The 57671-nt window shown below is 35.8% G+C and carries 57 protein-coding genes (2 of these 57 cut by a window edge); 25 read left to right on the top strand and 32 right to left on the bottom strand.

Features of this window, described 5'->3' with window-relative positions; translation table 11 throughout:
- Together EG359_RS22065 and EG359_RS22060 are read left to right on the top strand one after the other, a co-directional pair.
- Positions 1-690, top strand: partial view of a LysR family transcriptional regulator gene (locus tag EG359_RS22065; protein WP_076354098.1) — the 3' portion only. 186 nt of this gene lie to the left of the window's left edge; 690 of the gene's 876 nt are visible here — the last part of the coding sequence; the start codon falls outside the window, past its left edge; it ends in the stop codon at positions 688-690.
- 254 nt (positions 691-944) lie between these two features.
- Positions 945-1880, top strand: coding sequence for a YeiH family protein (locus EG359_RS22060; RefSeq protein ID WP_076354096.1), 936 nt, complete (start codon positions 945-947; stop codon positions 1878-1880).
- An 80-nt stretch (positions 1881-1960) separates the two neighbouring features.
- On the opposite strand, the gene EG359_RS22055 is transcribed toward EG359_RS22060, so the two are convergent.
- The 8 genes from EG359_RS22055 to EG359_RS22020 form a co-directional block, all read right to left on the bottom strand.
- Positions 1961-2143, bottom strand: a complete 183-nt coding sequence (locus tag EG359_RS22055; protein WP_076354094.1) for a hypothetical protein — start codon at positions 2141-2143, stop codon at positions 1961-1963.
- Between the two features lie 169 nt (positions 2144-2312).
- The gene (locus EG359_RS22050; RefSeq protein WP_076354092.1) at positions 2313-3554 is read right to left on the bottom strand and encodes an MFS transporter; all 1242 of its coding nucleotides are present in this window, start codon (positions 3552-3554) and stop codon (positions 2313-2315) included.
- Positions 3555-3628: 74 nt separating this feature from the next.
- Positions 3629-5194: a ribonuclease Y gene (rny, locus tag EG359_RS22045; protein WP_076354090.1), complete on the bottom strand. Its 1566-nt coding sequence runs from the start codon at positions 5192-5194 to the stop codon at positions 3629-3631.
- 231 nt (positions 5195-5425) lie between these two features.
- Complete coding sequence (locus tag EG359_RS22040; RefSeq protein WP_076354088.1) at positions 5426-5713, bottom strand: cell division protein ZapA; 288 nt, start codon at positions 5711-5713, stop codon at positions 5426-5428.
- Entirely contained in the window at positions 5713-6015 is a 303-nt protein-coding gene (locus EG359_RS22035) for a hypothetical protein (RefSeq protein ID WP_076354086.1), read from the bottom strand. Before EG359_RS22035 ends, EG359_RS22040 begins: the two co-directional genes overlap by 1 nt.
- A gap of 139 nt (positions 6016-6154) precedes the next feature.
- On the bottom strand, positions 6155-6937 hold the full coding sequence (porT, locus tag EG359_RS22030) for a type IX secretion/gliding motility protein PorT/SprT (protein ID WP_076354084.1): 783 nt from the start codon (positions 6935-6937) through the stop codon (positions 6155-6157).
- A gap of 3 nt (positions 6938-6940) precedes the next feature.
- Positions 6941-7603 carry a bifunctional demethylmenaquinone methyltransferase/2-methoxy-6-polyprenyl-1,4-benzoquinol methylase UbiE gene (ubiE, locus tag EG359_RS22025; RefSeq protein WP_262696647.1) on the bottom strand — a complete coding sequence of 221 codons (663 nt, stop codon included), beginning with the start codon at positions 7601-7603 and terminating at the stop codon, positions 6941-6943.
- A 72-nt stretch (positions 7604-7675) separates the two neighbouring features.
- Positions 7676-8245: a hypothetical protein gene (locus tag EG359_RS22020; RefSeq protein WP_076354080.1), complete on the bottom strand. Its 570-nt coding sequence runs from the start codon at positions 8243-8245 to the stop codon at positions 7676-7678.
- A gap of 101 nt (positions 8246-8346) precedes the next feature.
- Here EG359_RS22020 and EG359_RS22015 point away from each other — a divergent pair, with 101 nt between their 5' ends.
- Together EG359_RS22015 and EG359_RS22010 are read left to right on the top strand one after the other, a co-directional pair.
- Positions 8347-9414 carry a 3-oxoacyl-ACP synthase III family protein gene (locus EG359_RS22015; protein ID WP_076354078.1) on the top strand — a complete coding sequence of 356 codons (1068 nt, stop codon included), beginning with the start codon at positions 8347-8349 and terminating at the stop codon, positions 9412-9414.
- Between the two features lie 70 nt (positions 9415-9484).
- Positions 9485-10690: a metallophosphoesterase gene (locus EG359_RS22010; RefSeq protein ID WP_076354076.1), complete on the top strand. Its 1206-nt coding sequence runs from the start codon at positions 9485-9487 to the stop codon at positions 10688-10690.
- A gap of 151 nt (positions 10691-10841) precedes the next feature.
- Here EG359_RS22010 and EG359_RS22005 read toward each other — a convergent pair whose 3' ends face one another.
- The 3 genes from EG359_RS22005 to EG359_RS21995 all read right to left on the bottom strand — a co-directional run bounded on the left by EG359_RS22005 (position 10842) and on the right by EG359_RS21995 (position 15601).
- On the bottom strand, positions 10842-11594 hold the full coding sequence (locus tag EG359_RS22005; protein WP_076354075.1) for a polysaccharide deacetylase family protein: 753 nt from the start codon (positions 11592-11594) through the stop codon (positions 10842-10844).
- 84 nt (positions 11595-11678) lie between these two features.
- Positions 11679-12644 (bottom strand): NAD-dependent epimerase/dehydratase family protein, encoded by a 966-nt coding sequence (locus EG359_RS22000; protein WP_076354073.1) that lies wholly within the window; start codon positions 12642-12644, stop codon positions 11679-11681.
- A gap of 104 nt (positions 12645-12748) precedes the next feature.
- Complete coding sequence (locus EG359_RS21995) at positions 12749-15601, bottom strand: TonB-dependent receptor plug domain-containing protein (protein ID WP_076354377.1); 2853 nt, start codon at positions 15599-15601, stop codon at positions 12749-12751.
- A 236-nt stretch (positions 15602-15837) separates the two neighbouring features.
- On the opposite strand from EG359_RS21995, the gene ggt reads away from it, so the two are divergent.
- Both ggt and EG359_RS21985 read left to right on the top strand, forming a co-directional pair.
- Positions 15838-17526, top strand: coding sequence for a gamma-glutamyltransferase (gene ggt / locus EG359_RS21990; protein ID WP_076354071.1), 1689 nt, complete (start codon positions 15838-15840; stop codon positions 17524-17526).
- Positions 17527-17691: 165 nt separating this feature from the next.
- Positions 17692-18972: a dicarboxylate/amino acid:cation symporter gene (locus tag EG359_RS21985; RefSeq protein WP_076354069.1), complete on the top strand. Its 1281-nt coding sequence runs from the start codon at positions 17692-17694 to the stop codon at positions 18970-18972.
- A gap of 150 nt (positions 18973-19122) precedes the next feature.
- Here the strand turns inward: EG359_RS21985 and EG359_RS21980 are convergent, their stop codons facing one another.
- The 7 genes from EG359_RS21980 to EG359_RS21950 all read right to left on the bottom strand — a co-directional run bounded on the left by EG359_RS21980 (position 19123) and on the right by EG359_RS21950 (position 29032).
- Complete coding sequence (locus EG359_RS21980) at positions 19123-19974, bottom strand: diacylglycerol/lipid kinase family protein (RefSeq protein WP_076354067.1); 852 nt, start codon at positions 19972-19974, stop codon at positions 19123-19125.
- Positions 19975-20018: 44 nt separating this feature from the next.
- A complete protein-coding gene (locus EG359_RS21975; protein ID WP_076354065.1) occupies positions 20019-20843 on the bottom strand; it encodes an RsiV family protein in 825 nt (274 codons plus the stop codon).
- A 98-nt stretch (positions 20844-20941) separates the two neighbouring features.
- A complete protein-coding gene (locus EG359_RS21970) occupies positions 20942-22882 on the bottom strand; it encodes a transglutaminase-like domain-containing protein (protein WP_076354063.1) in 1941 nt (646 codons plus the stop codon).
- Between the two features lie 2 nt (positions 22883-22884).
- Positions 22885-24777: a DUF3857 domain-containing transglutaminase family protein gene (locus EG359_RS21965; protein ID WP_076354061.1), complete on the bottom strand. Its 1893-nt coding sequence runs from the start codon at positions 24775-24777 to the stop codon at positions 22885-22887.
- A 323-nt stretch (positions 24778-25100) separates the two neighbouring features.
- Positions 25101-25523 carry a DUF5684 domain-containing protein gene (locus EG359_RS21960; RefSeq protein WP_076354059.1) on the bottom strand — a complete coding sequence of 141 codons (423 nt, stop codon included), beginning with the start codon at positions 25521-25523 and terminating at the stop codon, positions 25101-25103.
- 83 nt (positions 25524-25606) lie between these two features.
- On the bottom strand, positions 25607-27541 hold the full coding sequence (gene gyrB / locus EG359_RS21955; RefSeq protein ID WP_076354057.1) for a DNA topoisomerase (ATP-hydrolyzing) subunit B: 1935 nt from the start codon (positions 27539-27541) through the stop codon (positions 25607-25609).
- 171 nt (positions 27542-27712) lie between these two features.
- A complete protein-coding gene (locus EG359_RS21950) occupies positions 27713-29032 on the bottom strand; it encodes a T9SS type A sorting domain-containing protein (protein ID WP_076354055.1) in 1320 nt (439 codons plus the stop codon).
- A gap of 145 nt (positions 29033-29177) precedes the next feature.
- Between EG359_RS21950 and EG359_RS21945 the strand changes: the two genes are divergently transcribed.
- From EG359_RS21945 to EG359_RS21935, 3 genes are read left to right on the top strand one after another with little or no spacing between them, the layout of a single operon-like run.
- Positions 29178-30521 (top strand): cytochrome ubiquinol oxidase subunit I, encoded by a 1344-nt coding sequence (locus EG359_RS21945; protein ID WP_076354053.1) that lies wholly within the window; start codon positions 29178-29180, stop codon positions 30519-30521.
- Positions 30518-31522, top strand: coding sequence for a cytochrome d ubiquinol oxidase subunit II (locus EG359_RS21940; protein ID WP_076354051.1), 1005 nt, complete (start codon positions 30518-30520; stop codon positions 31520-31522). The genes EG359_RS21945 and EG359_RS21940 overlap by 4 nt, the downstream gene beginning before the upstream one ends.
- A 6-nt stretch (positions 31523-31528) precedes the next feature.
- Entirely contained in the window at positions 31529-32059 is a 531-nt protein-coding gene (locus EG359_RS21935; RefSeq protein ID WP_076354049.1) for a ClbS/DfsB family four-helix bundle protein, read from the top strand.
- Positions 32060-32109: 50 nt separating this feature from the next.
- Here EG359_RS21935 and lysS read toward each other — a convergent pair whose 3' ends face one another.
- The 4 genes from lysS to EG359_RS21915 form a co-directional block, all read right to left on the bottom strand.
- The gene (lysS, locus tag EG359_RS21930; RefSeq protein ID WP_076354047.1) at positions 32110-33807 is read right to left on the bottom strand and encodes a lysine--tRNA ligase; all 1698 of its coding nucleotides are present in this window, start codon (positions 33805-33807) and stop codon (positions 32110-32112) included.
- Between the two features lie 206 nt (positions 33808-34013).
- Positions 34014-34940, bottom strand: coding sequence for a 23S rRNA (adenine(1618)-N(6))-methyltransferase RlmF (gene rlmF / locus EG359_RS21925; RefSeq protein ID WP_076354045.1), 927 nt, complete (start codon positions 34938-34940; stop codon positions 34014-34016).
- 3 nt (positions 34941-34943) lie between these two features.
- The gene (locus tag EG359_RS21920) at positions 34944-35315 is read right to left on the bottom strand and encodes a c-type cytochrome (RefSeq protein ID WP_076354043.1); all 372 of its coding nucleotides are present in this window, start codon (positions 35313-35315) and stop codon (positions 34944-34946) included.
- On the bottom strand, positions 35315-35533 hold the full coding sequence (locus EG359_RS21915; protein ID WP_076354041.1) for a hypothetical protein: 219 nt from the start codon (positions 35531-35533) through the stop codon (positions 35315-35317). Before EG359_RS21915 ends, EG359_RS21920 begins: the two co-directional genes overlap by 1 nt.
- Positions 35534-35731: 198 nt before the next feature.
- Here EG359_RS21915 and EG359_RS21910 point away from each other — a divergent pair, with 198 nt between their 5' ends.
- The 13 genes from EG359_RS21910 (at position 35732) to EG359_RS21850 (ending at position 46876) form a co-directional block, all read left to right on the top strand.
- Positions 35732-36187: a cupin domain-containing protein gene (locus tag EG359_RS21910; RefSeq protein ID WP_076354039.1), complete on the top strand. Its 456-nt coding sequence runs from the start codon at positions 35732-35734 to the stop codon at positions 36185-36187.
- A gap of 204 nt (positions 36188-36391) precedes the next feature.
- Positions 36392-37033 (top strand): hypothetical protein, encoded by a 642-nt coding sequence (locus EG359_RS21905; protein ID WP_076354037.1) that lies wholly within the window; start codon positions 36392-36394, stop codon positions 37031-37033.
- Between the two features lie 252 nt (positions 37034-37285).
- Positions 37286-38710 (top strand): anthranilate synthase component I family protein, encoded by a 1425-nt coding sequence (locus tag EG359_RS21900; RefSeq protein ID WP_076354035.1) that lies wholly within the window; start codon positions 37286-37288, stop codon positions 38708-38710.
- A 43-nt stretch (positions 38711-38753) separates the two neighbouring features.
- On the top strand, positions 38754-39362 hold the full coding sequence (locus tag EG359_RS21895; RefSeq protein WP_076354033.1) for an anthranilate synthase component II: 609 nt from the start codon (positions 38754-38756) through the stop codon (positions 39360-39362).
- A 102-nt stretch (positions 39363-39464) separates the two neighbouring features.
- The gene (gene trpD / locus EG359_RS21890) at positions 39465-40451 is read left to right on the top strand and encodes an anthranilate phosphoribosyltransferase (protein ID WP_076354375.1); all 987 of its coding nucleotides are present in this window, start codon (positions 39465-39467) and stop codon (positions 40449-40451) included.
- A 39-nt stretch (positions 40452-40490) separates the two neighbouring features.
- Positions 40491-41264 (top strand): indole-3-glycerol phosphate synthase TrpC, encoded by a 774-nt coding sequence (trpC, locus tag EG359_RS21885; protein ID WP_076354031.1) that lies wholly within the window; start codon positions 40491-40493, stop codon positions 41262-41264.
- A gap of 61 nt (positions 41265-41325) precedes the next feature.
- Entirely contained in the window at positions 41326-42009 is a 684-nt protein-coding gene (locus EG359_RS21880; protein ID WP_076354029.1) for a phosphoribosylanthranilate isomerase, read from the top strand.
- Positions 42010-42043: 34 nt separating this feature from the next.
- Positions 42044-42589, top strand: coding sequence for a GNAT family N-acetyltransferase (locus EG359_RS21875; RefSeq protein WP_076354027.1), 546 nt, complete (start codon positions 42044-42046; stop codon positions 42587-42589).
- A 4-nt stretch (positions 42590-42593) separates the two neighbouring features.
- A complete protein-coding gene (gene trpB, locus EG359_RS21870) occupies positions 42594-43772 on the top strand; it encodes a tryptophan synthase subunit beta (protein WP_076354025.1) in 1179 nt (392 codons plus the stop codon).
- 84 nt (positions 43773-43856) lie between these two features.
- Entirely contained in the window at positions 43857-44591 is a 735-nt protein-coding gene (gene trpA / locus EG359_RS21865) for a tryptophan synthase subunit alpha (protein WP_076354023.1), read from the top strand.
- 31 nt (positions 44592-44622) lie between these two features.
- Entirely contained in the window at positions 44623-45351 is a 729-nt protein-coding gene (lipB, locus tag EG359_RS21860; protein WP_076354021.1) for a lipoyl(octanoyl) transferase LipB, read from the top strand.
- A gap of 193 nt (positions 45352-45544) precedes the next feature.
- Complete coding sequence (locus EG359_RS21855) at positions 45545-46495, top strand: protein-glutamine glutaminase (RefSeq protein WP_123867485.1); 951 nt, start codon at positions 45545-45547, stop codon at positions 46493-46495.
- A gap of 69 nt (positions 46496-46564) precedes the next feature.
- Positions 46565-46876 (top strand): hypothetical protein, encoded by a 312-nt coding sequence (locus EG359_RS21850; RefSeq protein WP_076354017.1) that lies wholly within the window; start codon positions 46565-46567, stop codon positions 46874-46876.
- 31 nt (positions 46877-46907) lie between these two features.
- Here EG359_RS21850 and EG359_RS21845 read toward each other — a convergent pair whose 3' ends face one another.
- Positions 46908-47660, bottom strand: coding sequence for an SDR family oxidoreductase (locus EG359_RS21845; RefSeq protein ID WP_076354015.1), 753 nt, complete (start codon positions 47658-47660; stop codon positions 46908-46910).
- A gap of 299 nt (positions 47661-47959) precedes the next feature.
- On the opposite strand from EG359_RS21845, the gene EG359_RS21840 reads away from it, so the two are divergent.
- Genes EG359_RS21840 through EG359_RS21830 form a run of 3 tightly spaced genes read left to right on the top strand, consistent with a single transcriptional unit; the run spans position 47960 to position 49482 of the window.
- Positions 47960-48592: an NAD(P)H-dependent oxidoreductase gene (locus EG359_RS21840; RefSeq protein WP_076354013.1), complete on the top strand. Its 633-nt coding sequence runs from the start codon at positions 47960-47962 to the stop codon at positions 48590-48592.
- Between the two features lie 29 nt (positions 48593-48621).
- Positions 48622-49056, top strand: coding sequence for a MarR family winged helix-turn-helix transcriptional regulator (locus EG359_RS21835; RefSeq protein WP_076354011.1), 435 nt, complete (start codon positions 48622-48624; stop codon positions 49054-49056).
- Positions 49057-49482 carry an organic hydroperoxide resistance protein gene (locus EG359_RS21830; protein WP_076354009.1) on the top strand — a complete coding sequence of 142 codons (426 nt, stop codon included), beginning with the start codon at positions 49057-49059 and terminating at the stop codon, positions 49480-49482.
- An 82-nt stretch (positions 49483-49564) separates the two neighbouring features.
- Here the strand turns inward: EG359_RS21830 and EG359_RS21825 are convergent, their stop codons facing one another.
- The 9 genes from EG359_RS21825 to EG359_RS21785 form a co-directional block, all read right to left on the bottom strand.
- On the bottom strand, positions 49565-50194 hold the full coding sequence (locus EG359_RS21825) for a peptide deformylase (protein WP_076354007.1): 630 nt from the start codon (positions 50192-50194) through the stop codon (positions 49565-49567).
- Positions 50195-50368: 174 nt separating this feature from the next.
- The gene (locus tag EG359_RS21820) at positions 50369-51241 is read right to left on the bottom strand and encodes a ChaN family lipoprotein (protein WP_076354005.1); all 873 of its coding nucleotides are present in this window, start codon (positions 51239-51241) and stop codon (positions 50369-50371) included.
- 127 nt (positions 51242-51368) lie between these two features.
- Complete coding sequence (locus tag EG359_RS21815) at positions 51369-52397, bottom strand: hemin-degrading factor (protein ID WP_076354003.1); 1029 nt, start codon at positions 52395-52397, stop codon at positions 51369-51371.
- A 4-nt stretch (positions 52398-52401) separates the two neighbouring features.
- Positions 52402-53052 (bottom strand): class I SAM-dependent methyltransferase, encoded by a 651-nt coding sequence (locus EG359_RS21810; protein WP_076354001.1) that lies wholly within the window; start codon positions 53050-53052, stop codon positions 52402-52404.
- A gap of 2 nt (positions 53053-53054) precedes the next feature.
- Positions 53055-53828, bottom strand: coding sequence for a heme ABC transporter ATP-binding protein (locus tag EG359_RS21805; protein ID WP_076353999.1), 774 nt, complete (start codon positions 53826-53828; stop codon positions 53055-53057).
- On the bottom strand, positions 53828-54868 hold the full coding sequence (locus EG359_RS21800; protein WP_076353997.1) for a FecCD family ABC transporter permease: 1041 nt from the start codon (positions 54866-54868) through the stop codon (positions 53828-53830). The genes EG359_RS21805 and EG359_RS21800 overlap by 1 nt, the downstream gene beginning before the upstream one ends.
- A complete protein-coding gene (locus EG359_RS21795) occupies positions 54852-55730 on the bottom strand; it encodes a heme/hemin ABC transporter substrate-binding protein (RefSeq protein ID WP_076353995.1) in 879 nt (292 codons plus the stop codon). Before EG359_RS21795 ends, EG359_RS21800 begins: the two co-directional genes overlap by 17 nt.
- Before the next feature lie 21 nt (positions 55731-55751).
- Entirely contained in the window at positions 55752-56885 is a 1134-nt protein-coding gene (locus EG359_RS21790; protein WP_076353993.1) for an HmuY family protein, read from the bottom strand.
- Positions 56886-56898: 13 nt separating this feature from the next.
- Positions 56899-57671 carry the 3' portion of a TonB-dependent receptor plug domain-containing protein gene (locus EG359_RS21785; RefSeq protein WP_076353991.1) on the bottom strand. The gene runs 1342 nt beyond the window's last position, so 773 of the gene's 2115 nt are visible here — the last part of the coding sequence; the start codon falls outside the window, past its right edge; its stop codon occupies positions 56899-56901.

The raw sequence follows: 57671 nt of genomic DNA, 5'->3' as shown, positions 1-57671 counted from the left end.
ATTCTGTATGAATATGCTGAAAAGATCAGAAATATTTACCGTGATCTGGAATTTGAAATCAATCAGATTAATCAACAGCATAAAGGAAAACTTATTATTGGAGCCAGCACAACCGTTGCTCAATACATTTTACCTGAAATTCTGGCGAAATTCAATGCGTATTACAAAGACATCAAAATAGAGCTTCTTACCGGAAATACAGAAGCAATTTCCTCCCTTTTAAAAGAAGAAAAGATTGATCTGGGTATTATTGAAGGAGAATCACAGTCTTCTTATTTTGAATATAAAACCTTTAAACCTGATGAAATTGTACTGGCTGCAAAATCGGATCATCTTCTGGCGAATAAAACCTTAAACTTAAAAGATCTGTACCAACTGGATCTTATTTTCCGTGAACAGGGCTCAGGAACGCTGGAGTTTATCCAAAACCGTTTAAAGGAAAAGGAAATCAATATCAATGAATTGAATACCGTTATTCAGCTGGGAAGCAGTGAAAGTATTAAAAACTACCTTCTTCATTCGGATTGCATGGCTTTTCTTTCTATAAGTACCATTTTGAACGAATTGAAAAACAACATCCTTACGGTTATTGACATTAAAAACTTTAGTATCGAAAGGGATTTTCATTTTATTCTTCCAAAAGGTGAACAATCTGAATTAATTAAGCTTTTCCTGAAATTTGCTGAATAATTGGTTTGTACAATGTATAAAGTATTCACGTAAAAAGTAGTAATGATTCTTCTGCTGCCATAGTTGATTATCTGAAACACATTTTACATTTTACATTTTACATTTTACATTTTACATTTTACATTTTACATTTTACATTTTACATTTTACATTTTACATTAATTATAACTTCTAGTTATCCAAAATAACAAAATACAATTTACTTTGTAATACTATATTGCGGAATTTTGTTCCAGATTTTAAACGTTCGCAATATGAAAGATTTCATTCAAAATGAAGCAACACGAAAAGTAATTTTTATTGGATTAGCCGTCTTATCCTTAACTCCGTTGGTATCATCTCCCATTGCCTTGGTATTAGGTTTTGCCCTGGCTGTTTTTTTGGGAAACCCTTTTGAAAAACATCTCCACCAATATATTCATTTATTACTGCAGATTTCCATTGTCGGGCTTGGCTTCGGATTAAAACTGGATGAAGCTCTTCACGCCGGAAAAACAGGGTTAATGTTAACTGTAGTGAGCATTGCTACAGTAATGCTTTTGGGATATGTTTTAGGAAAAGTATTTAAACTTGAAAGACCCCTTTCCTATCTTCTTTCTGCAGGCACTGCCATTTGTGGCGGAAGTGCCATTGCTGCTGTTTCTCCTATTATTAAGCCCAGCACAAGACAAATTTCCCTGGCATTGGCCATTGTTTTTACGTTAAACTCCATTGCTTTATTCGTTTATCCGGCTATTGGGCACTTGCTGAATCTTTCACAGGAACAGTTTGGGCTTTGGTGCGCCGTTGGAATTCATGACACAAGTTCTGTAGTGGGTGCAGCTAGTAAATATGGAGATGAGGCCTTAAAAATTGCCACTACCGTGAAATTAGCCCGTGCTTTATGGATCATACCCATTTCCCTGATTACCATGTTCGTTTTTAAGAGTAAGGATTCAAAAATAAAAATACCGTGGTTCATCGGATACTTCATATTGGCGATTTTATTGAATACCTATTTCCCTTTTATGGATAGCTTCAGTACCATCATCACTTCAGTAGCCAAATCAGGCCTGAATCTGACCTTATTTTTTATTGGTTCTACTCTTTCTCTACAAACCCTAAAAACAATTGGTTTTAAGCCTTTATTAACTGCTGTATTGCTTTGGGTAACCATCAGTATAGGAAGTTTACTTTATATTATTCATTAAAAACGACAGAACCCTCTTGAAAATCAAAAGGGTTCTGCCTATTAAATGTGGAAATGTTTATTTCGTATTGAAATAATTTCTTAAACTTCACCGCAAGTATAAACCTGAGGACAAGCTATATACTGAGGACAATATTTAGGTCCAACTACAGTTCCTGAGCAGCTGCATCCGCAAAGAGATAGATCTGGATTTCCGCTTATCCCTCCTGCAATATTCTTTAAGTCTTCTTTTCTTAATTTTTTAGCATTCTTAATAATGTTCATGGGTCTTGGTTTTGATTAAACAATATAGTTTTAGTTCGTATCCAAAGTTAAACAAATATTAATTACACGCAAGATATTTTTTATTAAAAGTTAATATATTATTGATTTTAATATAATTACCCTATTATAAATAAGAAATATATTATCTTGAATTATTAAACAAAGTAAATTACTCAATAAATTCAAGGTCCTTATCATGGGTTTCCGAGATCGTAAGGGACGAATAAAACGCAAGTCCAAATACGACTATCCCAACAATGGCAGCACTTATAATCACAGAAAAATTAACTTTAAGGAGATCAAAAGCAAGGATCATCACCGGTACCAATCCTCTTACCATATTGGGAACAGTTGTGGTTGCTGTATTTCTGATATTTGTTCCGAACTGCTCTGCTGCAAGGGTGACAAACATCGCCCAATATCCTGTTCCCAGTCCCAGCCAAACACAAAACAGATAATATTTTGTTTCTGTATCCGTATTTCCAAACAGCATGAATGTAACCCCAATAATGGTGAAAACCAACATATAAAATATTGCCATTTTCCGTGATTTTAAGGCATGAGAAATAAAACCACTCATCAAATCACCCACAGAAATCCCCACATACGCCCACATAATTGCCTTTCCGGGACTGAGATCCTTTATTCCGAATTCAGGGGCAAATTGATTAGCCAAAACAGCCAAAATCCCAATACAGTACCATGTCGGCAACCCTACTGCAATACATTTTAAGTATCTTATTAACCTGTCTTTATTCGTGAAAAAGGATAGAAAATTTCCTTTTGAGACATTTTTATGTTCAATATTCTTATATATTCCTGATTCTGATACGCTTATTCTTAAAATCAGCAATTGAATTCCCATAATTCCTCCAATAATATAAGAGATATTCCATCCTCCGGCTAATTCTACCGTAAGTTGGGCAACGACGGCCCCCATCAGTCCAAAACCCGCCACAACAGAAGTTCCAATGGCTCTTAAATTCTTTGGCAGACTCTCAGAAACCAGCGTAATTCCGGCTCCAAGCTCTCCAGCTAAGCCTACTCCCGCAATAAACCTTAGACCAGCATATTGATACACTAAATGCTCTTTTGGAAAATAAGGTAAAAAACCACAGGCAATATTGGCAAGAGAATACACTAGAATGGAACCAAAGAGTACGGAAAGCCGCCCCTTTTTATCCCCGAAAATACCCCAAAAAACTCCTCCGATAAGAAGTCCCACCATCTGGCAATTCAGAATAAAGGTTCCGTCGGCATCAGGATTAAGCCCCAAGGCTTTTAAGCTGGGGATCCTTACAATCCCAAATAAGAGGAGATCATAGATGTCTACGAAATATCCTAGGGCAGAAATAATAACGGGAATCGAAAAAATGTACTTCAATTTTGAAGACAGGGACAGTTCTTGCATTGTTAAATTTTGATAAAAATAAAAAAACCTTTCAATTTCTTGAAAGGTTTTTATAAAATATCTTGATCTGATTATTATCTTGCAATATTCACAGCTCTCGTTTCTCTGATTACTGTTACTTTTACCTGTCCAGGATAAGTTAGTTCATTCTGGATCTTTTCAGAGATATCGTAAGATAGTTGAGAAGCTACTTCATCATTTACTTTTCCGCTCTCTACCATTACTCTTAATTCTCTACCTGCCTGGATTGCATAAGCACTTGATACTCCATCGAAGCTTAACGCTGCAGATTCAAGGTCTTTCAACCTCTGGATGTAAGATTCCAATACTTGTCTTCTTGCTCCCGGTCTTGCTCCTGAAATAGCATCGGCAACCTGAATGATTGGAGATAATAGCGACTTCATTTCGATTTCGTCGTGGTGAGCTCCAATTGCATTTACTACTTCTGGGTTTTCACCGTATTTCTCAGCCCACTGCATTCCTAATAAAGCATGTGGTAATTCAGATTCCTGTTCAGGAACTTTACCAATATCGTGTAATAGACCTGCTCTTTTAGCTAATTTTACGTTTAAGCCTAATTCAGCAGCCATTGTTGCAGCAATGTTTGCTACTTCTCTTGAGTGCTGTAGTAAGTTTTGTCCGTATGAAGAACGATACTTCATTCTACCAACGATCTTAATTAACTCTGGGTGCAATCCGTGGATTCCAAGGTCAATAATTGTTCTTTTTCCTACTTCAATGATCTCCTCTTCAATTTGCTTTCTCGTTTTTTCTACTACTTCTTCAATTCTTGCCGGGTGGATTCTACCATCTGTAACCAATCTGTGAAGGGATAGCCTTGCAATCTCTCTTCTTACCGGATCAAAACACGAAAGAAGAATAGCTTCCGGAGTATCATCAACGATGATCTCAACTCCTGTTATTGCTTCTAATGCACGGATGTTTCTACCTTCTCTACCAATAATTCTACCTTTTACTTCGTCAGATTCAATGTTGAATACTGATACTGAGTTTTCGATGGCCTGCTCTGTCCCGATTCTTTGGATCGTTTGGATAACAATTTTTCTGGCTTCGTTTTTAGCATTCATCTGAGCTTCCTCCATGATACCCTGAACGTGCGCCTGTGCTCTTGTCTTCGCTTCAGCTTTCATGGTTTCTACCAATTCTGCCTTAGCTTCTTCAGCCGTGTAATTAGAGATTTTTTCAAGTATTTCAACTTTTTTAGCGGTAGCTATATCTAATTCCTGCTGTTTTCTGTCTAGAATTTCGTTCTTCTTGGCGTAATCTGCAATCTGTCTGTCTAAATCCTTTTCAAGTTTTCCTGTCTTGCTAAGTTCGTCATTCAGTTTGTGTTCCTTGTCTTTCGTTCTTTTTTCAGCTTCCTGCATCTTTTTCTCACGAGATTGGATGTCTGCATCATGCTGAGATTTTAGTTCAAGGAATTTTTCCTTAGCTTGAAGATTCTTTTCTTTCTTTATGGATTCAGCTTGTACGTTAGCTTTTTCTATAAGGTTTTCGGCATTTTTAGTTGCATCATCTATGATAAATTTTGCCTTAGTATTCAGTGAGCTTCTGGAAAAAAACATTCCTACGACAGCACCAATTACTAAACAAACAACACCGACTATAACTTCTATCATAATTTATATTGAGTTTTAATTGTATTCATATCCTTTAAATAAAAAAAGCCCACAATAATCCAGGGATTGAGAGTAAACTCCTAATCAACACGATTTGAACTGATTTCCACTGTCTGTAATCCGGAAGACCCGGCACGCCATTCGATGGACATTTGTTCGGTAATTGCTTAGCGTTGAGTTTACCTTTAATGTGTTAGAATCATTGTAGGCAGCTTGTTCAGGAAAAAAAATCTATTTCCCGATTTCATTCAACGATTGATTAATTTGTTTTAATCTTTCGTTGCTCGAATTAATATTTTTCTCGTAGTTAAGAGACACTACTTCTGCATTAGTTCCCAGTTTAAGGGCACACATAGCCAAAGCATCTTGTTTATCTCTTACATCGAAGTTCTGTTCAAAATCTTTAATCATATTCTCAATCTGCTTCCCTACTTTACGCAAAGTTTCTTCCTCTGCTGCCGGTACGTTCAGCGGATACACTCTTCCTGCAATGTTGACGGTTATTCTCCTTACCTCCATTATAATCCACTGTTTTGAAGCTGCGCAATACAGAAATCTATTTCTTTTACCAATCTGTTGATGTGATTTTTCATTAACCTATTGTGTTCAGGATTTCCTGATATTGCTGAATAAAGTTTTATATTTTTTTGTTCTTCTGCTAATACCTGATTTTTTCTTCTCTCCTCATCATACTTCTTCTTCAGGTCTTCATGCTCAATACTTAATTCTGATAAATTTTCAGTAAGATTTTTGTAATTCTTTTGAAGAGTCAAAATCTTTCTCTCTAATTCTGAAAAATTGTTTTCTAAATCTTGAAGCATTTCAGGTTTGTATATTCTAACTAGAAGCAAAAATAAAAAAATAATAACACTAACAAAAATAAAACGTCCTATATTTTGTAATCTCAACAAAAAAGGAGATGCAGATGCACCTCCTTTGTATTTTCAACGTGATATTTTTTTATTCAAATTTCAACACAAACATGATTGCTCTTGTCTGTAATGTAGAAACGGCAGATGCCCAATAAGGAGGTGTAGTTGCATTATCAGCCACTTTTTCATTATTCATGAAGAATGTTCCTCTTACCCCGGGAGTCAGTTTAAACTTATTGAAGTAAAACTGGATACCCATTTCTGCAGACCAAGCAAAATTATGCGTTGTAGACCTGAAGATCTGCTGCATGTTATCATCAGTAGATCCTGAGTTGGATTGTAGGTTCACGATATAATTTACCCCAGCTGCGACGTATGGTCTTGAATTATACCATCTTCGCCCGTGAAGTTCCAAAAGTACCGGAATATCAACCAATGTAGACTTAATTTCTCTTACTTTATCTTTATCTGTTAGAGGAATAGGCATAAACGGAGGATTGGTTAATGATCCCCCCGCATAGATATCATTGGATTGAGTATTAAAAGTCAACTGTCTTTGTGCAAACTGTAGACCTGGTTCTATCCTTACATCCAGATAGTCATTCAGTCTCCATTTTGCAATAAGCCCAGCACCGAAACTGTAACTTTCCTTAGAGGAAACAAGGTTTTCATTTTCATTCATCCCGTATCTTGGATGCAATACAATTCGGTAGTCTAGTCTATTCCCGTTCAAATAAAACCCCCAACTGAATTTCTGCTCGTCGAAATCTTCCAACTTGTCCATTCTGTTTCGGGTTCTAAATTGCGCGTTTGCAAAAACGGCAACATTTACTGAGGTCAAAACCAGTGCTTTTAATAGAAATTTATTCATAGGTTACTTTGTTGCTTTATAAATTGTGGCTATACCTAAACTTAATTTTTTATATTCTACTTTCTTAAATCCCGTATCTAAAAGAATTTGCTTCATCTTCTCCCCGAAAGGAAAAGCATTTACAGAATCCGGAAGGTATGTATACGCCCTATTATCTTTAGAAACCAATCTGCCTATGGCAGGCAATATATTTTTGAAATAAAACATATAAAATGGTCCTAAAAAACCCTCAACCTTTGAAAACTCCAGTATATAAACACTCTTGTTATCTTTAACTACTCTTCTTAACTCTGCTAAACCTTTGGTAAGGTTCTCAAAATTCCTCACTCCAAATGCAACGGAAACAGCATCAAATCTATTGTCCTCGAAAGGTAAATTTTCTGCATCCCCTTTTTGCATGGAAATTTTGCCGTCTAATTTAAGTTTTTTTATTTTAATAACGCCAACATTCAGCATTTGTTGTGATAAATCTAAACCAACTACTTTGGAACCGGTTCCTTTTTCAATAGTAATTGCCAGATCTCCCGTTCCTGTAGCCACATCCAGCACTTCCTGCGGATTATCATTTTTCATCCATTTTACCAGTTTGTTTCTCCACAAAATATCAATTTTCATGGATAAAACTCTGTTTAAAAGGTCATACTTCGGTGCAATATTGTCGAACATATCCTCTACCTGGCTTTTCTTTGTAGCCTCCGAATTGTAGGGAGTAACTTTGGTAATATCTTTTGTCAAAACTTAAAACTTGTAATATTCTTTGTAATAATTTAGGTAATCCTGCTTTCTGAAGATCTTTGATCTCGATTCCACTTTCTGGATGTTCTTGATCAATTTATCATAATCTTCATCTACATTGTAATAAAATTCTTCTGTGTAAAGCTTATTGAAACGCTTTGCTCCTCCGAGATATTCCTTTCCGTCTATGACAGTCTTATCAAGTGCCATCAATAACGAATCTTTTTTAAGGTTATACCCGTAGTACTGGTCATTCACATAGTAATCCTGATGTGCGATATTAAGCAGACCACGAAGTTTATTTACTTCAAATGCCGAATCGTAAAGCATTTTTTTATTTTGGTCGAAAACCTGAATAGAGTTTTTTCCCTTATTCAAATCCACATGCACATACTGCCCCGCCGAAATGATTCCTTCAGAACCGTTATTGATCTTAAAGTAATACGTATTGGGGGTAGGATTATCTACAACATAATAATTCTTCTTGGCTAAAAAAAGGAAGTAGATCCCAAAGGCACCGATAAACGCCACAGCTGCAATGAGTAAGCCTTTTAAGGATGAGTTGTTTTTCATAGATTGTAAAGTACAATTTTTGCAAATTTAATAATATTTTTAATTCTCGGTTATTAATATTAATTATTAACTTTGCATCTTTAAAAAAATCATATAAACGAATGCCGAATACGATCATTATTGGCTCTGGATGTTATATCCCGAACAGAGTTATTGGTAGAGATTACTTCATGAATTCCGAATTCTATACTGAAGACGGAGTGAAAATTGAAAAGCCTGTGGAAGAAACCATTGCGAAGTTTGTAGAAATTACAGAAATCGAAAACAGGAGATTCATTGAAGATGGTCTTTCCAATTCACAGATCGGTTATGAAGCCGCAAAAATTGCCCTTGAGGATGCAAAGGTAGACGGCGAAGAACTGGATTATATTATTTACGCGAGTAATTTCGGGGAAGTTACTGAGAACGGATATGCTGATTTCATGCCGACAATGGCAGCGAGGGTAAAGAATAAACTAGGGATCAAAAACAGAAAATGCGTAACGTATGATATGCTTTTCGGATGTCCTGGATGGGTGGAAGCTATGATTTTAGCTGATAATCTAATTAAAGCCAAGGTTGCAAAAACAGTTTTAGTAATCGGAGGAGAAACTTTAAGCCGTGTAACGGATCCACACGATAGAAACAGAATGATTTTTGCTGATGGTGCAGGTGCTGTAGTAGTAAAGGCAACAGATGAGGAAAACGTAGGAATCATTGCTCACAATACAATTTGTGATAATGGTCCGGAATTAAACTACCTTGAAAATCAACCCTCTATCAACAAGGAAGTAGACCAAAAACGTCTTTACGTAAGAATGCTGGGTAGAAAGATCTACGAATACGCTCTTAAAAACGTTCCTGTTGCAATCAAGGATACCATTACAGATGCCGGACTTTCTATTGAAGATATCGATAAAATCTTAATTCACCAGGCCAATGCCAAGATGGATTATGCGATGATTGAAAGACTTCACAGGCTTTATGACATCAAGGAATACGATCACGCGATCTCTCCTATGACAATTCAAGACCTTGGAAATACGTCTGTTGCAACCATTCCTACCATGTATGATTTAATAATTAAAGGAAAAATGGAGGGTCAATCGTTTAAAGATAAAGGTAACATTGTAATGACTTCGGTAGGTGCCGGAATGAACATCAATGCTATCGTTTATAGATTTCCTTAAAATATTTTAAACAATAAAAGAATATAAAAGCACAGGGAAGTTATTCTTTGTGCTTTTTTTGAATCAGAACATGCAAAAAAATCTTTTAATTATTGCCGGGATCTTCCTTTTTTTGGAAGTTTACATTTATCAAGCCATAAGAACGCTTACAGATAATTTATGGATAAGAATTGGTTATTGGGTAGTATCATTAATTGTTTATGGGATTTTCGCCTACGAGGTTACTCATTATCAGAGATCAGACCGAAGTATGATGAAGGCCCAAATCATGATTTCCTTATTTTTGATATTTATTCTTCCTAAAATCTTTGTGGTTTTATTTTTATTGATTGATGATTTATTCAGATTAGGTGGCTATTTCGTTAATATGGCCGGTCCCAAGGAAACATTTTTTCCTGAGAGAAGAAAATTCCTGAGCCTTGTGGGACTTGGAATGAGCGGAGTTCTTTCTGCCCTATTCATAGATGGAATTACTTTCGGGAAATACAGGCATAAAGTAAGAAAGGTAAAGGTGAAATTCCCAAATCTTCCGAAAAGCTTTAAAGGATATAAAATCATTCAGATTTCAGATGTTCACAGTGGAAGCTTTGCCGATCCAAGTAAGCTACAACATGCTGTGGATCTCATCAACGAGCAAAAACCTGATCTTGTTCTATTTACAGGTGATATGGTAAACAATGTTGCAGATGAATTTAAGCCTTTTATTCCTTTATTTTCACAAATCAAGGCTAAAGATGGCAAGTTTGCAGTTTTAGGAAACCATGATTATGGCGATTATGTAACCTGGGAATCACCTGCTGCAAAAAAAGAAAATCTTGACACGTTGATTGGCTATGAAAAACAAGCTGGATTTGACATGCTGAGAAATGAAAACAGGATCATTGAGAAAAACGGAGAAAAATTATACATTCTCGGCGTTGAAAACTGGGGGTTAAAACCTTTTCCACAGTTTGGAAAAATTGACGAGGCTTTAAAAAATGTACCTGAATCCGCTACAAAGATCCTCATGAGCCATGACCCTACCCACTTTGATTATGTGGTAAAAAAACATCCGGGAAACATCCACCTAACCCTTTCGGGCCACACTCACGGGATGCAGTTTGGGTTGGATCTTAAAAATATAAAATGGTCGCCGGTTCAATACCGTTATCCGAAATGGGCAGATCTATACGAAAGCGAGGGTAGATTACTGTATGTAAACAGAGGTTTTGGGGTATTAGGATATCCTGGAAGAGTTGGGGTATTGCCTGAAATTACTCTTTTTGAGCTTAGCTAACAGGATTACTGGTTAGAGTGTAAGAGTGTTTTAGAGTATAAATGATAGAAAGAATTTCACTATTAAAATATAAGATTCAAAATTTGATAGTTAAGAGAAATATTCCTCTCTATTACCCAACACCTAATCCCTGAAACCTATCATCTGCAACCTAAAAAATATAATCTTTCATACGGGAAGTAGCCATATCTTTCTCGTTGATGAAACTAAGGAGGGCATCTAATTTGTCCTCCATTTTTTTGCCCGAAAACAAGCTTCTGTAAAACGGAATATCAAAACGGTATTTCTTGAAGTCCGTAAACTGCCAGGCATTAAGGTAGATCAAAACAAATTCTTCATTCTGCAGTGTTTCCAATACCATGTTCTGGTAATACTTCATTGGCAAAATCTGAAATACAAAATCATTGTAGGGTAATTGACTATAAGGAGAGATGCTTTCCGGCACAATACTCAATCCATCTTCTTCCGTAATTTCAGTATCTCTTTTAAGACGCTTGAAAGGAAAAAGAATATTCGCATTATCAACATTAGACACATAATTAAATTCCATCAGCTTCAGATTCTCTTGTGGAATCTTAATGTCTTTTTGACGAATTCCTCTGATTTGTTTTTCCAGAAGATCCTGAATATTCTTCTTGGCATCTTCAATTTCTTCAAGATTTGAATCTCTATTATAAAAGGCAATTTCATGCCCTTTGGATGAAATTGCCTTTATAAGATTCTGGAGTTTTTCAGTAAGAGAAACCTCCACAAAAAAGCTCGCTTTTGTATCATGAATATCTAAAATTCTAAGAATAGCTTTCGTATTCTCTTCTATAATTTTCAATCTTTCTTCACTAGTAATTGGTGAGCCATTTTTGGGTTCAGCTTCAATATTTGTAATGTTGAAAGTCAATAATATCATTTAAATTATATTTTAGATAAAAGTTATAATAAATTAAAAATCAGATGTTAAAATAATAAATAATTAAAGCATTACTTTACATTATTAATGCTTAGCTAATTTTACTTTTAGATTCTTGATCATGTCCTTCGTCATTTCAGAAATTCCGAAATCATAGGTCAATCCCCAATCTTTTTTAGCTACAGAATCATCAATAGATGCCGGCCATGAATCTGCAATTGCCTGTCTGAAATCTGGATTATAATCAATCGCAAAATCAGGAATTTCTTTCTTAATTTCTGCTGCTAATTCTTTTGGAGTAAATGACATTCCCCCTAGATTATATGAAGAGCGAACAGTTAAACTTTCCTTCGGAGCATCCATTAGTTTTAGGGTTGCATTAATCGCATCATCCATATACAACATTGGCATTCCTGTATCTTCAGAAATGAAGCTTGTATATTTTCCCTCTTCAATTGCTTTGTAGAAAATCTCAACCGCGTAGTCAGTAGTACCACCACCTGCAGGAGTTTTCCATGAGATCAATCCAGGATATCTGATACTTCTTACATCTACTCCATATTTATCGAAGTAGTATTCACACCACTTCTCCCCTGCCATTTTAGAAATTCCATAAACAGTGGTTGGGTTTAAGACTACATCCTGTCCAACATCATGCTTAGGGATTCCTTTTCCAAACACAGCAATTGAGCTTGGCCAGAAGATCTTTTTAAGCAGTCCTTCCTTAGCCATTTCACAAAAGTTAAGAAGAGGCTCAAGATTCAATTTCCAGGCGAAAATAGGCTGCTTTTCAGAAGTTCCAGATAAAAGCGATGCCAAGTGATACACTGTAGTGATGTCATAATCCTTAATTACCTGTCTTACCAATTGTGTATTGGTCACATCCATTCTCTCATAATGTCCTGCAGAGGTAATCCCCTCCTGCCATCTGTCCAGTCCTGAAGCCACAACATTTTCCGCTCCGTGGATCTCCACAAGTCTATTCGTAAGCTCCGTGCCAATTTGTCCCAAGGCACCTGTAATAAGTATTCTTTCCGTATAGGATTCCATTTTTCAGATTTTTTTAGAATTGTACAAAAGTAAAAAAATCAAGCCAATCCAAGCAAAAAAGGTACACTTTCGCATACCTTTTATAATCCTAAGAAAAATATTGTTTAAAAATTAAGATTCACTCTGGCAAAAAGAAATCTTCCATTCATTCCAAATTGAGAAACATTCCTGGAGTATATAAACTGGTTTTGATTAGAGAGATCAATAGTAGAAGTATTCACATACACCAGATTACCAGATGAATCCAAAGAAGGAGTTTTCACTACTGTTGGGCCATAGTTTTTATCCGGATAAATATCAAATAAATTATTAGCTCCTATTGTTAGCTTAAGGTTTTTACTAAACTTATAACCTACAGATAAGTCTGTAATCACTTTCCCTCCCCAAACCGGATGTTCAGTAGCAACAGCCTGCCCGTTAATAATTTCTCCGCTTACAATACCATCTCCATTGGCATCCATCGTATTAGGATCTGTAACTTCACCAAAATAAACATTTCTCAACAATAGGCTAAATTTATCAATCTCTAAAGCATTATTCAGAGAAGCCTTGAATCTTGGAACTGCTTCTTCAAGATACACACGACTGGATTCTGAATAATACCTGTTTACCTGTCCGGCTTTGATTAAAACATCAGAACCATGAATATCTCCTACTCTGTTAGTTTTCGAAACAGTAACTGCAAAGTCTGAATTCAAAGAAAACCTTTCAGAAAAATTAGCCTTATGTGAAACCACCCCTTCAATACCTTTAGTCTGGGTATCTATTGCATTAGCAAAAAAGGTAGCAGCATTAGCATTCGCTTTATCGAAGGCTGCCTGCAAATTCCAAAAATCACTTCCCACCGGATAGGTTCCTGACGGCCTAGAAAACTGATCTGTTAAAACCACCCTGTTTTTAATTTTAATATAATAACCATCCACTGTAAACGTCAGGTTTGCTTGTGGAATCTTAGCTGTAAAACCTGCAGAATAACTCGTTGACTCCTCTTGCTTCAATTGTGGAATCCCTAGATATCTGGCCGCATCAGAATCATTTGAAAAAGTTCCTACTTCATATGGTACTCCACCTACAAACTGCGTAGCAGTGGCATTAAAATACATTTGCTGTAAGGAAGGCGCTCTGAATCCTGTAGAATGTGCTGCCCTTAGATTGATATGATCAGTAAGCTTATATCTTGTTGCTAGTTTATAATTAAATGTAGACCCGAAATCCGAGTAGTTTTCAAACCTAAGCGCAGCACTCATTAGCCATCTGTCAGTTACATCCAACTCCGTATCCACATACACCGCAACAGAATGTCTTCCTTTATTTAGTGCATTCTCAGGGCGAAAACCAGGAAACACCTGCGCTCCCCCTGGTCTGGCAGCCCCTAAAAAATCAGTAGGCTTTAGAATTGCCACAGTTGTAGGAGTCTGAATATTTCCGTTAATATCATAAAGAGCCCATGAAGCCTCTTCTCCATTTTCTATTTTGTATTTTTCAAACCTCATTTCCCCTCCAAAAGCAACATTAAAACCTTTCAGCCAGTCTATTTTCGTATCAAAATCTGCATTGATGGTATTTTGAGAGAATCCTAAACCGCCTGCATCAAATTCTCTTTTATTTGGATATCGCATGGAGGCATTGGCAGTATTTTTTATAGTATAATCAAAAGTGTTTTGTCCAAAAGTATTGCTGATATCATAATTAATATTTCCCAACTTCCCTTTAAACCCAGCAGCAAACGAAAGATCTATAACATCCGAGGCTATTTCTGGCAGGAAACCATTAGGATATATAGAAGTTGAGGTTCTGTTTTGATTAGGTCTTCTGTAAAAACCGGCAGCATTACCACTTCTGTAAGAAATACCTCCAAAAGCATACCCTCGAACGGCTGAGGAAATATCAAATTCAGAGTTCACAAAAAACTGACCAGATCCAAGCTTAGACTGTCCGACTCTCATATTAAAATCATCTCTTGCTAAACCTCTGTAAGCAAGTTCATTTTCTGTAACATCTCCCTTTAGAAGATTTTGTAATTCAGAAATTGTACTGGCAGATTGAATCCCAGCCTGCTGTGCTGCTGTAAAATAGCTTACACTGGGAGCGTACTTATGTATATAATCTATTATTTGTGTCGTATTGGGTGTATTATTGATATTTTCAAAAAGAGACGAAATATTTACTCCGTTTTCTAGAGCTCTTTGCTCAATGGCATTATAAGCATTAAAAATCTCACCGGTAGCTGCTTTTGCCCTTCTCGTATCATCTCTACTCAGTAAATTTGCAGTAAAATTAATAAACCCACTCTTGCCAATTTTGGTCCCATAATTCAAATCCAGCTGATACTTTCCGCCATCCCATCCTCCGTAATGATCATTAGCTCCTTTCGAATTAAATCCTCCTCCAGTAATTGCTGCCGTAAAAGCGTTGGTATTCTTCTTCATAACCACATTAATCACCCCCGCAATAGCATCAGAACCGTATTGTGCCGAAGCCCCATCCCTTAGCACTTCCAATCTTTCAATTGCAAATGCCGGAATAGCATTTAAGTCGGTTCCTACAGATCCTCTTCCGGGAGAACCATTAATATTAACCAGTGAGGAAGTATGTCTTCTTTTTCCATTAAGTAAAACCAACACCTGATCCGGCCCTAAACCTCTTAATTGCGCAGGATCCACATGATCTGTTCCATCTGCAACAGTTGTAGAGTTTGAAGTAAAAGAAGGGGCGGCGTAATTCAAAATTTGGTTAAGGTCAGTCTGCGGACTTAGTACTGATTGCGACCCGATATTAATTACATCTACAGGTACCGGGGTATCAGTTGCTACCCTGGCCTTATTTCTGGAACCAACTGTAATTTTTACTTCATCTACGCTTTTAACACTTAGGGAATCATTGGTTTGAGCGATAACATTTGCCGAAACAAAAAACAATGCCCCCACCAAAACAATTTTCTGGTAATTTTTTTTCATATGCTTTTTTTTCAAATGTATATAAATTAACATTCAAAATAAACATAATAATCAAAAAAATAATTAATTTTTGAAAATATTCAAACATATTTTTACTATTTTATTACAAAATAAATAACAAATAAACAAATCACCTAATAATTTAATAAAACAAGAATATTTTCTTCATTTTATTTATTGACTCTATATATGACTCTATTTTAAAATTGATACTTTTGCTTTAAAAGTATCATTTTATGAAGAAAATATTTTTAGTCGCTACACTTCTCGCCTATAATTTTTCCTGGTCACAGTTTACAGACATCAACATTATCAAGGAAGTACAGGTAAAAAACAAAGGCGTAGTGGTATCTGCCCACCCGTTAGCCAGTGAAGCAGGTGCTAAAATCCTTAAAATGGGAGGAAATGCCTATGATGCTGTGACTGCTACACAATATGCATTGGCTGTTGTGTATCCACAAGCCGGAAATATCGGTGGTGGAGGTTTTTTAGTGGGTGTTAAAAATAATGGTGAAAAATTCACGCTGGATTACAGGGAAACAGCTCCTAAGAAAGCATCCAGAGACATGTATATCGATAAAAAAGGAAAAGCAGATACAGATCTTTCCCAAAACGGAAGATTAGCAGTAGGCATTCCGGGAAGTGTGGCTGGTTTTTTTGCTACACTGAAGTATTGCAAACTGCCTATGGAGAAGATTATCCAGCCCGCAATTGATCTTGCAGAAAAAGGATTTGCCATCACGGATAAAGAAGCAGAAATGCTGAACAACCAAAGAGAAAAATTTCAGAAGCACAATAAATCTGCTATCATTTTTGTAAAAGACTCCCCTTGGAAAGCCGGTGATCTATTGATTCAAAAAGACTTAGCTGAGACTTTAAAGCTTATCCAAAAACTGGGTGCAAAAGGTTTTTACGAAGGAAAAACAGCTGAACTTCTGGTTGCTGAAATGAAAAGAGGCAACGGAATCATCACACTGGAGGATCTTAAAAATTATAAAGTTGCGGAGAGAAAAGCCCTTGAATTTGAGTACAAAGGAAACAATGTTGTAACGATGCCTTTACCATCAAGTGGCGGTGTTCTTCTAGCCCAGATGCTCAGAATGGCTAGTTTTGAAAATCTTGAAAAGTATCAGCAAAACTCTACAAAAGCTGTTCAGATTATGACCGAGGCAGAAAGAAGAGCATTTGCAGACAGAGCGGAATATATGGGTGATCCGGATTTTATCCAGGACAAAACATCTTACCTTATTTCAGATGAATACCTGAAGAATAGATGGAAAAGCTTTAGCTTCGACAAAGCCACTCCAAGTGCAGAAGTTGGCAAAATCATACCACAACCAAAGGAATCTACGCAGACTACCCATATTTCCGTACTTGACAAGGATGGAAATGCTGCTTCTGTAACGACTACCCTTAACGGTTATTACGGAAGCAAGGTATTGGTTTCCGGAGCCGGTTTCTTTTTAAATAACGAAATGGACGATTTCTCCATAAAACCTGGGATTCCGAATATGTTTGGAGCGGTAGGCGGTGAGGCAAATTCTATCCAGCCTAATAAAAGAATGCTCTCTTCCATGACACCAACAATCCTGCTTAAAAACGGGAAACCTTATATGGTAGTAGGAACTCCGGGAGGAACTACGATTCCAACTTCAGTATATCAGTCTATTATAAATGTGGTAGATTTTAAATTAAACGCCAATATTTCCGTAAATGCTCCTAAATTTCACCACCAGTGGCTTCCGGAAACCATAACAGTAGAAAATAACTTTCCTGAAAGCACCATTGCTGATCTGAAAAGTAAAAACTATGTCATTGAAAAAACAAAATACATCGGAAAAACAGAAATAATTGTTATTGACGAGAATGGAAATATCCATGCCGTAGCAGACGGCCGTGGAGATGACTCCGTTGCTGTGGAATAATTTCTTTTGTCACATACAATCAATAAAAGTTCGGCTTCATTTAAAATGAAGCCGAACTTTTTATATCCCATCAACATTAACACAGTGTATTTTTAATGACTTTTATCATGTTTTTAGATAAAATTTCTTAATTTTCGGCCTTAAAAAAAATAAAACGACTGTTCTTTGAAAGCAAAAAAAATACACAATCAGCTTTATTTTCAGGTTATTATAGCAATAGTTGCAGGTATTATTCTGGGAAGATTCTATCCTGAATTAGGAGAAAAAATGAAACCTTTAGGCGATGGCTTTATCAAATTGGTAAAGATGATCATTGCTCCGGTCATTTTTATCACCCTTACGTTAGGAATTGCCCATATGACAGACCTTAAAAAGGTGGGAAGAATTGCAATAAAGGCAATGATCTATTTTTTTACGTTCTCTACCCTAGCCCTAATTATCGGTTTGTTTGTTGGAAATATTTTACAACCCGGCCACGGTTTTAATATTGACCCTGCTACCCTTTCAGGAGATGTAGCTCAATATCAGGAGAAAGCTCATGAATCTTCATTAACAGGATTCATCATGAATATTATTCCTGAAACGCTTTTTAGTCCTTTAATTGGTGATAATATCCTTCAGGTTCTTCTTGTCGCAATTTTAATGGGTGTTGCACTGGTTTTAACAAAGGAAAAAAGCCAGAAAGTAACTGATTTTCTTCAGGATCTGTCTACTCCTATATTCAAGATTGTTCATATGCTGATGAAGCTTGCCCCAATAGGCGCTTTTGGGGCTATGGCTTTTACTATTGGAAAATATGGACTTCATTCTGTACTGAATCTGATTTTTTTGGTAGGTACATTCTATATTACTTCTTTCCTTTTTGTGGCATTAGTTCTAGGAGCTGTTGCTTGGTATAATGGATTTAATATTTTCAAGTTATTAATTTACCTTAAAGAGGAACTTCTTTTGGTCTTGGGAACCAGTTCTTCAGAATCTGCGCTTCCGGGAATCATGGAAAAGTTGGAAAAAGCAGGATGTTCGCGGGCAATAGTAGGTTTGGTAGTCCCTACAGGTTATTCTTTTAATCTGGATGGAACCAATATTTATATGACTCTTGCTTCGTTATTCATAGCACAGGCACTCAATATCCATCTTCCCATTGAAAAGCAATTGATGCTTCTTTTGGTGGCTATGCTAAGTTCAAAAGGCGCTGCTGGTGTTACAGGTGCCGGGTTTGTGACTTTAGCGGCTACATTAGCGGTTGTTCCGGAAATTCCGATTGCAGGAATGACATTGATTCTTGGAATTGATAAGTTTATGAGTGAATGCAGAGCTCTTACGAATGTGATTGGAAACTCTGTGGCTACAGTAGTGGTTGCTAATTGGGAAAAACAACTTGATAAAGAGCAGTTTCATTATTGCCTGAACCATCCGCATGAGATTGAAAAAGAGATGGAAATGTAATTTTAGCAGATATTATCAGGGATTAGTTTATCGCTAATGGTGAGGAATGTTTCGCAAGTGAATTGTAAATTTCATTCTATAATTTATATTCTACACCAAACACTGCATCCCTGAAACATTCCTAAACTCTAACTTTTACTCCTTGGAGTTTTAAACGAGAATATTCAGACTGGCAGGCTGTACCTTAACGTGAATAGGGGATTCTATTTTATTAAATTCTCCGTCAAGATGCCAATTTTTAGTATTTACCTTGAATGATATTTCTGAAACCGGAAGATAAGTAACGTATTCATCATCCTTTAGCCTTTTGGTAAACATTCTGAAAGCAAACAAAGCGGAATAAGTCAAAGGAAACTTTTTAACAAGAACCATATCTACTAAACCGTCACTTTTACTAGCCTTAGGTGCGATATAGGCATTATTTCCGAACTGGCGGGTATTGGCAATATTCAGCATAAGGTATCTACCGTTGTACTGCTGATGTTCCTTATCAAGGAAAGTCACCTTAATCGGCCTATAGTTAAAGAATGTCTTCAGGGAAACCTTAATATAGTTTTTGAAGCCACGGCTGGTTTTTTCAAACTCCTTCACCACCTTCCCATCGAAGCCTGTTCCTGAAACATTGATGGAAAGCCTGTCATTCACCGTGAATGTGTCAATTTTTCTGGATTGTTTTGCCTTTATTTTCTCTAAAAGCTCATCCAGATTCTTACTGAAACGGGTCTCATTGGAAAATCCATTACCGGAACCTGCCGGAAAAATAGCCAGAATCTTATCTGTAGAGATCAAATTTTTAGCAACGGTAGAAATGGTACCATCCCCCCCAATGGCCACAAAGATATCTATTTCATCAAAATGGGTTTTGATGAATTCATCTGTTCCCGGAATAGATTCGGAGACGTAATACAGAGGGTTACCAACCTTATTTTTAAGTTCTTTCAAAAACGGCTGATAATTCTTTTTGGCCGAAAAAGGATTGATGATAAAAGCTACTTTTTCCATTACCGCAAAAATAGAAAATGCTTCCTGAAACCGGAAGCATTAATTTACTTAATTTTCATTCTTTCTTTAAATTCTGCATTTATTGTGCCATTTAGCTCTTCCCAGGAAATAGGAATGGTAATATCTCCAGCTGCAAAAGCTGCAATTTCATACGGACTATAATGGAAATACAGATTTTTTTCATCAAAATAGAAGTTATCTGATACGGGAATCTTTTCTACCAACAACATTTCTGAATTCTTTACTTCTTCGTTCTCATCCGTTGCTCCACTGTTGATCTTATCGAGATTCTTCATTAGCATTCCTTCAAGCTTGTTTTCAGGCATTGAAGTAATATCCTTTAATTCTAACTTTTTATGATTATTAAGGTCAAAAACTCTTTCTGAAAATCCATACTCATCATGGGCGCCACCTATGTACGCGCTTGTCATATATTGAATATGCATATAGCCATTGGTAATGGATTTGAGGTTCATATATGAACTTGAATACCATTCCTGAGCATAGGTCATATCTGAATACCAATCTTTATTATCATTTTTCATGGTACTGAAATAACTGTTCCTTTTATTTTCAAGATACGCCTGCAGTCCGGCTTTTGAAAAACCCTTTATTTTTTCATTCTGAAAATAGATACTGTCCAAAAGTGCTTTATCTTTTAAGCCAGGAAATACCAATAACTTTGAAGTAAAGGCCAGCTTTAACGAATCGCTAACTTTTGTAGAGTCTTTTATCATAACAGAGTCTACAACAAATTCATTGTTTTTATCTACTATTTTCTCCGTTGATACTGCTGCTGCATCCTTTTTATTGCAGGCGGAAAAAACAAAGAATGAAGAAAGAGCCAGAACGGCAATGCTGTTTTTCATAATCTTAATTTTTGCTATTCAATACAAAAACCATTCAAAAGATGAATGGTTTTTTAGAAAATTATTCTTTTTTACAAAATAAGGTTAAAATCTGCCGGTTATGATTTTTTAACTAAACTGATTACCTGATTTTCCTGTTTTGAGGCTACCCCCCAGATTTGCTTAAATGCAGGGTAATATTCTTTAGGATAATCTGCACTGGAGATTTTTGTAGTGCTGGTAACTTCCAGTTTATTTCCTTTTTGTTCGATTGCGTAGCTGTATTCTATTTCTTTATCTTCAGTAACAATCTTTTTGTTCTTAGGCATTTCTTCAATTACATATCCAGCCGGGATTTCAAGGATTACCTTTTTCACCTTTGTAGTAGGAGATCCAAAATCAATAGGATATTTTCGGGTTTCTGTCTGATCAAACTCATTGGATGTTTTGCTTAAAAACAACATTGGGTTGATGATCATCTTCTTTCCTATTCTATCAATTAAATTTGAAGAAGAGAATTTCATTGTACTTTCAAATTCACCATTTTCTAAAACTTTTGAATCAATTCCTGTGAAATCTATTGAAAAGTTTTCTTTGTACTGCTTTTTATATTTTTCAGCGTTTTCGTCATAGCTATCCTTTACATACATGGCATAAGCTCCAGTATCTTTATCAGAATAAGATCCGGAAATACTCCCATCATCATTGATCTTTGCATCAACAGTCAGGTAGGTATTGCTTGACTTCATGTTGGTCATCTGAATCTGTGAAACATTATCTTTAGCTAATAAAACCCCATACTGGTTCCAATCTTTCAAAGGAAGCTCGTCCATAGAAGACTGCTTAGAAGTAGCGTCATAGATATGAAGCTGTTTATTGATCTCTACAGATGCCAATACCAAATTCGTTTTTGTAAGGTTTGGAGATACCATATTGATTAAGCCATTATCAACAGTAGAAATGATTAACGGATCAGACTTAATTCCTGCTTCACGGAAAAGCATAACAAGGAACAGGTTAATCTCAGCAGCGTTGCCTAATTTGGTTTCCAGAAGTTTTTTTATTCCATTATCAGTATAAATTCCTCTGTCTTTGTTCCATGTAAATGTTTTTTGAACATATGAAAGAATAGCATTGGCTTTTTCAAAATCAGTTTTCATTTCTAAAACTCCTGCCGGCATATTTTCTTTTGCCAATCTTGTCTTTTTCAATTCACCGCCAAAATCTTCATTCTCGTTCAGCCTTTTACTAATCTGATCCCATGAAGATGAGTAAAGCTTAAGTTCTCTAAAATGGGTAGAGTGAAGCTCAGCACTAATTTTTGTTCGGAAGTTTCTGTCGTTTCTTACATGCTTCTCTGTTTTGAAACCTTTTACATTTTCGAAACCAAATCTATAGGTCTTGTACTGGGTCCCATATAATGTTTTGTCTGCAACTTCTCTATATTTAGGGAGTAATTCTCCCGTATAGTTTATATTGTAGGCAATATTGGCTGGAGAATCGAGAACGTATTCTGTATAAAGAGAGGGGGTATCTAATTCTATTAAGACTTCAGGAACTAAATACAGGAATGCAAATGGAGATAGTACTTCATATTGATATTCTAATATGGAGCCATCCTTTACATTAGGAAAGGCAAATTTGTTTACAGTAACATATTTGCTTTCTTTACTTTTATATTTTGAGCTTTTTTCTACTTTTACCGGAACAGCTTTTCCATCTTCAAGATTGTACGTGAACGCCTTAAACTTATTCAGGGTTTCCAAATCGCTTCCACTTTGGCGAAGAGGAACTTCAACGTTCAACCAATCTTCAGCTTTATCCTTGTTGTAAATCTTAACTCTATACACGTATTCTTTATGCAAATCTCCTGTAGATGCATCTATTCTGTAATGAACAGATTTATACAGAATTTCAGCCGGAGCATTTTCATCTAACAATGATTTTGCTTTGGATAAATCTGCATCGGAAAATTTGGGTGGGTTTAAGAACTCATGTTTCTGTGCTTTTACAACAGCCAAATTAGCTGAGCAAATAAGTACTAATACTACTTTTTTCATCTTTATATTTTACTAATTAAAATTTTTGAATTGTCCATGTTTATAGTTTTTTTTCTGAAGCCTACATATTCATTATATTTTTCTTTTGGATAGGTTCCTTTATTGACTTGTATTTTCCTCAATACCTTTAGCTCTTCTCCATTTTTAACAAAGCTTAGTTTATAATACCCAAATTCTGAATTAATGGTAATATCATTAGGAATTTCATCAATCTTATATCCTTTAGGAATAATAAACCCTATTTCATACTCATCTTCAAAAGACTGCCCGATCTCGAAAGGAAGTGCACGGTTCTCTTCTGTTTTATAAATATTGTCCGAGTAAATTGGAACAGCTCTGAATATGAGACTGCTTCCTGCATTTTTACAATAATTATTGGTTTTAAAGTCTAAATCATAAGTAATAACAGCCTTATCCCTATCATTGATAAGGTTCTTCATTTCAACTTTCTCAAAGTTCAAAACATCAAACCGTCTCTTCAATGCCTCACTTTTTTCCTTTGGATTTAGGCTTACAAACCCAAGATTGTAATCATATTGGTTACCGGTATAGGAAAAGCTACCTTCTCCTGTAATTCCGTTGTCTTCACCAATCTTTATCTTAAGTTTCTGCTTTTCTTTGTTTTGTTCAGCGGTATAAGTAGGTGTATTTATGAGTTCTATTCCTGTTTTCTGTACGGAAAGTACATTTCTGTCTGTTGTAGAATACGTCAAATGATTAAATGCAGTCTGCTGTGAGGTATTTTCAAGCCAGATATTTCCTTTTTCAGTTGGTACCATAAGAATAGCATGGTTACCTCCCATCGTTGGAAATTCCGGATCAAAGGATACCTGCGAAGATCCGGAATTGATGACACAATAGTAAGATGGTATTCCCGCTTCATTCAAAAGGGTTTTCATATAATTGGTAAGCCCCTTACAGTCTCCATAGCCTTTTTGATGTACTTCTTCCGGCATCATAGGCAACCATCCACCAATTCCCAGCCCTACATATATATATCTGGTTTTATTCTGCATATACTGATAAATCTTCTTCACTTTATCTTCCACAGACCCCTGAAGCTGCAAAGCCGCCACTTCTGCTTTAATGGAGGGAGTAGATACTGAAGCGGGCTCTACAAGGTTATTGTAATACCATGTTCCAAAATCTTTCCAATTGTTTAAAGTTCCCTGTCTTCCTGCCAGATTGAATTTCGTCAGAGCAAAATTTACACTCGGTAATATTTTAACAGGCTGTGGAATCAAAGGAGCATCATCAATTGCAGGTACATTCTTGTAGGAATATGTTTTATCATTTCCGTTGCCACTTTCTATCACTGAAGTATAGTTGTACTTTGATGGATAAATCTTAGTTCGGAGATCAATGCCTGATGTATTAATGATCTTCATCTGCCCATCTTCCAAAGAGGTATTGGTAGAGTAAAATGGCACAAAATCAGGAATAAAAACGGTATTCTTATTTTCTGACTGATATGAAAAATCAATTGTATAAGGATATTGAACAGGAGTATATGAAAATACCAAAATTCTGTTATCAGAATAAAACACTCCTTGTCTATTGTTTGCAAAGTCACCAAAGTCCGATTTGGAATAGCTTTTTATTTTCTTTCCAAATTCATCATATATGGTCACCTTTATGTCTGAAATACTTCTTGACTTGTCATAAGGAATATAGGCTACAGCCTTATCATCACCATCTTTATTAAGAACAGTGGTCACTGTATTATATTGATATTTTATTTCATCTATTTTATTGATCTGGACAGTGGTGAAATCTTTTCGAATAACAATATTTGCATTTTTCTTTAAATCTTCGGGGATTGAAGATGCAGGATAAGTTTGAGCAAAGTAAATTGAGGCTGTAGATAAAGCCCCTAGAAATAATATTTTCATCATAGTTATTAAAATTACACAAAAATAATAAAATCTTAATAACTGTTAATAATAACTTAAAAAAAAATAAAAATGCATTAAAAATCAAATAATTAAACACAATATAAATGAAATTTCACAACTTAAAACCTTATTTTATATATTATTATTAAAGATGTAAAGAGCTAAATAATCTTCTGACGTAATCAAAAAGTATGGCCGTCTTCAATGATATTATTATTTTATGATGTAAAGTAAAAACATCCAGAATATGAAACACTACTCTAGTAAAACAAAAAAAGACTCCGCGTTTGGAGTCTTCTATATTTTAACCTTTTTAGTTTTTTTTAGTCATTTGGAATATTCTTACTGTTGAAAGTATCACTTCCAAGTCCTAATACCGGAATAAAAATAAATCCTAGGAAAAACAACAGAATTGTGTAAAGAGGAGTTTCTTTTGAAAAACCTTTCGCCAATCTATCATTGATGACCCACGATGCATATAAGTTTACGAAAGGAATACAGAATAAGATGATCCACCAAATTGGTTTCTTTACAATATCCAGCAATACAATGATATTATAAATTGGAACAAAGGCAGCCCAAGCATCTTCCCTGCCGGCTTTTTTGAATATTTTGTACATACAATACCCATAAAATAGGTAGAATATAAGGCTCATGAACATGGTTCCGATCCCTAATCCTGCAGCAGCGGCTCCAGAAACTGCATCTGCCCCACTATAGGGGTCTGTTTGTAAAAGAGTTAACATATTATTATTTTTTATTGGTTATCCCCAAATATAAAAAAAGCTCCTAATATTTAGGAGCTTTTTTTATATATTTTTAAAAATGATTATGCATCAATTTTTGCATACTTTGCATTTTTCTCAATAAATTCTCTTCTTGGCGGAACCTCATCCCCCATCAACATTGAGAAAACACTATCTGCTTCCACAGCATTATCAATAGTTACCTGCTTCAAGATTCTGTGCTCAGGATTAAGGGTTGTTTCCCAAAGCTGCTCAGGGTTCATCTCCCCAAGACCTTTGTAACGTTGTACCTCAACACCTTTTCCATCCGGAGACATTTCTAGTGTAAACTCTTCACGTTCTTTTTCGTTATAAGCATACACTTTTTTGTTTCCTCTCTTTAATAGATATAAAGGCGGCTGAGCAATATAGATATATCCATTCTCAATAAGTTCTTTCATATATCTGAAGAAGAATGTAAGAATCAGGGTAGAAATGTGAGATCCATCAATATCGGCATCGGTCATGATTACAATCTTATGATATCTAAGCTTAGCCATATTCAACGCTTTGCTATCTTCTTCTGTTCCTACAGAAACACCAAGAGCTGTATATATATTTCTGATCTCTTCATTATCATATACCTTATGAAGCATAGATTTCTCTACGTTTAAGATCTTACCTCTCAATGGAAGAATAGCCTGGAAGTGTCTGTCACGTCCCTGCTTAGCCGTTCCACCTGCGGAATCTCCCTCCACAAGGAACAATTCAGATTCTGCCGGGTCTTTAGATGAACAGTCAGATAGCTTTCCTGGAAGACCTGAACCTCCCATAGGAGATTTTCTCTGAACCATCTCACGAGCTTTCTTTGCTGCCTGTCTTGCCTTTGCAGCCAAAACAACTTTCTGAACAATAATCTTAGCTTCGTTAGGATTCTCTTCCAAGAAGTTAGTAAGCATCTCCCCTACAATTTTATCTACAGCACCAGAAACTTCAGAGTTTCCTAATTTCGTTTTGGTCTGCCCTTCAAACTGAGGTTCCATTACTTTTACCGAAATTACAGCTGTTAATCCTTCACGGAAGTCATCTCCTGTAATTTCAACTTTTTCTTTTGCAGGAAGTCCCAATTCATCTGCATATTTCTTTAGAGTTCTTGTTAAAGCTCTTCTGAAACCTGCAAGGTGAGTACCACCCTCATGAGTATTAATGTTATTTACATAAGAGTGAAGATTTTCGTTGAAAGAAGTATTGTAACGCATTGCTACTTCTACGGGAATATCATCTCTTTCACCTTCCATGAAGATTACGTGCTCCATAATAGACTCACGGTTTCCGTCAATGTAGGCAACAAATTCCTTTAATCCTCCCTCAGAGTGAAAAATTTCAGTTCTGAAAGATCCGTCTTCCAGTTTTTCTCTTTCGTCGGTAAGAGTAATTGTAATCCCTTTATTAAGATAAGAAAGTTCTCTTAAACGAGTTGCTAACGTATCATAGTTATAAACTAATTCTGTAAAAATAGTATCATCCGGCTGGAAGAACTGCTTTGTTCCTCTTTTGTCGCTATTACCAATTTCTTCAACTCCTGTTTGAGCTTTACCTTTTGAATATATCTGCTGGTAAACGTTTCCGTCTCTGTAAACAGTAGTGATCATTTCGTTGGAAAGTGCATTTACACACGAAACCCCTACTCCGTGAAGACCTCCCGAAACCTTATAAGAATCTTTATCGAACTTACCTCCGGCCCCAATCTTTGTCATTACAACCTCAAGAGCAGATTTTTGCTCTTTCTCATGGAAATCAACGGGAATACCTCTACCATTATCACTTACCTCAATTCCGTTTCCTTCTTTAATGGCAACAAAGATTGTATCGCAGTACCCTGCCAACGCTTCGTCAATAGAGTTATCTACTACTTCATAAACCAAATGGTGAAGACCTCTTGTTCCTACATCACCAATGTACATTGAAGGACGCATACGAACGTGCTCCATTCCTTCCAATGCCTGAATACTACTAGCTGTATATTGTTTTTGACTCATATTAAATATTAAAATCTTGCTATATGCAAAGACTTACAAATATCGTGATTTTTTTCGAGGTATGAAAGTTAAAAAATGTCAAAAAAATGTAGAGTTAAAAACAAAAAAAGCAGACCGAAGTCTGCTTATATTTTCATAGCAGTCCATCAATAACTGCAATTAGAATCAATCTTATTTTTTAATAAACTTATTCTTGTATATATCACCATTAAGATTTGCTTCTATCATATAAGTTCCTGTTAATAAATGCTTAATATCAATTTCAGACTTATCAGTAGAAAGAACTAAATCCCCTGTTATTGCATAAATATTAACTTTAGTAATTTTATCATTCTTTCCAGTCCCAATTTTAATAAAATCAGTCGCAGGACTAGGATATACCTGAAGAACGTTTGTCTTTGTGACATTGACATCTTTCACACTTAAGGTTTGAATCTTTGAACGATCCTGAGTTCTTAGATACTTATTGGTTCGGGTTGCAAAACCTCCAAATCTATAATGCCTCATTCCCTCTATACATACATATGTATTATCATCCAGTAAAGAGACATCCTTAATACTTCCTTCTCCTGGAAAAACATATATATGAGTTCCATTATTAAATGTATTATCAAGGGCTCCATTACGCTTCAGTCTTACAATCATACTTTTATTATTCGCCGCACTTGCAGAACCTCCAAAAAAAAGAATATTATTGTTTGAATCTGAAATAATACAATTAATGAGTCCAGGAAAGGACACCTGAACGTTCCCTCCATTTCCAAAAGTAGTATCAAGTACTCCTGAAGACGTATATCTTGTTATTCCTGAAGATTCTTCTACATAGAGTTCTCCATTTATCTTATCAAAAATCCAATTAGAGACCTGTAAACTTCCACCATTTCCATACTGAATATCCTGTACTCCATTCAGGTCATATTTTTTTATATAATAAATAGAATTTGACTGACTATTAATCACATAAATACTATTCCCTATCACATAATAATCCTTATTTGCATCAATACTAAATGAATTATCTTTCTGACCATTGGGCAAAAGCTTTATTATTTTGCCATAATTCTCTGCAAACAATGAAGAATTGGGATGAGCATATATTTTACCTACACCATACAAAATTGTTGCTACACCATTCACACCAAATGACAAATCAGGTGCTCCTGACGATTTATCATATTTTCCGATTTTAGTATTTGATCCTAAATATACATATTGGTCATTAATTCCTATTGAAGAAACATTATATACAACTGGGATTACAGGTGCTATTCCATTATTTCCAAAACCAAGAGATACAGTACCATTAGAAGTAAACTTAATAAGATTTGCAACATGTATATAGGAGCTTCCATCCGTGTCTACTTTTCCAGCATAAAATGAATTGTCACTAACATATTCTGTAATAGGGTAGGACAAATCGTGTCCTACATAATATTGGCAATAGCTCATCACTGGTAATGAAAGCAGCCAAAGGAATAATCTTTTTTTCATAATTATTAATTTTGTTCAAAAATAATATTTTTTTAGTAATTAGAAAAATTTAAAGTTATTGTCTATTTTCCATATTTAAACTGTTTTAAATCATACCAGACATCAATAATTTATCCGTAAATTTATTTACTCAAAAGTTGATATTATGGATGATTTTATTGCTGCCCGCGCGCAGATGGCCCTCTCTTTGGGGTTTCATATCATTTTCTCCTGCGTGGGTATGGTGATGCCTTTCTTAATGGCATTCGCCCACTGGAAGTACTTAAAGACCAATAATGAAGTATATAAAGGATTAACAAAGGCTTGGAGCAAAGGGGTTGCTATCTTATTTGCTACAGGAGCTGTTTCCGGAACAATGCTTTCCTTCGAATTGGGGCTTTTATGGCCCGGATTTATGAAACACGCAGGTCCTATATTCGGGATGCCTTTTTCCTTGGAAGGAACTGCATTTTTCATAGAAGCGATTGCCATTGGATTCTTTTTATATGGATGGGATAAATTCAATAAATGGTTTCATTGGTTCTGTGGTTTTCTTGTAGGAGTAAGCGGACTTGCATCCGGAATTTTAGTAGTTGCCGCCAATGCATGGATGAACTCTCCTACCGGTTTTGATTATATCAATGGCCAATACCTTAATATAGATCCTATTAAAGCCATGTTTAATGATGCTTGGTTTCCGCAGGCTCTTCACATGACAGTAGCCGCATTTTGTGCTACAGGATTTGCTGTCGCAGGAGTTCATGCTTTCTTGATTATGCGGAAAAAGAATGTTGAATTTCATACCAAAGCCTTTAGAATTGCAGTAGGCTTTGCCCTTATCGGAGCCTTTGGAGCACCTTTAAGCGGTGATATTGCTGCAAAATCTGTTGCAGAAAGACAACCTATTAAGCTAGCAGCAATGGAAGCCCACTTTGAAACAGAAAAAGGAGCAGCCTTTGTTATTGGTGGAATTCCTGATGAAGAAAAGGAAGAAATAAAGTATGCCGTTAAAATTCCTAAAGTATTAAGCTTCCTTGTGAGCAATGATTTCAATGCTGAAGTAAAGGGGCTTAAAGATTTTCCAAAGGATGAATGGCCACCAATTGCCGTTACTCATTATGCTTTTCAGATTATGATCTTCTTTGGTGTAGTAATGATTTTTATTGGAGCAATCTATTTATATGCTTTCTTCTTCAAAAAAGAATGGCTTACCAAAAACTGGCTTTTAAAAACATTTTTAATTGCAACTCCTTTTGGATATATTGCTCTGGAAGCAGGATGGACAGTTACCGAAGTAGGAAGACAGCCTTGGATTATTTATGGTATCATGAGAACAATAGACGCGGTAACACCAATGCCGGGAATACAGTATTCATTCTATTTCTTCACAGCCATTTTCATTTCATTATCGCTTATTCTTATCTTCCTTTTAAAAAGACAGATACAAATGGTTCCGAAGCTTTATGATCCTACAGACGCACAGTTTAACGATAAAAATAAAAAATCATGATCTATATTGTAATAGGTTTTCTCTGGCTTTCTATCTGTCTTTATGTTATTTTGGGCGGGGCCGACTTTGGGGCTGGTATTGTAGAACTTTTTACTCACAAAAAAGCCCGTCACAAAACAGAAGAAATTATGTATGAATCCATTGCTCCTGTATGGGAGGCCAATCATATGTGGTTAATCATCGCGATTGTTATTCTTTTTGTAGGTTTCCCTGAAATTTATACGACGATGTCTACTTATCTGCATATCCCTTTGGTACTAATGCTCCTTGGTATTATTGCAAGAGGTACAGCCTTTACTTTTAGGCATTATGATGCTGTAAAGGACAACTGGCAGGTGCTGTATACCCAAATATTTTACTACGCTAGTCTTTTAACTCCTTTTTTTCTAGGGTTAATAGCTGCTGCGACTGTTTCACAATCCATTAATCCTGATGCTACGACTTTTCTGGATCTGTATATTTTTAGCTGGCTGAATTGGTTCGGAGTTTCTGTAGGTTTATTTACTGTAGCCCTTTGTGCTTATCTTGCCTCTATTTTTTCGTTAAGAGAAACTCGTGATAAAGCTGATTTGCTTTTAATGATCAGAAAATCTAAGCAAACCATGATCTTCGTAGTTATTACCGGACTTCTTGTATTTTTAACAGCATATATTTCAGATATTCCTCTTTTAAAGTGGATCTTCTCAAAACCTTTGGGTATTATGTCTATTGCTTTTGCTACAGTTGCCTTATTGCTTATTCTTCGAGCGATGAACAAACAGAAATTACTTCCTGTACGTGCGCTTGCCGGTTTTCAAATTGTAATGATCCTTGTAGCAGCAACCTACCAGCATAATCCTGATATTATTTTATTAGGAAACGGGCAGCATCTTTCACTTTTAGAACATATGGCTCCTCCAAAAACAATTTCTGCCTTGGGATGGGCATTGATGCTAGGTTCATTGTTTATTCTTCCGTTTTTATTTTATTTAATGGCTTCATTCAGTAAATTGAGAAAATAAAACAGCATGCAAAGCTATAAGGATAAGACTGAACTTATTGAAGAGTTAAAGAAAAGATATCTTCTGTATGATCAGGAATTTGACGACATCAAGGAAGATGAAAAGGATGTGATAAAGTCAGGAGTTGACAAAACACCATCGCAAAATATATCCTATCAGATTGGTTGGACACGTTTGCTGCTTCAATGGGAATCTGATGAAAAGAAAGGAATTGAAGTAAAAACACCCACTTCTGAATACAAATGGAATAATTTAAAAGGGTTGTACGAGTCTTTTTATCAGCAATATGGCACTTATAGCCTGCATGAGCAAAGAGAAATACTCCGGAATCAGGTCAATGAAATTATAGAATGGATTGAAAAGCTTGATGATAAAACCTTATTTGTTCCTGAACAGAGAAAATGGGCAACAACACCTGCAAAATGGCCGGTTTGGAAGTGGATACATATCAATACTGTTGCTCCGTTTAAAAACTTCAGAACTCAGTTAAGAAAATGGAAAAAGATAGTCAAGACTAATAAAAAACAAATTATATAAAATAAAAAAACCTCCAAATTTGGAGGTTTTTTTATTTTATATAAACTTGATTATGCCAGTTTCATCAAAAGATTTTCATCAATTTTTTCCACTTTCACAAGATTATTTTTTGTTAAGGTCTTGGAAGCTTTATCCCATTTTTTACCAGATAGCTGGCTTCTTTCTTTTACTTCAGCTAAAGACATTGCTTCTTCCTGAGAATTAAGGATTTCAAGGATTACTTTTTCATCCTCTCCTAACTCAATTTGAGGAACCGCTTTTTCAGGTCTCATCTGAGGGAAGAATAATACTTCCTGAATGGATGCATTGTTCGTTAAGAACATGATCAGTCTATCCATACCAATCCCTAATCCTGACGTTGGAGGCATACCATATTCCAATGCTCTTAAGAAGTCTTGATCAATAAACATTGCTTCATCATCACCTCTTTCAGATAAAGCCATCTGTGCTTCAAAACGCTCTCTCTGATCAATTGGGTCATTAAGCTCTGAATAAGCATTTGCGATTTCTTTTCCGCATACCATTAATTCAAAACGTTCTGTTAAACCTTCCTTGCTTCTATGCTTTTTAGTTAATGGAGACATTTCGATCGGATAATCTGTAATGAACGTTGGCTGAATGAAGTTTCCTTCACATTTCTCACCAAAGATTTCATCAATTAATTTTCCTTTACCCATTGTTTCATTCACCTCAATTCCGATAGACTTAGCGAAATCGTATAATTCTTTCTCCGTTTTTCCTGTAATATCAAAACCTGTGAATTTCAGGATCGCTTCCGTCATGGAAACTCTTGGGTATGGAGCTTTGAAATCTACATTATGCTCTCCAAATGTAGCTGTTGTAGTTCCGTTTACCTGAATAGCACAGAATTCCAATAACTTCTCAGTGAAATCCATCATCCAGTTGTAATCTTTATAAGCTACATAGATTTCCATTGCCGTAAATTCCGGGTTGTGGGTTCTGTCCATCCCTTCATTTCTGAAGTTTTTAGAGAACTCATATACCCCATCAAAACCACCTACGATCAATCTCTTAAGATATAATTCGTTTGCAATTCTTAAATATAATGGAATATCCAATGCATTGTGGTGCGTGATAAACGGTTTTGCTGCTGCTCCTCCAGGAATTGATTGTAGAATAGGTGTTTCTACTTCAAAATATCCTGCATCATTAAAGAAAGTTCTCATGGCATTGAACAATTTTGTTCTCTTCACAAAAATTTCTTTTACCTGTGGATTTACCGTTAAATCTACATAACGTTGTCTGTATCTTAATTCAGGATCCGTAAACCCATCATGTACAACACCGTTTTCATCTGTTTTAGCTTGAGGAAGCGGACGTAAAGCCTTAGTAAGAAGTGTAAAGTTCTTTACTAAAACGGTCTTCTCTCCTACCTGAGTGGTAAATAATTCCCCTTCAATACCGATAATATCCCCGATATCCAAAAGGTGCTTATATACTTCATTATATAAGGTTTTATCTTCTCCTGTACAGATTTCGTCTCTGTTGAAATATACCTGAATTTTACCTGTAGAATCCTGCAACTCAGCAAAAGAAGCTTTTCCCTGAATTCTGCGGGACATTAATCTACCAGCGATCTTCACCTGTTTATTTTCAGAAAAGTCCTGTTTTATAGATTCTGTAGTATCTGTAATCGTATACTCATCCGCAGGGAACGCATTAATCCCCATTTCAGTAAGCTTATTCAGCTTTTCTCTTCTAATGATTTCTTGTTCTGATAATTGCATTTCTTATTTTTCTAAAAGCGTACAAATTTAGGCATTTTTGCGTTGACCGTCAATGAGTTTTTTCAGAAATTTTTAAATGCGAATCGTGAATTGCGAATTTCCTTCACAACGAATTGAGTATTATTACCTTTTATTGAGTATTGATTTCTATAGAAAAATGAACCAAAAGTTTCATTGGTAATCAAATGGAATTAACAATTATCCACTCAAAACCATCCTCTCCTGTCCTGCTGAGGAATAAATGTCCAGGCGAGCATTCTGCTTATTTTTTGTCCCTGAGCCATGTCAATAGTCTTGAAATCTACTGCTTTCACCTTTTTCAAAAGAGAATTCAACTTAGGTAGATTATCTTTTTTGGAAACCAAGCACGTAAACCAAAGAACCTTGGATGAATACAATGCACTCTCATTAATCATCTTGGTGATAAAAGCCAGTTCACCACCCTCGCACCATAATTCTGACTGCTTTCCGCCAAAATTAAGCAACGGCTGCTTGGTTTTTATTTTCTTGAGATTTTTTGTTTTTCGGATATTTCCTTTCATTGCAGCCTCTTCAGAATCATGAAAAGGAGGATTACACATAGAAAATGTAAACCGGTCTTCCCCCTCTATAATATTTTTAAATATACAATCAGAATCTGGTTGATGTTTTAATAGAATATCGGATGAAAGATCTAAATTTTGATCTAAAATATTCTGGGCATTCTTCAGTGAGTCCTTATTGATGTCTGTACCCAGCATTTTCCAGCCATAGGATTTATGGGCAATCAAAGGATAAACAAGATTGGCTCCTACTCCTATGTCCAGTCCTTTCACAGAAGCTCCTGTTGGAATTTCTTTTTGTTGCTCCGCTAGCAGATCGGCAATATAATGTACATAATCTGCCCTTCCCGGAATGGGAGGACATAAATTGGTATCAGGAATATCCCAATCCTTAACATTATAAAAGTGTAAAAGTAAAGCTTTGTTAAGAAGTTTAACCGCCTTAGAAATACTGAAATTAATGGTTCTTTTCTTATAAGTATTCTCGAAGACGTAGTGTTTCAGTTCTGGCACACAAGAAATAAGCTGATCAAAATCATAGGGATTACGATGCAGATTTCTTGTGTGCAGACTGGATTTTTCGGTGGACATGTTTTATTTCTTCTGACTTAAAATATATTCCACCATTTTTTTGGCATCTTCCTTAGATACCTGTGGATGGGCCGCCATAGGGACTCCTCCCCAAACACCACTTCCGCCATCTATAATTTTAGAAGCAAGCAGATCTATATCCTTTTCAGAATATTTAGCCGCTATTTCCTTATAAGATGGTCCTATCATTCTATCATTAACAGAGTGGCATCCCGAACAGTCCAATGTCTCCATGATTTGATCACCGGAAAGATTAGATTGTGCTGGTGCTGACACTGGAGCAGCATCAGATGATGCAACTTCTGTTGTATTTTCTTTTTTAGAACAGGAAATGATCATAAGACCTAAAGTTCCTGCCAAAAGCAATTTTTTCATTATTTTTTCGCTGTAGAATCTGTTTTAGCAGCTTCAGGTGCAGGTGCAGCCGGAGTTGCAGCAGCTGGAGCAGCAGTTTTAGCAGTAGAATCTACAACGGTAGTTGCTTCTGGCTCTTCAAGCATTGTGTTGCTATCCTGTAAAGAGTGATCTACTTTTTTTGAGCAGCTTGCTAATAATAAACCTCCAATAAATGCGATTGCTAATACTTTTTTCATTTTTTTCTAATTTGAAAGCAAAAATATAAAAAATAAAGTTTTAAACTTATGACAAATGTTTTCTTTGAAAAATATTTTTAGCACCTGAAGATTTATATTAAACAAATATAATTCAAACATTAGGGAATTTTAAATATGATTATTATTTTTGTTTTATACAATCCACTAAATCAAAAACATTATTAATTTGAATTCACTATGAATAAAAAAAATTTATCAAGTACAGCTTTATTCGTTGTACTCTCTACCCTCACTTTATCTTGTGATAATTCTTCGTCAAATGATCAACCCTCAGAATATTCTGATAAAATTGAATCAGTAACATTATTAAAAACCACAAAATCGTGGGATGGGACTTTGTATTCCGCCTATCCAAGTGGACAGCCTGAAATATCAGTGCTTAAGATTTCCGTACCTCCCAATAAGGCCTTGGATTGGCACAAACACCCGGTTATTAATGCTGCTTATATAGAAAAAGGTGAAATTCAGATTGAAAGAAAGGAAGACGGTAAAACACAATGGGTAAAACAAGGACAGGTACTTCCAGAAATGGTTAATATTGCTCACAGAGGCAAAACCGGGGATAAGGGAGCTACATTGATTGTTTTCTACAGCGGAAGTCCGGATATACCCCTCTCAGAGCCGGTCCATTAATCTATTTTTAAAATATAAGGGTTAGATAATGCAATGACAATGCTTTGTTTTTAAGTAGCAAAGCATTATCATTTGGCAAAAACCTATTTATCTGATTGAAAACATTTTGCATTTTTTTACTGTAAGAATCAGGCGCATTTAAAATATGCCTTGGTGTATCAAAAATATAGTTTTACATTGAAAAGATAGTAGTACATTTAACCTATGGTTTTAATTTCTAAAATTCTGTTTTTCACCAGTCATCATGGTTTTTATACTGTGATACTGCTCTTTTTATTCTTTGGATTGCTCTTTTATGCAACAAAAAAAGCACTATTTCTGATTCCTATTATTCCTTTGGCAATTTTGAATGGAATTTGTGGTCAGTTTTTAAACGCCTGGTTTCTTAATACATATGGTGTGGAAAGCACAGCCATTATTACTTCCGATGTTGAAACCAACTCCACATTAAATGAAAGCTACATTCATGATTATGAAGCCATTGTAAAGAAACAGAACGGAAAATACACGACTACTTTTTTTTCAACGACTACTGCAGCAATCTACCCTATCAGAAACTCAATTAGAATTCCTAGTCAAAAGGATCTTCCCGTAAAATACATTCCCGGATATGAAAAAAATATTGTTATCCTTTATGACCAATCCAAGGAAGGAAAAATCTTATTAGAAAATGAAAAACTAGCTCCTGTCAATTCTGCAAGAATCAAGTATGAAGCAGACAGAACCAACAAGGAGTTTATTATGGAATACATCTCAGCCTTAGAAGATTATACAGATTCTTATGATGATGAAAGTTCTAGATTAAAAATTGAAGAACTCAGGAAAGAACTCAAGCAGTTGAAGTAGTATATTTCAAAATAAGTTTTTATTTTTTTTGAATTTTTTGTTTTTTGTATTAAAAAAATTTCTAAATTTGTCCCATGTTTAATAATAGCAACAATATTTGGTGGTGGCTTTCAAACTCTTCGTCGGGTCTGAAGTTATTGTCATGTTGTTAACCCAACAGCAGATACAAACAAAACAATATACAAGGCTTTGACGGATTCCGTTAAAGCCTTTTTTTTATTCATAAATCTCACAAAAAAAATACAACAGCAGATGTTTACTCAAAAAATCAAAATAAAAACCGTTTCGAAAAAAACTCTTGGAGATCTTCATACTCCCATGAATATTTACCTTAAAATCAGGGATAAATTCAGGGATACGATTCTTTTGGAAAGTTCAGATTCTAAAAGTATTGACAACAATTTTTCCTTTATTGCCATCAACGCTGTTGCAGGAATCGAAGTAAAAAACTTACATGAATTTGAAATTAAGCTTCCTGATTCTGCTCCGGTAAAGCAACCTATCAATGAGCGTAGTATCATCGATATATTTGAAAGCTTCCGTACTATTTTTGATTGCGAAAAGACCGATGATTCTATTGAACAGACAGCTCAAAGTCTTTTTGGATATACAAGCTTTGAAGCGGTACAGTTTTTTGAAAGCATCAACTTGAAGCCACAAAGCCCGGAAGTGGAAATTCCTATTCTGAGATACAGATTATATCAATATGTAATCGCCATCAACCACTTCAATGATGAGATGTATATTATTGAAAACCAAATGAACGGTGTAAAATCTGAACTACACCTTTTGGAAAACCTCATCAAAAATCAGAATACTCCGGTTTATCCTTTTGAAAAGAATGGTCAGGAAACTTCCAACATTACGAATGAGGACTATCTTGAATTGGTAAAAACGGCCCAGAAACATTGTATGAGAGGTGATGTATTTCAACTTGTACTAAGCAGAAGATTTGAACAGAAATTCAAAGGAGACGAATTCAATGTTTACAGAGCCTTAAGAAATATCAATCCCTCACCTTACCTATTCTATTTTGATTACGGAAACTACAAATTATTCGGGTCAAGTCCTGAAAGCCAGTTAATTATTAAAGACAATAAAGCCATTATTCATCCTATTGCAGGAACTTCCAAAAGAACGGGAAATTTGGATATTGATCTTCAGGCTATTGAAGAATTAAAAAAAGATCCAAAGGAAAATGCAGAACATACCATGCTGGTAGACCTAGCCCGTAATGATCTTGGAAAGCTGGGGAAAAATGTAACCGTTACCAAGCTTAAAGAAATTCAGCTTTTCTCTCATGTTATTCATATGGTAAGTGAAGTAACGGCAGATCTACCGGAGCAAATTAATCCTCTGGAAATGATTTCAGCAACCTTTCCTCAGGGAACGTTAAGTGGGGCACCTAAGCATAAAGCGCTTCAACTGATCAACCAATATGAAAAAGACTCACGCGGCTACTATGGAGGATGTATCGGGATTGTTGGTTTAAATGGAAGCTGTAATCAGGCCATTATGATCAGAACCTTTTTAAGTAAAAACAATACACTTTATTATCAGGCAGGAGCCGGTCTCGTTGCAAAATCAGTCCCTGAAAACGAATTGCAGGAGGTCAACAATAAACTGAATGCCCTGAAAAAGGCAGTAGAAAAAGCAGAAAAGATCGTTCAGGATTAATAAAAACATCGTCCAATCTCAGCAACTAGCAAAAAATAAAAAAATGAACAATAATATAACACCAGTAACCGAAAGCCAGCCATCAAAAGTTCTTGTTTTTGATAATTATGACAGCTTCACCTATAATTTGGTTCAGATCATTGAAAGAATTTTGAATCAAAAAGTAGATGTAGTAAGAAATGATCAAATTACATTGGAAGAAATCGGGAAATATGACAAGATTATTCTTTCTCCCGGCCCGGGAATTCCGGAAGAAGCTGGAATTTTACTGGATCTTATTAAAGAATATGCTCCTACCAAGAGTATTTTGGGGGTATGCTTAGGTCAGCAGGCCATTGCAGAAGCATTTGGCGGAAGTCTTATCAACCTTTCAGAAATTTTTCACGGAGTAGCAACCACTACTGAACTGGTAAAAGAAGATACTAAGCTTTTCAAAGATCTGGCATCAGGATTAGAAGTTGGAAGGTATCACAGCTGGGCAGTGAACCCAGATAACTTCCCAGAAGAACTGGAAATTACCGCAGTTGATAAAGACGGAATGATCATGGCTTTACAACATAAAACTTACGATGTGCACGGCGTACAGTTTCATCCTGAGAGTATCTTGACTCCAGAGGGAGAAGTAATTATCCGAAACTTTTTAAATCATTAGAATAGATCAGAAGCTTTTATTTCAGCTTGTCTAGAAATTTAACAAAGTGTATTTAATATGAAAACAACAATACAAAATCCCTCAACCATAAAAACTCCTCAAATGAAAGAAATACTGCAATACCTGTTTAATCATAACACTTTGTCGAAATCCGAAGCAAAGGCTATGATGATTGAAATTGCTCAGAATAAATTCAATGCTGCGGAAGTAACTTCATTCATCAGTGTTTTTCTGATGCGAAATATTACATTGAAAGAATTGGAAGGTTTTAGAGAAGCCTTATTGCAGATGGCTGTCCCAGTAAATATTGATGCAAGCGATGCCATTGATATTGTAGGAACAGGAGGTGACGGAAAAAACACAATCAATATATCAACGTTGGCCAGCTTTGTGGTGGCCGGAGCCGGGCAGAAAGTAACAAAACATGGAAATTATGGAGCTTCAACTACCACAGGGTCTTCCAATGTACTGGAAGAAATTGGCTATCAGTTTAAAAGCACATCAGAACAATTAAATGAAGATCTTGAGAGAGCTAATATCTGCTTCCTGCATGCTCCTTACTTCCACCCCGCTCTTCAATCGGTTGGGTTATTGAGAAAGTCATTGGGACTAAGAACATTTTTTAATCTTCTGGGACCATTGGTAAATCCTGCAAAACCTCAATATTCAATGATTGGTGTATACAACCTGGAAATTGCAAGGATCTATCAATATCTTCTTCAAAAAGAAGAACAGGAATTTATCCTTGTACATGGACTGGATGGTTATGATGAGATCAGTTTAACCCATGACAGTAAAATTATTACTAAGAATGGAGAAGAAATTCACTCTGCTGAAGACCTTGGGTTCAATCCTGTAACCCTTGAAGATATTAAGGCTGGAGATACCATTCAGGAGACTGCAAAAATCTTCATGAATATTCTGGAAGGAAAAGGAACTGAACAACAAAATGCCGTGGTTTTGGCCAATGCAGCTGTAGCACTTCACCATACCCGCAAATTCGGTTCCTATGATGATTGTCTTCTTTTAGCCAAAGAAAGTCTGAAAAATGGAAAAGCATTAAGAACTTTTGAGCTCCTTATTAAATAAAAAACCAATAGTTTCTAACTCCTAATCTCTACTCCCAACATGACCATACTAGATAAAATTATTGAAAGAAAAAAAGAAGAAATAACGATTTCAAAATCCAAAGTTTCCATTGATGAATTGAAAAACTCAGAATTTTTCGGGAGAAAGAGTCATTCCCTGAAAGAATCCATCAAGAATAGAAATGGCATCATTGCGGAATTTAAAAGACAATCTCCATCAAAGGGAATCATCAATAATAATGTTGCTCCTTTGGATGTTACCTCTGCCTATGAACAATTTGGGGCAAGTGGAATTTCTATCTTAACGGATAAGGATTTTTTTGGAGGAAGCTTTGATGATATTTTAGGCGTAAGAAATCACCTTAATATTCCGGTTCTGCGAAAAGATTTTATGATTGATGAATATCAATTTTATGAGGCAAAAAGTATGGGTGCAGATGTCATTTTACTGATCGCATCGTGCCTTTCTCCAAATCAGGTTCAGGAATTTACAGCGCTGGCTCATGAATTGGATCTGGAAGTTTTACTTGAAATTCATACCGAAGAAGAGCTTAAGCATTTTAACTCAAAAATTGATTTAGTAGGAATTAATAACAGGAACTTAAAAGACTTCAAGGTTGATTTACAGCATTCTGTTCAGCTCAAAGACCAGCTTCCAAAAGATACCTTATCTATTGCGGAAAGCGGTATTTATACTCTTGAAGATTTTAAATATTTAAAAGAAAAAGGGTTTGATGGATTCCTCATGGGAGAATATTTTATGAGAAATACAGATCCTGCAAAGGCATTTGAAGAGTTCTCTCTGACAATTTAAAAATGATATTTTCCTAGCCTAAATATTCAACCCTATCAACGATCAAAACTCAATACAAACAATGAATCAGCAACCGGCAACCAACAATACCTCTCCTATTCTCAAAGTCTGTGGCTTGACAAAGTATGAACAGATTCAGGAATTGATCAATATGAAAGTAGATTTTCTTGGTTTTATCTTCTATGAAAAGTCTCCAAGATATGTAATGAATCATTTGAGTTTGGATGATATTTCAACGTTTGATCATTCCGGAAAAGTTGGGGTATTTGTGAATGAAAATACTGAGAGAATTGTTGAAATCGTTGAAAAAGGAAAACTTAATCTTATCCAATTACATGGTGATGAAAATGAAAACTTCATTCTTGATCTAAGAAAAAAACTAAGTACTGAAGTTAAAATCATTAAGGTTATAAGAATTGGAAATAATACCATTGAAAACAAAAATAAAATAGAACAAACTTTCAATAATCGCTCAAAAGACTCCCAGCAACCTATCAGCTATTATCTGTTTGATACAGACAGCAAGGCATTCGGAGGAACAGGGCAGCAGTTTGACTGGAACCTATTGAATGAATTTGAAATTCCTCTACCCTATTTTTTGAGTGGTGGCATTTCAGAAGAAAATATTTCAAATATTGAATCATTACATCAAAAGCCTTTTGCCATAGACATCAATTCAAAATTTGAAATAGAACCCGGTGATAAGGATATTGTAAGGATAAAACAATTTAAAACCAGTATTTGATCATCTTCATTAACTTTAATTACGATTGAAAATTATGAAATACCAAATAAAACAAGCCAACGAATTAACAGAAAAGGAGATAGAACATATTCTCCAGCTTTGGGAAGTATCGGAATGGAATACAATGAAACCGGATTATTTCCGTAGCCTTTTCAAAGATTCAGAGTTTCATTTTCTATTGGGCACCACTGAAGAAATATTGGCCATTATTCGGGTTAATTTTGATTTTACCCTGAAAATTGAGAGAGAAGAATATACTTTCGCGGAAGTTGTAGGATTCGTTGCAACACACAGAAAAAAAGGCTATGGCTCCGAATTAATTCAACATTTTATGGAGAACGTGAGGAAAAGAAATATGGAAACCATTGGCTTTTGTCATTCCGAGCTTCGCTCGTTTTATGAAAAATGTGAGATCGAAATTCTCTATGACAAGGCCGAACTGATAAAGGAAAATACCGGTTCTGAATGGATCAATTCTGATGATGATGATATTTTAATCTTCAAAGTATCAGATGAAAAGAAAAAATTACTCAATCAGCTGAGTACAGAAAATAACGCTTATTTAATTACTAAAGAATAAAGAAATGAATTATAAAAACCCAGATGAAAACGGATATTATGGAGAGTTTGGCGGCGCTTTTATCCCTGAAATGCTCTTCCCAAATGTAGAAGAATTACAAAAAAACTATCTTGAGATCATAGAATCTGAAGACTTCCAGAGCGAATATCAGGACTTGCTTACAAACTATGTAGGAAGGGCTACTCCACTTTATTTTGCGAAAAATCTGAGTGAAAAATATAACACCAAGATTTACTTAAAAAGAGAAGATCTTAACCATACCGGAGCACACAAAATCAATAATGCCCTAGGACAGGTTCTATTGGCAAAGCGCCTAGGAAAAACAAGGATTATTGCTGAAACCGGTGCCGGACAGCATGGTGTAGCCACTGCAACAGCCTGCGCACTGCTTGGTCTTGAATGTATTGTATACATGGGAGAAATTGATATCCAGAGACAGGCCCCGAATGTAGCAAGAATGAAAATGCTGGGTGCAGAAGTTATAGCCGCTACCTCAGGTTCCAAAACATTGAAAGATGCTGTAAACGAAGCCTTAAGAGACTGGATCAACAATCCTGTGACCACTCATTATGTAATTGGAAGTGTGGTGGGTCCTCATCCTTTCCCTGATCTTGTAGCAAGGTTTCAAAGTGTCATTTCAAAAGAAATAAAGGAACAGCTTAAGGAAAAAATCGGAAGAGAAAACCCGGACTATGTTATTGCCTGCGTAGGAGGAGGAAGCAATGCTGCAGGAACATTCTATCATTTTGTAAATGAAAAAGAGGTAAAAATCATTGCTGCAGAGGCCGGCGGTCTGGGAGTTGATTCCGGGAAATCAGCAGCTACTACATTTCTGGGAACCTTGGGAGTACTTCACGGAAGCAAAAGCCTTGTGATGCAGACTGCAGACGGACAGGTTATTGAACCTCATTCCATTTCCGCAGGACTTGATTATCCGGGTATCGGGCCTTTTCATGCCCATCTATTTAAAGAAAACAGAGCAGAATTTTTCAGTATTAATGATGATGAAGCCTTAAAATGTGCCTTTGAATTAACAAAACTGGAAGGGATTATCCCCGCCTTGGAAAGTTCTCATGCTCTGGCAGTTTTAGATAAAAAGCAATTTAATGAAGATGATGTTGTAGTCATTTGCCTGAGTGGCCGTGGAGATAAGGACATGGAAACCTATTTGAAAAATCTGTAAAATGTAGAAATATTAATGTAGAATGACTTCAACACATAAAGTTAGATCATGAATACATTTTACATTCATACAATAAAGAAAAACATGAAAAAACTAAACATATATTTCACTGCGGGAATTCCACAACTGGAAGATACGGCAGACATTATAAAACTAATTCAGGATTCAGGAGCAGACATGATTGAAATTGGAATGCCCTACTCTGATCCCGTAGCAGACGGACCTGTTATTCAAAAAGCTCATGAGTTGGCCTTACAAAATGGCATGACCATTGAAAAGCTTCTTTCTCAGTTAAAAACAATAAAAAACGAGATTAGAATTCCAATTATTTTGATGGGATACATCAACCCTGTTTTAAGTTTTGGATTTGAAAAATTTTGTAAAGAATGTTCAGAGAGTGGAGTTTCCGGTCTGATACTTCCCGATCTCCCTCCTATTGAATTTGAGAAAAACTATCAGCATATTTTAAAGCAATATAACCTCAATTTCACATTCTTGGTTACTCCAGAAACTTCAGACGAAAGAATACAGTATCTTGATTCCCTAAGCTCCGGATTTCTATATGCAGTAAGTTCTTCCTCTACCACAGGAAATAAAAATGCTGTATTGAAAAATGAAAATTATTTGAATAGATTAGCAGCCCTTCCATTAAAGAATCCTGTTATGATAGGCTTTGGAATAAAATCGAAGGAAGATTTTGAAAATGTAACTGAAAAAGCAGATGGCGGCATCATAGGAACAGCCTTTGTAAACATCTTACTACAGGATAAAGATTGGAAGAAAAGCGCCATAGATTTTATCCATTCCATAAAAGCTTAAAATTCACTAAATTTGTATGTCAAAAATTGAAATGAATACAAATCAGAATAAAGCAGTAGAATTTGAAGATTTAGGAATCAAAGAATATCAACCCGCCTGGGATTATCAGGAGCAACTGATGAAAGCTATTATTGATACCAAAATAAAAAACAGAGATCTTCCATCAGAACAGCATATTACCACATCCAACCATCTCCTTTTGGTAGAACACCCACACGTTTATACATTGGGAAAGAGCGGACATGAGGAAAATATGCTTGCCGGCATTGATAAATTGAAAGAGATTGAAGCCACCTATGTGAAAACCAATCGTGGTGGAGACATTACCTATCATGGGTATGGACAGATCGTTGGATATCCTGTTTTAGATCTTGAAAACTTCTTTACCGATATTCATCTTTATATGAGAAATCTGGAAGAAGTAATCATCAGAACCATTGGGGAATTCGGTCTTAAAGGAGAACGTTCCCAAGGAGAAACCGGTGTTTGGCTGGATGTTGGAAAACCTTATGCCAGAAAGATCTGTGCTATGGGTGTAAAAGCTTCAAGATGGGTAACGCTTCATGGTTTTGCATTGAATGTAAATACAGATATGCGTTATTTTGAATACATCATTCCATGTGGGATCAAAGATAAGCAGGTTACTTCATTACAAAGAGAACTTGAGAGAGAATTGACTCCCGAAGAAGTAGAAAGTGTAAAGACTAATATCAGAAAACACTTTGCTGACGTTTTTCAGGCTGAACTGATCTACAAATAAATTTAAATTTTAAATATCATAATCCCTATGTAGTCGATACATAGGGATTTTTTTATGAATGATTTTCAAATATTAATTATTTTTTGAAGAAATTACTTGCATATCATTGAATTTTTCATAATTTTATTATCACTAAATAGTGAATAAATAAAACACTATTTAGAAAAACCATTAACACCAAAATATAAGAACTATGAAAAAATTTTTGCTATCCATGATGGTATTTGTGGCAGCGCTGTCATTTAATGCCTGTTCAGATTCTAACGCGAATCAGGAAACTGTAAATCCGCAATCTAAAGAAGTTGTAATGAAAGAGTTCGGAAGAACTGTTCCAACAGGACTTGATAAAGAAGACGGAAAATATAAAGTTTCCTTTATCCTTTCAGCTCAGCCTTATGAAATTAAAGACACTAAGGAAAATGAAGCTTACATTTCCATGATCAGCCAGGCTGTAAAAAATGAAACCCCGGTTCAGATTTTCCTTAAAGCTAATTCTAATGAAATTGCGAAAGTAGAAAAGGCTACAGCAGAAGATGTAAGATATTTCAAGTCTGTTTTTACTAAAGAAGAGAGAGGAGTAACCAATAGATTAGCAAGTGTTATTCCTGATCTGGCTACTTTGAACAGTTTATTTACTCAAATTAAAAACCAGTCTTGCGGAACCTCTACCGCCTCATCTCCTTGTATTACATTCAGATACCCTGTTGACGGGTGCTATGCAAGAGCGCACAAAATGAGACAAATCTTAAACAATGCCGGATATGAGTGTGAAAAACAATTTGTATATGGTAATTTAAGAGCTTCTACCGGTACCTGTTGTGTTTCATGGGTATATCACGTAGCCATCCTTGTAAGCTTTAAAAATGCATCCGGCGTGGTTGAAAAAAGAATTATTGACCCATCTCTAAATTCAACTGGTCCTATTACGGATACTGCTTGGAGAGCTGCATGCACCAACTCAACTTGCGGATCTACTTCTGTTTCATCATTTACCAATACAGCAGGAAATGTTTACTACAGAAGCCCATCAGGATCTTTATTATATGATAACAATCTGGTGAATACCAATTGTACATTGACAGCATTCTCAGCTCTTTCGGGCTGTTCTGCTCCGGTACCTAGTACAGCACATTGCGGATTCTAACTAACTTTTTATAGAGCTCCTGCATTTATTTATATATTGCAGGAGCTTTTTACTCACAAATTTATTATTATGAAAGCCTGGACATATTTATTATTACTGTTTACCATGATTACCTCCTGTTCTTCTCACTCTGAATCCCAGAAATTAACCTGGTATAATAATGCAACCATCAACAATATTCTTGAAGATCCGGATAAACCGGAAGAGGTTGTACGGGTAGCCATTGGAATAAGTGCGCAGGTCTTTTACCTGTCAAAAAAATCTTCTGATTATAAAGTATTGATGGAAAAAGTTAATCTAAGTTTTAAAAAGGGCAACATCTACAATATAGGTGTTGAGAGTAATACCAATATCATCAAGCAGATCAAAGAAGTTAAATAATCCCTGAATTTTATTTTCAAGAGGTGCAGACTTATCTGATTACAGAAATACCTGCATCTACTTTTATCTCCGTCCCATGAATATAGGAAGCTTCTTCTGATGCAAGAAACAGAACTACATTGGCAATCTCTGACGGTTCTCCCTGTCTTTTGAAAGGGATTGTCGGAATAATATCCTGAATCGCCCTTTCTATTTGCTCAGGAGTCAGCCCTGTATTGTTAAAAATATTGGTTTTGATATGCCCCGGACTCACTCCATTCACTCGAATTCCTCGTTCTGTAAGTTCAACAGCAAATGTTTTGATGAACGACTGTACTGCAGACTTTGCCGCAGAATACACCGAAAAATTATGCATTGCAATATCCGTTGCTACAGAAGTATTAAAAATAACGGAACTTCCTTTTTTCATCAGAGGTAATATCTGCTGAACAGTAAAAAAAGGTCCTTTTACCAATACGTTAAAAAGTTCATCAAAATGCTCTTCCTGAACATTTTCTATGGGTGCAAATTTTCCGTAGCCAGCATTCACAAAGAGAACATCAACATTCTCTGTATATTTTCTTACTTCTTCCCGAAGCTTCATGAGATCCTCTATATTTCCGGTATTCGATAAAATTCCGAAAGCATTCCCTCCTAGTTTTTCCAGAGCGTTATTTATTGTTTCCGGGCTTCTTCCGGTAATAATGGCACTTCCGCCCTGCTTGATGAACTCTTCTGCTGTGGCCAATCCCATTCCGTTGGTTCCACCTGTAATTAAAGCTGTTTTGTTTTTAAATTTCTGCATTGCTTTTAGTTTAAAATTCTAATGCAAAGATTGGAATACCTGAGGGAGAAAAAAATCCGAATCTTGTGGAAAAACTAAAGAATACAATCATAAACTGGTAAAAATTTAAGTATACGCTTTTTTGGTGTTTACATATACATTCAGAAATATTTTATAAAATAAATAATCATCATTAATAAAATCTTTCGAAATTAAATTGCACACAATTTAATTGGCTTTATATTTGCATATATAATTTCACAAAGTAATACTTGGAAATAGATTATCATCAAGTAATTTTAATTTAAAATAAAAAGAAAATGTCATTATTAGAAGACCTTAATTGGAGACACGCAGTAAAAGCATATAATCCTGCAAAAAAAGTATCACAAGAAGACTTACATACAATTCTGGAAGCAACAAGGCTTGCCCCTACATCATCTGGATTGCAACCTTTCCGTGTTATTGTAGTGGAAAGTCAGGAGTTAAAAGATAAAATGGTGGCCGGAGCTTTAAATCCGGAAGTGATGAGAGATTCATCCCACGTTTTGGTTTTTGCCGCATGGGATAGCTATTCTAACGAAAAAATTGACAAAGTATATGACCTTCATACTGATGTAAGAGAACTTCCGAGAGGACGTTTCGGAAGCTACACCGATAAAATCAAGGAAATGTACGGAGCACAAACTCCGGAAGAGCATTTTGCTCACACAGCCCGTCAGACTTATATTGCACTGGGAATTGCTTTAGCACAAGCTGCTGAGCTTAAAATAGACAGTACTCCTGCTGAAGGATTTAGCAATGCTGTAGTGGATGAAGTACTTGGATTGAAAGAGTTAGGACTGAAAAGTGTAAGTCTTTTATACCTTGGATACCGTGACGAAGCTAATGACTGGCTGGCTTCTATGAAAAAAGTCCGTGTCCCAATGGATGAGTTTATCATTAAAAAGTAATACCTTCATCGAATCTTTCGTACCCACTTATGGAAAATTCTAAAACACCTAAACTAGCCAACCAAATCTGTTTCCCGTTATATGTCATTGCCAAGGAAATCACAGGGCTTTATCGCCCTTTTCTTGATGAGCTTGACATTACCTATCCTCAATATCTCGTAATGATGATATTGTGGGAAAATGACGGGCTTCCGGTAAACCATATCGGAGAAAAACTGTTTCTGGACAGTGGAACTCTGACTCCTCTTCTTAAAAGACTGGAGACTAAAGGATTTATCCTAAGAAAACGAAAAAAAGAGGACGAAAGAGTGGTTGAAGTATTTTTGGCAGAGGCTGGAAAAGAATTACAGAAAAAGGCCTGTGCAATTCCGGGGAAAATTCAGGAAAGACTGGGTATACAACCGGAAGAACTGTTGGAACTTAAAGAATCAGTTCTAAAAATATTAAACAAAATAGAAAAATAAATGAAAACGTTATATACAACAAAAGTTACCGCTACAGGGGGAAGAAACGGTCATGTGAAAAGTGAAAACGGAGTTTTAGACCTTGAAGTAAAAATGCCTAAGGCACTAGGAGGAGCTAATGATGACTTCACAAATCCCGAAATGCTTTTTGCAGCCGGATATTCTGCTTGCTTTGATAGTGCATTGAACAGAGTAATCAGCTTGGGTAAAGTGCAAACCGGTGAAACTACTGTTACAGCACAGGTAAGCATAGGACAGATTGAAAATGGAGGTTTCGGATTGGCAGTGGAACTGGATGTGAATATTCCAGGGGTTTCTATTGAGGAAGCACAATCTTTAACGGATAAAGCTCATCAAATTTGTCCATATTCTAATGCAACCCGAAATAATATTGAGGTGAAGCTTTCTGTAACGAATAATGATTAATCCAATTTTTTATAATCATAGTAATGAAATGAGCTGTTTTGAATTCAAAACAGCTCATTTTTATTTTAAGTCATTGACTTAATTATCTTTTATTCAAATCACTTTTTTGATAAGCATCTACCTTTTTATAGGCATTATTCTTTTCTTTTTCTTTTTTATCGGAAATTAAAATTCCGAAAAGGTGGTCAATCTCATGCTGAAAAATAACTGCGGTAAACCCCTCCACTATTTCCGAATATCTTTGTCCTTTCAGATCCACATATTCTAATTGAATAACTTTGCTTCTATAAAACTGATCCCTAAAATCAGGAATGGATAGATCTCCCTCCGGACCAAGGTTCTGTAAATCTGATCTCCAGACAATTACCGGATTGATAAAATATTCTAAAGGATTTCCCTCTTTATCAAAACGCTGTACCCAAATTATTTTTCTGTTGATTCCCACCTGCGGGGCAGCAATTCCTACTCCACCATCGGTTGAAAGAAGAGATTCTTTCATTCTTTTCACCAGAACAGTAGTATTGGGATCCACTGGATCAATTTCTGTGGAAAGGCTTAGCAATGTTTTGTGTTGATGATCATCTGTTGTCTGATAAATTGGCAATGCAGTTTTTATATCTCCCTGATTGATAATAGATAGTTCACCAGAAGTAAGTTGTTGTGCGTTGAATAATCCTATAAAAAAGATAAACAGAACGGATAATTTTCTCATATGAATTGAATGTAGTACAAAGGTAAAAATTGTAAAATAAACATAAGCACTTGTTGGTATTAATTAGGCTTCAGCTAAAGCCATTGGAACTTTTTGACATAAAAAAACGGGCTTTAGTCCGTTTCTATTGAATATGATATTTTCTACCTAATAATGATACAGATAAATCAACATTTAAAAAGTCTTTGTCATATCACTTGGGATAACCAGATTAAATTCTGTGGGAATGTAATCTTTTGCAGGGACTTTTAATTCAGGATCTTCGGATTCAAAAACGGAGATCACAGCCATTTTTAGATTTGGGTTTTTCTGCTTGATGTACCAATAAGTTCCTCCAAATTCTTTACTATGATAATTACCGTTATAATGGATAAAGGTCTTTCCAGATTGTATATTTTTCAGGATAGATTCTGCCATGGTTGCATCTTTTGTTGCCTGGGCAGAGATAAAGTTCATCACCTTTGTTCCCTCGGCATGATCTCCCATCATGGCTTTCATTTCCTGGTAACCTGGAGTATCCAATGTTACTTTAATCGGTAATTGAGCAATGTATGTCTTTTCCTTTTCAGTTAACTTATTTAAGGATTCAAGACCTTCTTTAGCTGTTTGGGAAGCGTATCTTCTTGGAATGTTCGTTGCTATAAAATTCAGTTTTTTGTTTTTGGCAAAATCTACCAAAGGCTTATAGTCTGTGGCATAATTGTTCCATAAACGGGCAGAATCTTTCAATGTCTTGGCATCAAATTTTCCACTTAAATATTGGTTCAGCTGAGGCTGATTATCTCTTTCAAACATTTCTGCTCCTAAGATAAGCTGTCCGTTTTTCTTTTCATACAGAGCTTCTGTAATTTTAAGCTGAAGCCAGTGATTGATGGAACTGTTATGATTTTCTCCAAAGAAAACAACGTCATAATCAGCCAATTCCTTAACTAATTTATCAGTCTTTACTTCTTTTCCTTTCTGATCATAAAACTGATATGCCTTAAGATTCTGAGCATGTAATGAACAGAAACCTGTAAGCAAAATCGCTATGAGAATATTTTTCATGCTATATATTTAATCACAAATTAATTAATTTTCAGTAGAAAGATGAACTTTCTTTTCACTTTACTACCATAAAAAAGACCGCTTTGAGCTTTGCAGACAAAACGGTCTCATAAAAATCATCTAATTATTAATTATCTAGTGCTGCCACTAAATCTTTCCATTCCTGAAGTTCAGGGATTCCAGGTTTTCTTTTTCCAAAGAACTGAACGATGAAATCTCCTTCCTTATTGAATACTTCGATAGCCGTAACTTCTCCGTCTTCAGTTGGTTTTTTAACGATCCATGCTTCTGCAATCTTCGTTACATCCAAGTGCAGGTTGAAGTCGGGATCCATAACATTAAACCACTGCTGGTGCCAAAGTGTTTTCTTTACGTTTCCTGTGTGGATCTGAATAATCCCTCTGTTTCCAACGAAAACCATGATAGGGGTATTTTTTTCAGAAGCATCTTCAAGGATATTAACTACTTTAGCGTTATCTATTTTTTTAGCAAATCCTTCCGGAGCCAATCTTAATGCCTGAGTTCTGCTTACACCATATTTTCTGGTCATCATAAAGAAATCGTGGGTATCCTTTAATTCTGTCCATGCTTTTTTGAATCCTTCAACATCTATTTCAGTGTCTGCTTTTTCTGCCTGTTTTGGAGCTACTGCTTCTACAACAAATGCCTGATTCTGGTCTTCTGCCTTAAATTTTTCTACGATAGCATCAAAAGCTGCTTCATCACTATTCTTTGTAAGGTAGATTTTGTGTAAAGCTAAACCGTCTTTTCCGAAGAACTGAAGGCTTTTTTTATCTCCCTCTACTACTGCAAAAGCAAACTTCCAATGGTTAAGGAAAATTCTAAGATCAATATCTTCACCTACAAAAAGTTGTGCATGCGGGCTGCTGAAGTCTCCGTTCTGGTAAATCCCTTTTCTTTCATGAACACATTCGTCATTACGGGTAAGAGCCATTACTTTTCCCAATTGCTCTGCTTCAGTCAGAATTCCTGGAAAGTCCGGATTCAAAACTGTTACTTCTTCTCCTACGCTGGTCACCAATAGTTCAGCTTCGCTTACTCCTAATTGAGCAGCAGCATTTCTTATTCTTACATGAGGGTTTTCTGCTTTCAGAGCGTCCCATTTTTCCTTTAAATCATTAACTAATGTGCTCATTATTTTATTTTTTTACTGTTAAAATTGTATAGATTCTTTGTATTGTTTCGTTTCCTGTTTTACTTTTTATCTCTTCTTCTTTTTCGGAAGTTTTCATTCTTTTAAAATGGCTTTGTGAAACAAGTTCTTCCATTTCATCATTGTTGTACAGCGTAAAATCATAGGCTGTAAACGGTAGCTTTTCCATGAAGTCTCTTTGTCCGAATGTAAGTACGAATGTTCCGTTGTCTTTCAAAATCCTATAGATCTCATTTAAAAACTCGACAGGATTTTCCCAGAAATAGACGGTATTGACTGTAAATATTTTATCAAAGGTCTGATCTTCAAAAGGAAGTTTTTTTCCTTCATACAAAACAAAGTCTGCCTGAGTTTGAAATTCTTTATTCAACTTTTTGGCTTCGTTGTGCATGGTTTCGGAGATGTCTACTCCTGTATATTTCAGATCCTGAGCCAGACTTAAAAGACTTTTCAGATGGCCGGCATTTCCATGTCCTATTTCAAGAATATGTTGATTATCTTCTATCAGAAGTGTTCTGATACTTTCTAACGTCATACCGATGTTAGTGGCATTCATCATTTCACCGATTTCTATGCCTTTTTCTCCCTGAGGATTGGCAAGATTCTGTGCGAGGATTTTGAGTTCTTCTTTTTCCATGGTTATCCAAAAATGATCATTGGGTTATTGGTAATGGGGTGCTCACAGATGGTACAGGGAAAGTTATAGGCCTTGCTTATAATGTTTGCGGTAAAAACTTCCTCCGGGCTTCCATAGGCGGCCACCTTTCCTGATTTCATTAATAAGATCTTGTCTGCAAATTGTGCTGCAAGATTAAGGTCATGTAAAACAACAATAGCACTATTGGCTTTTTGGGTGAAATTCTTAATAATTTCCAGTGCTTTATATTGATGTTTTATATCCAGATTATTCAAAGGTTCATCCAGAAAAACCAGCTTGTGGGCTATTTTGTTCTGCAACTGTGCCATTACTCTTGACAGATGAACACGTTGTTTTTCTCCTCCCGACAGTGTGTTATAGTCTCTGTCTTTCAGATGAAAAATATCCGTTTCATACATCATATTATTCATGGCTTCCAGATCTTCCTTTCCGGGCTGTGCATCAAAGTAGGGATATCTTCCCATCATAACAACATCTTTTACCTGTAAGGGAATTTCATTGGAATTATGCTGAGAAAACTTGGATTTATGTTGAGATAATTCCTTTACTTCCCAATCTGCAATAGGTTTTTCTTTAAATAAAATATTGGACTTTCCCTCCTTTACTTCATTGGCCAAAATACTTAAAAGACTTGACTTTCCTGCTCCATTGGGTCCTACAATTGCTAAAAACTCTCCATACTCTAAAGAGACATTCACACTATCAAGAATTTTAAAATCCCTGTGAAGATAATTGATCTGATGTGCTTTTATCATTAGAGTGATTTTTTAAATTTAATTAAAATAGCAATAAAAATAGGCCCTCCGATTAAAGAGGTTAAAATACCAATCGGCAGTTCTGACGGAGCCACAATGCTTCTACTGATGGTATCTGCAATCAAAAGTAAAATACTTCCTAAAACTGCAGACAATGGCAAAATAAAAACATAGTTTGATTTAAATAAAAGTCTTAAAATATAAGGTACAATAAGACCTATAAAACCAATGGTTCCTGAAAATGCCACACAGGTTCCTATCATTAAGGAAGTGATAATTACAATCTGCTTTTTCAGGCGTTCCACGTTTATTCCTAAGTGTTGTGCATCTCTTTCACCCAGCATCATGGCATTCAATGCCTTTCCTTTTGGGAGTAAGACAATATAGGAAATAATGATAACTACTGTTAACACAATGTTTTTTGTCCATGTTGCGGCTGCCAGACTTCCCATATTCCAGAATGAAAGGTCTCTTAGCTGTTCATCCTTTGAGATATAAATCAGAAATCCTGTAATTGAAAATCCGATAGATGTAATGGCTACACCGCTTAACAGCATCATGACTACATTTGTTTTTCCTGCACTTGTAGAAATCCTGTATACAAGCATCATTGCCATTAAGGCACCCAGGAAAGCTGAAATACCCACCAGTGAAAACTGTATAATCTCCGGCAGATATTGTTTAAAATAGCCTCCCAAGACAATTGCAAATGCGGCTAAGAGTGTTGCTCCTGATGTTAAACCTATCGCTTCACCTGTTGCCAATGGGTTTTTAAATAACCCTTGCAATGTGGTTCCGGAAACGGCAAGCATACTTCCTATCAAAATTGCCATAATAATCCTGGATGTTCTCACATCCCAGATCACATATTTGTCACTTAACGATAAATTAGGGTCTCCTTTTATAAATTGGCCTAAAACCGTGAACGGTGATACACCATTGAAATCATACACGCCAATATTGAGTGCCGCAATTGCCAGAATAACCAACAATATGGCACTTATGCTGAGATAAAAGTATAGTTTACTTTGTGTTTTCAATTAAAAGTTTGTTTAATCCTACTGCTGCTTCTCCTAGTCTCGGTCCAAAACCTGAAACTAATCCTCCATCCATTGCGATGATCTTTTTATTTTTTCCGGCGTTGGTTTGGGAAACTCCCGGCATTTTAAGTGCACCTTCGTTTCCTCCTGCTCCCTGTAATCCTGTTTCAAAGAAGAACAATACATCAGGGTTAGCCTTTACAACTGCCTCCGGAGTTAATGGTTTGAAATCCTCAAAGTCAGTTACTGCATTTTCTGCTCCAGCAAGGTTGATTAATGATGCCATTGGTGTATTTTTACCGGCAACCATCAGCATATTACCTCTGGCATAGATGAACAATACCTTTGGCTTTTTAGTTAGTGGCTGTACTTGCTTTAGATCTGCATCTATTTTATCATTTAATTTTTGATAGTCTGTGTTTCCGATAGCTTTTGCTACGCTTTCAATAAGCTTTTTAGTTCCTTCAACGGTATATTCCTGCTTGAAAACCTCAGTTTTGATTCCTGAAGTTTTGATCTTTCCTAATAGCTCAGGATTGATATCCTTGTCAGAAGCAAGAATCAAGGTAGGACTTACTGCCATAATCGGCTCAATGGTCATTGATCTTACGTGGCCTAAATCTTTAGCTGTAGCTTTTAAGCTTTCAGGATAAGTACTGGTAACGTCAGTTCCCACGATTTCTTTTTCGTGACCCAAAGCGCTTACGATTTCAGTAATACCACCGTTTAGGGTTACAATTTTATTATTTGTTTTTGGAGCTTCAGAAGTAGTTTCTGTTGTATTTTCTTTTTTAGCACCTTCTTCTTTTTTACATGAATATACTGCTACAAGAACAGAAGCTGCAAGGATAAATTTCTTCATGATATACTATTATTTGATTTATTATAATGGATCGAATGCAAAGCCTGTAAAGCCACGTTCTCCTTTTACATTCTTCATAGAACTGAATTTCAGCTTAAAATAAAAGCCATTTGTATCCTTCAGAATAAAGAAACGGTTGGCATATACAAATGGAACAGGATTATCTGGTGTACCGGTAGTGGTTCTCCATTTATCTCCAATGGCTCTATGATCATTGAACACAAACTTGCTTGCGTCTACATCCTTTAATTTAAATGCAGCATAGGCCTGCTCAAGGTTCCCTGTAACATTTACCTGATATGCGCCCACTCCATCAAGAGTATTGGTTGTTATAAAGTCTGCATAAAAGTAACTTCCGGCACTGCTTCCAGGTCCCATAAATACTTCATTAGTAAATGTTGTAAAGGCTATATCCCAGCTTTTTTTCTTAGGCTGAATCTTTGCAGGTGTACCTGTTTTAAGATTGAAAAAAGCAAAATTATATTCAGGATCTTTTGTTATAATATGTTCCTTAACCCCCTCACTTCCGGCATTAAGATCTGCGTAACGAATTTTATACCCGTTAGCAGCTCTTAGAATCTGTACTTTCTTCCATCCTCTAGGGTCACCTGATAATGAAACAGAACCCGCACCAATATTATTAGCAGAAGGAATCTCTCTTCCTAGATTAACTAAATAAATGGGATTTTCAGCATCATTTGCCTTTATGGCTTCAATTCCTGAAGTTTGAGTTAAGAATTGACCATTCGGGTTATCGATGTACTTCATATTCTCGGAGTCAAATGTTCCTACCTGAGCAATATCTTTTAAACTTTCAATGTCTGCTTCTTTTACTTTACTGATATCTGTAGCATTAGGTATTTTAATGACAGTCATTGCTAATGATCCGTTTATAATTACCCTGAAATCATCACCGGTGTAAAATCCAAGATCCCAGTCTGTTCTCTTATTAATGGTTTTTCTGGGTTCATTCTCATCTTTAACCATATCACTCAGGTCAATCCACACCTGATTAGGCTCGGTAGCTCCTCCTATCGGTACATTCACTGAAGAACCTGTAATAGGTGGCGCAGGAACCCTGTCCTCATCAGCAGAAACACAAGACTGTGCCGCTAACATTACGGAAAGAATAGAAAATATTTTCACATATTTCATAGTAACTTATTATTTAAAATTGAAACGTTAATCTGGCAAAATAGCTTCTGCCATAATATAAATTCACAATACCTGTAGGAGCCGTGGTAGCATGAGCATCTGCCTTCATTGCGGTAGAATTGATACTGGTAACATCAAAGATGTTTTTCACTCCCGCAGAAAGCTCCAAGTGATCATTCCAGAAAGGCTGGCTTACAATAAAGTCCATCATATGGAAGCCGTCAGTTTTTCCAAGCTTGAAACCATTTGTTTCATTTTCAAACACATATAATCTTCCCGGACCTGTATATTTATAATAAAGGGCAAATGAAGTTCCCGGGTTTTGCAGTTTATAGTTAACGGTAGCCCCTGCCTGTGCCTGGAACTGATAATCAGTAGGTGAAGTGTGATACATTGATTTCATAGCGACTGAGGTTCCTCCTAATGCCCCTCTTAAGCCAATGGCCAGCTGGTCTTTTTTGAAATCCACATTTGCAGAAAACAACATATTTCTATATTTGTCCATATTTCTAAACTGATAGGTAGAAGGATCTTTTATAAGAAGCATTTCTATTTTGTCTCGTACATCAAGATATAATCCGCTTACGCTGTATGCAATCTTCCAATCATTTCCTGTGATAAAATTCTGATCCCAGAATGCCCCTGTGGAGAATCCTTTTTCAGGGCTCAGATCAGGATTCCCCTGAATATCATGGTTAAGGTTTACAAAAAACGTATAAAGCTCCTCATAGGTAGGAAAACGGTTTGCTGTACCGGCCACCAACCTTAAGTTTGAATTCTCAGAAG

Source organism: Chryseobacterium joostei (genome assembly GCF_003815775.1).
GTDB classification, from domain to species: Bacteria; Bacteroidota; Bacteroidia; order Flavobacteriales; family Weeksellaceae; genus Chryseobacterium; species Chryseobacterium joostei.
Note: the sequence above shows the minus strand (reverse complement) of the source record. Positions and strands in the feature narration are given on the sequence as shown.

Excerpts from the sequence above, each read along its gene's own strand:
- trpC (WP_076354031.1), top strand. The coding sequence starts at position 40,491 with ATGACCATACTAGATAAAATTATTGAAAGAAAAAAAGAAGAAATAACG.
- ggt (WP_076354071.1), top strand. The coding sequence starts at position 15,838 with ATGAAGAAAATATTTTTAGTCGCTACACTTCTCGCCTATAATTTTTCC.
- EG359_RS22035 (WP_076354086.1), bottom strand. The coding sequence starts at position 6,015 with ATGCTTCAAGATTTAGAAAACAATTTTTCAGAATTAGAGAGAAAGATT.
- ubiE (WP_262696647.1), bottom strand. The coding sequence starts at position 7,603 with ATGTTCGACAATATTGCACCGAAGTATGACCTTTTAAACAGAGTTTTA.
- EG359_RS21875 (WP_076354027.1), top strand. The coding sequence starts at position 42,044 with ATGAAATACCAAATAAAACAAGCCAACGAATTAACAGAAAAGGAGATA.
- trpB (WP_076354025.1), top strand. The coding sequence starts at position 42,594 with ATGAATTATAAAAACCCAGATGAAAACGGATATTATGGAGAGTTTGGC.
- EG359_RS21940 (WP_076354051.1), top strand. The coding sequence starts at position 30,518 with ATGATCTATATTGTAATAGGTTTTCTCTGGCTTTCTATCTGTCTTTAT.
- EG359_RS21820 (WP_076354005.1), bottom strand. The coding sequence starts at position 51,241 with ATGAAAAATATTCTCATAGCGATTTTGCTTACAGGTTTCTGTTCATTA.
- EG359_RS21910 (WP_076354039.1), top strand. The coding sequence starts at position 35,732 with ATGAATAAAAAAAATTTATCAAGTACAGCTTTATTCGTTGTACTCTCT.
- EG359_RS22000 (WP_076354073.1), bottom strand. The coding sequence starts at position 12,644 with ATGGAATCCTATACGGAAAGAATACTTATTACAGGTGCCTTGGGACAA.
- EG359_RS21855 (WP_123867485.1), top strand. The coding sequence starts at position 45,545 with ATGAAAAAATTTTTGCTATCCATGATGGTATTTGTGGCAGCGCTGTCA.
- EG359_RS21830 (WP_076354009.1), top strand. The coding sequence starts at position 49,057 with ATGAAAACGTTATATACAACAAAAGTTACCGCTACAGGGGGAAGAAAC.
- EG359_RS21835 (WP_076354011.1), top strand. The coding sequence starts at position 48,622 with ATGGAAAATTCTAAAACACCTAAACTAGCCAACCAAATCTGTTTCCCG.
- EG359_RS22040 (WP_076354088.1), bottom strand. The coding sequence starts at position 5,713 with ATGGAGGTAAGGAGAATAACCGTCAACATTGCAGGAAGAGTGTATCCG.
- trpD (WP_076354375.1), top strand. The coding sequence starts at position 39,465 with ATGAAAGAAATACTGCAATACCTGTTTAATCATAACACTTTGTCGAAA.
- EG359_RS21905 (WP_076354037.1), top strand. The coding sequence starts at position 36,392 with ATGGTTTTAATTTCTAAAATTCTGTTTTTCACCAGTCATCATGGTTTT.
- EG359_RS21935 (WP_076354049.1), top strand. The coding sequence starts at position 31,529 with ATGCAAAGCTATAAGGATAAGACTGAACTTATTGAAGAGTTAAAGAAA.
- EG359_RS21810 (WP_076354001.1), bottom strand. The coding sequence starts at position 53,052 with ATGGAAAAAGAAGAACTCAAAATCCTCGCACAGAATCTTGCCAATCCT.
- EG359_RS21975 (WP_076354065.1), bottom strand. The coding sequence starts at position 20,843 with ATGAAAAACAGCATTGCCGTTCTGGCTCTTTCTTCATTCTTTGTTTTT.
- EG359_RS21970 (WP_076354063.1), bottom strand. The coding sequence starts at position 22,882 with ATGAAAAAAGTAGTATTAGTACTTATTTGCTCAGCTAATTTGGCTGTT.
- EG359_RS22050 (WP_076354092.1), bottom strand. The coding sequence starts at position 3,554 with ATGCAAGAACTGTCCCTGTCTTCAAAATTGAAGTACATTTTTTCGATT.
- EG359_RS21950 (WP_076354055.1), bottom strand. The coding sequence starts at position 29,032 with ATGAAAAAAAGATTATTCCTTTGGCTGCTTTCATTACCAGTGATGAGC.
- EG359_RS22020 (WP_076354080.1), bottom strand. The coding sequence starts at position 8,245 with ATGAAAAACAACTCATCCTTAAAAGGCTTACTCATTGCAGCTGTGGCG.
- EG359_RS22010 (WP_076354076.1), top strand. The coding sequence starts at position 9,485 with ATGCAAAAAAATCTTTTAATTATTGCCGGGATCTTCCTTTTTTTGGAA.
- EG359_RS21960 (WP_076354059.1), bottom strand. The coding sequence starts at position 25,523 with ATGTTAACTCTTTTACAAACAGACCCCTATAGTGGGGCAGATGCAGTT.
- EG359_RS21945 (WP_076354053.1), top strand. The coding sequence starts at position 29,178 with ATGGATGATTTTATTGCTGCCCGCGCGCAGATGGCCCTCTCTTTGGGG.
- EG359_RS21805 (WP_076353999.1), bottom strand. The coding sequence starts at position 53,828 with ATGATAAAAGCACATCAGATCAATTATCTTCACAGGGATTTTAAAATT.
- EG359_RS21895 (WP_076354033.1), top strand. The coding sequence starts at position 38,754 with ATGAACAATAATATAACACCAGTAACCGAAAGCCAGCCATCAAAAGTT.
- EG359_RS22015 (WP_076354078.1), top strand. The coding sequence starts at position 8,347 with ATGCCGAATACGATCATTATTGGCTCTGGATGTTATATCCCGAACAGA.
- EG359_RS21880 (WP_076354029.1), top strand. The coding sequence starts at position 41,326 with ATGAATCAGCAACCGGCAACCAACAATACCTCTCCTATTCTCAAAGTC.
- EG359_RS21790 (WP_076353993.1), bottom strand. The coding sequence starts at position 56,885 with ATGAAATATGTGAAAATATTTTCTATTCTTTCCGTAATGTTAGCGGCA.
- EG359_RS21995 (WP_076354377.1), bottom strand. The coding sequence starts at position 15,601 with ATGAAAAAAAATTACCAGAAAATTGTTTTGGTGGGGGCATTGTTTTTT.
- lipB (WP_076354021.1), top strand. The coding sequence starts at position 44,623 with ATGAATACAAATCAGAATAAAGCAGTAGAATTTGAAGATTTAGGAATC.
- EG359_RS21795 (WP_076353995.1), bottom strand. The coding sequence starts at position 55,730 with ATGAAGAAATTTATCCTTGCAGCTTCTGTTCTTGTAGCAGTATATTCA.
- EG359_RS21920 (WP_076354043.1), bottom strand. The coding sequence starts at position 35,315 with ATGAAAAAATTGCTTTTGGCAGGAACTTTAGGTCTTATGATCATTTCC.
- trpA (WP_076354023.1), top strand. The coding sequence starts at position 43,857 with ATGAAAAAACTAAACATATATTTCACTGCGGGAATTCCACAACTGGAA.
- EG359_RS21915 (WP_076354041.1), bottom strand. The coding sequence starts at position 35,533 with ATGAAAAAAGTATTAGCAATCGCATTTATTGGAGGTTTATTATTAGCA.
- EG359_RS21815 (WP_076354003.1), bottom strand. The coding sequence starts at position 52,397 with ATGAGCACATTAGTTAATGATTTAAAGGAAAAATGGGACGCTCTGAAA.
- rlmF (WP_076354045.1), bottom strand. The coding sequence starts at position 34,940 with ATGTCCACCGAAAAATCCAGTCTGCACACAAGAAATCTGCATCGTAAT.
- rny (WP_076354090.1), bottom strand. The coding sequence starts at position 5,194 with ATGATAGAAGTTATAGTCGGTGTTGTTTGTTTAGTAATTGGTGCTGTC.
- EG359_RS22005 (WP_076354075.1), bottom strand. The coding sequence starts at position 11,594 with ATGATATTATTGACTTTCAACATTACAAATATTGAAGCTGAACCCAAA.
- EG359_RS21825 (WP_076354007.1), bottom strand. The coding sequence starts at position 50,194 with ATGAGAAAATTATCCGTTCTGTTTATCTTTTTTATAGGATTATTCAAC.
- porT (WP_076354084.1), bottom strand. The coding sequence starts at position 6,937 with ATGAATAAATTTCTATTAAAAGCACTGGTTTTGACCTCAGTAAATGTT.
- EG359_RS21980 (WP_076354067.1), bottom strand. The coding sequence starts at position 19,974 with ATGGAAAAAGTAGCTTTTATCATCAATCCTTTTTCGGCCAAAAAGAAT.
- EG359_RS22060 (WP_076354096.1), top strand. The coding sequence starts at position 945 with ATGAAAGATTTCATTCAAAATGAAGCAACACGAAAAGTAATTTTTATT.
- lysS (WP_076354047.1), bottom strand. The coding sequence starts at position 33,807 with ATGCAATTATCAGAACAAGAAATCATTAGAAGAGAAAAGCTGAATAAG.
- EG359_RS21850 (WP_076354017.1), top strand. The coding sequence starts at position 46,565 with ATGAAAGCCTGGACATATTTATTATTACTGTTTACCATGATTACCTCC.
- EG359_RS21845 (WP_076354015.1), bottom strand. The coding sequence starts at position 47,660 with ATGCAGAAATTTAAAAACAAAACAGCTTTAATTACAGGTGGAACCAAC.
- EG359_RS21965 (WP_076354061.1), bottom strand. The coding sequence starts at position 24,777 with ATGATGAAAATATTATTTCTAGGGGCTTTATCTACAGCCTCAATTTAC.
- EG359_RS22055 (WP_076354094.1), bottom strand. The coding sequence starts at position 2,143 with ATGAACATTATTAAGAATGCTAAAAAATTAAGAAAAGAAGACTTAAAG.
- EG359_RS21840 (WP_076354013.1), top strand. The coding sequence starts at position 47,960 with ATGTCATTATTAGAAGACCTTAATTGGAGACACGCAGTAAAAGCATAT.
- EG359_RS21900 (WP_076354035.1), top strand. The coding sequence starts at position 37,286 with ATGTTTACTCAAAAAATCAAAATAAAAACCGTTTCGAAAAAAACTCTT.
- gyrB (WP_076354057.1), bottom strand. The coding sequence starts at position 27,541 with ATGAGTCAAAAACAATATACAGCTAGTAGTATTCAGGCATTGGAAGGA.